This is a genomic window from Sphingomonas sp. PP-CE-3A-406 (assembly GCF_003688625.1).
Taxonomy (GTDB): Bacteria; Pseudomonadota; Alphaproteobacteria; order Sphingomonadales; family Sphingomonadaceae; genus Sphingomonas.
The window spans coordinates 621,789-677,163 of record NZ_RCWY01000002.1 but is presented as its reverse complement, the minus strand read 5'-3'; the positions used below and the strand labels follow the sequence as shown (position 1 = coordinate 677,163).

Genomic DNA, 55,375 nt, shown 5'->3' with positions numbered 1-55,375 from the left:
GATCACTTTCGCCTTCGAGCGCCACGAATGCGGGTAGCTGTGCTTGAAGTCGTCGCTCGCCGCCAGCAACGCGCCAGCTTCGCGCAGGTCGGTGCAGATCGGGCCGTCGGCGCTCACGAACTTCTTGTTGATGACGCTGCCCTGGCCGCCGAGCCATGCCCAGTCGGCGCGGTACATCCCCGCGCCGTCGATCGCGAAGACCGGGTCGATGCCGTATTGCTTGCAGAGTTCGAAATCGTCCTCGCCGTGGTCCGGCGCCATGTGGACGAGACCGGTGCCCGCGTCGGTCGTGACGAACTCGCCGGGGAGGAACGGGCGCGGCTTCGCGAAGAACCCGCCGAGCGCGTGCATTGGGTGGCGTGCGGTTGCGCCTTCGAGGTCGGAGCCTTTGCCACGCCAAATTTCGCGATCCGGGAGAATACCGTTCAATCGTTCATCGGAGAAACCGCCTTCGCGTTTTTGACGATTTTTTTCGAACGTCCAATCAAATAACCGCTCAGCAGCGACCAGAAAAACGATGCTGCCGTTGTTGATCGCCACATACTCGATCTCAGGCCCATAGCTCAGCGCCTGGTTTACCGGGATCGTCCACGGCGTGGTCGTCCAGATCACCGCATAGGCACCCTCCAATTCGGGAGCGTTCGGCGCAGAGTCGATCTCGAACGCGACGTCGATCTGCGTGGAGACTATGTCCTCATACTCGACCTCGGCTTCGGCGAGCGCGGTCTTCTCGACCGGCGACCACATCACCGGTTTGGCGCCACGGTATAGCTGGCCGCTCTCGGCGAACTTCAGCAACTCGCCGACGATGGCGGCTTCCGCCTCGTACTTCATCGTCAGGTACGGATCGGCCCAGTCGCCCATCACGCCGAGCCGTTCGAACTCGGCCTTCTGCACCGCCACCCATTTCTCGGCATAGGCGCGGCATTCGGCGCGGAACTGCTCGACGGGGACGTCGTCCTTGTTGAGCTTCTTGGCGCGGTACGCTTCCTCGACCTTCCACTCGATCGGCAGGCCGTGGCAGTCCCAGCCGGGGACGTAGGGCGCGTCCTTGCCCATCAGCGACTGCGAGCGGACGATGATGTCCTTCAGGACCTTGTTCATCGCGTGGCCCATGTGGATGTCGCCGTTCGCGTAGGGCGGGCCGTCATGCAGGATGAACCGCTCGCGCCCGAGCCGCTGTTCACGCAACCGGTCGTAGATGCCGAGCTTCGCCCAGCGCTCGAGGATCGCCGGCTCCTTGGCGGCGAGACCCGCCTTCATCGGGAAGTCGGTCTTCGGCAGGAAGACGGTGTCGCGGTAATCGCGGGCGGGCGCGGGAGTATCGGTCATAAGTGGGCCGGGCTGTAGCCGAGCGACGGGGGACACACAAACACTTCCCCTTCCTGCTCCCCTCCCTGGAAGGGAGGGGCCGGGGGTGGGTCGGCATGGGGCAGGAGCTAGCGCTAGCCAACGGGCCGACCCACCCCCAACCCCTCCCTTTCAGGGAGGGGAGGCGCCAAGGATCGCGTGCGCTCTCTGACAGTCGGCGTCCATCTGGGTAATGAGCGCGTTCATGTTCGCGAACTTGGCCTCGGGGCGGAGATACTCGATCAGCGCAACCTCGATCCGCTGGCCGTACAGGTCTTCGCCGAAATCGAAGAAATGCGGCTCGAGCAGTTCCTTGGGCGGATCGAAGCTCGGGCGGACTCCCAGGTTCGCGGCGCCCTTGAGCACGCGCCCGTCCTCCAGCCGCCCGGTCACCGCGTAGATCCCGTAGGCGGGGCGCAGATAATTGCCCATGTCGAGATTGGCGGTCGGATAGCCGATCGTGCGGCCGACCTTGTCGCCGTGCTGGACGAAACCCTGGATCGCGAACGGCCGCGTCAGCAGGCGGGTGGCGGTGGCCATGTCGCCAGCGCGCAGTGCCTCGCGGATGCGGGTGGACGAGACGGTCTCGCCCTCCAGCTCGATCGCGCTCACCGTTTCCGCGCGAAATCCGTGCGCAGGCCCACGCGAGGCGAGCGTGCGGACGGTGCCGGCCTTGCCCTTGCCGAAGGTGAAGTCCTCGCCGGTGACGACGCCCGCGACGCGGAGGTTGCGTTCGAGCCGTTCGGTGATGAAGCGCTCGGCGGTCAGCGCGGCGAGATCGCCATCGAAATTGAACACGATCATCGCATCGGCGCCGGCTTTCTTGAACAGCTCCAGGCGTTGATCGAGCGTGGTCAGGCGGAACGGCGGGGTATCGGGGCGGAAATGGCGGACCGGGTGCGGATCGAACGTCGCCACCAGCGCCGGACGCCCCTCGGCCCGCGCCCAGGCGACCGCGCGCGCGACCACCGCCTGGTGACCAAGGTGAAATCCATCGAAATTCCCCAGCGCGACGATCCCGTTCGCCAGATACGACGGGAGCACCGCACCGCCGTCGAGACGTTGCATGCGCGGGTCAGTAACCAGCCGTCGCGAAAGGCGATAGTCCTTCCGTGCGGTTGCCTGCTGCGCCTCGTTGTTCTCCCGCAAAGGCGGGAGTCCAGTCTGGGCTCACGCCTTCGCGGGAGAACGGCTCAGGGGCGGGTAAGCGTGACGAAGCTGTAGGCCGGGCGGTCGTTTTCGGCGGGGTGGTCTTCGCGCGCGATCTCGTGCCAGCCGTCGAAGGCGGGGACGGTCGCGTCGCCGTCGGGGGCGGCGTGGACTTCGGTCAGCTCGATGCGATCCGCGTGGGAAAGGAGTTGCGCGTAAATTTGCGCACCACCGATCACCGCCACGTCGTCGCCCGCCATTGCGAGCGCTTCTTCGACCGAGCGTGCAACGTCCGCGCCCTCAGCGCTCCAGTCGCCCCGCGTCAGGACGATATGGCGGCGACCGGGGAGGGGGCTCGGGAAGCTCTCGAAGGTTTTGCGGCCCATCACCATCGGCTTGCCCATCGTGAGCGCCTTGAAGCGCTTCAGGTCGGCGGGGAGGCGCCAGGGGAGTTGCCCGTCGCGGCCGATGACGCCGTTGCTGGCGCGGGCGAGGTAGAAGGTGATCATGCGGCGGTCATGCCGGAATGGGGGGCGGAGAGCTACTCTCCCGTTTTACGTCGGCATCCCGCCGTTAACTCCACCCCGGCGAAGGCCGGGGCCCAATTGGGGAACGTCGTTGATGAGTGCTGCGCTACGTTACTCCGGCCTTGCCAATTGGGCCCCGGCCTTCGCCGGGGTGGTAGATAAACGGTGTGGTTCAGCTCGGCGCGTGTTCCTTCACATACGCCTCGGGATCCTTGTCGACGACCTTCACCCCGTTCAGATGGTTCGCCTCGAACGCCGCGAACCGCACGCCCAGTTCATGCCGCTCTTCCAGCGTTGCGTGCTTGCGGAAATCGGTCAGGCCCTGGCGTTCTTCCTCGGCCAGATGATCGCTGTTCGCCTTGTTGCACTCGCCGACCGCTTCGAACCATGCGTCCGAGCCGACCGGGTGCTTGTCGACCGCTTGGCCGGTGTCGCGGATGTCGTTGTGATCCTCGATCGCGTCCTCGGTCTCCTCTGCGGCCGAGTCTGCGTCGTTGCCGCCGGTGCCGATCTTCATCAGCCGCGGGTAGAAGAAGCGCTCCTCCGCCTCGGCATGCGCGTCGAGCAGGTTCTTGAGGCGGGTCCAGAGCGCGGACAGCGCCTCGGTGTCCTTGGCGTCGATCGAATCGATCTGCGCGAACAGTGCGCGCTGCTGCGCGTGTTCGTCGAGAATGAGCTGTGTGATATCCATGCGCATCTGAACCGCACAGCGCACGCGCGGTTCCTATTGCGATTCGGTCGCGCGGCGCTGCCGCGGGGTCGCTCTCTATTTAGACCGCGACGGGGGCCTTGATGTGCGCCTGCGCGAAATAGTCGTGGAGGACGAAATCCTCATACGCGTAGGCGTCGATCGAATCCGGTTTCCGGAGAATTTCGAGGCGCGGGAGAGGTCCGGGCGAGCGCATCAGTTGCAGTTGCGCCTGCTCCAGATGGTTCGAATAGAGGTGGCAATCGCCGCCGGTCCAGATGAACTCGCCGACCTCGAGCCCGCATTGCTGCGCGAGGATGTGCGTGAGCAACGCGTAGCTGGCGATGTTGAACGGCACGCCGAGGAAGATGTCGCCCGAGCGCTGGTAGAGCTGGAGCGACAGCTTGCCGTTCGCGACATGCGTCTGGAACAGGCAGTGGCACGGCGCGAGCGCCATCGCGTGGAGGTCGCCCGGGTTCCACGCGCTGACGATCTGGCGGCGCGAAGCGGGGTTGGTCCTGATCTGATCGATCAGCTCGGCGATCTGGTCGATGTGGCGATCGTCCGCAGCGACCCAGTCGCGCCACTGCTTGCCGTAGACCGGGCCGAGGTCGCCATTCTCGTCAGCCCATTCGTCCCAGATCGCGACTTTCCGATCCTGCAACCAGCGCACGTTGGTGTCGCCGCGGAGGAACCAGAGGAGCTCGACGATGATCGAGCGGAGGTGGAGCTTCTTGGTGGTGAGCACGGGGAAGCCCTGCGCGAGATCGAACCGCATCTGCGCGCCGAACACGCTGAGCGTGCCGGTGCCGGTGCGGTCCATCGTCTCGACGCCGGTCGAGAGCACGCGGTCCATGAGGTCTAGATATTGGCGCATCGGGTTTGCGTAGCGATGCGGCGGCGGGGGCTCAAGCGGATGTAGTTGCGCGTGCGGTCGCCGGTGTCGCGGGGCAGGCGGGTATGTGCCGCCGTCGCCCGTGCCTTCATGTCGTATCGCCGACTTCGCCGCGGCACGCGCGCTGTTCGCGGAGTTGGGTAAGGCCTCCGTTGAGACGGTGGCGGTAGCGTATCTTGATCCGAATCGGAGGCTTCTCGGGATGCGGCACGTCGTCGGGGGGCGGGATCAGGTGGCGATCTCTATCCGGACGATCGCGGCGGATGCGTTGGCGTTCGATGCTCACGGGGTGATCATCGCGCATAACCATCCGAGCGGGGATGCTACGCCGAGCGCGCGGGACGTCGCGTTCACGCGGGCGCTGGCGGCGGGGTTACGGACGTTGGAGGTGGTCTTGCTCGATCACTTGGTGATCGCGGGGGAGCGGGTGACGAGCCTGCGCGCGATGGGGGTGGTGTGAGGAACACTCACCTCAAACGCACCACCCCGGCGAAGGCCGGGGCCCAATTGGGGGACGTTGCCAACTACGCGCAGTTTGCAGTTACTTCGATCTTTCCAATTGGACCCCAGCCTCCGCCGGGGTGGTGCAATCGGTTAAATTAGCGCCTCGGATCGCGACGCCAAAGCCGAAGTTACTTCAGCCGGCACGCCCGAATCGCTTCCGGCGCGGGCCGCGGCCCGGTCGCGCGGAATGTCGCGAGATACCCCCCGGCGGACGGCATGTCGTCCATGTCGACCTGCGTATACCCCACCGACGCGAACTCGCATTTCAACAGCGCGGGCGGCGTGCCGTGGTTCTGCGTCGGGCGATTCGCATCCACCACCACCACCAGCCCGTCGGGCTTCAGCGACGGCCGCAGCCGCCACAGGAATTCGTAGGGCTGCTCGATCTCGTGATACATATGGACCATCACGACGCGGTCGAAACTAGCCTCCGGCAACTTGGGGTCGTTCGCCTCGCCGAGTTTCACGCTGACGTTCGCCAGGTCCTCGCGCGCGACGCGTTCCGCCAGCTGGTCGCGCACGGCGGGAAGAATGTCTTCGGCCAGCACGCGGCCGGTCTTGCCGACGCGGGCGGCCATGCGGATCGTGTAATAGCCTTCGCCCGCGCCAATGTCCGCGACCGTCATGCCCTTGCGGATCTCGGCCTTGTTCATGACCTCGCCAGCCTCGTTGAGCCGATCGCGCGCTTCTTCGTTCGACCAGCGCGCCGAGACGATCGACGCGACCGGGCGATCGGCGGCGGGGAAGACCGGCTCCTTGGTCTCGCGCTTGATCAGCGGCTTGCTGCCGTCGCACGCTGCCAGCGAGAGCATCGGCAGGACCATCAGGGCAAGGGCACCCCGCAAGCTCAATCGACGTCCTCCACCTCGACGGCCTCGCCGGTCACGCGCTGCGACAGCGCCGCCGCCATGAACATTTCGAGATCGCCGTCGAGCACGTCCGACGGGCTGGTCGACACCACGCCGGTGCGCAGGTCCTTCACCATCTGGTACGGCTGAAGCACGTACGATCGGATCTGGTGACCCCAGCCGATGTCGGTCTTGCCGGCATTCTCGGCATTCGCCGCGGTCTCGCGGATCGCCAGTTCGCGCTCGTACAGACGCGCGCGGAGCTGGTTGTACGCCTCGGCCTTGTTCTTGTGCTGCGAACGCTGGTTCTGGCACTGCACGACGATGCCGGTCGGGATGTGCGTGATGCGCACCGCCGAATCGGTCGTGTTGATGTGCTGGCCGCCGGCGCCCGACGCACGATACGTGTCGATGCGCAGGTCGCTCTCGTTGTATTCGACCTCGATATTGTCGTCGACGACCGGATAGACCCAGACGCTGGCGAACGACGTGTGACGCCGCGCCGCCGAGTCGTACGGGCTGATCCGGACGAGCCGGTGCACGCCGCTCTCGGTCTTCGCGTAACCGTACGCGTTCTCGCCCTTAAGCAGCAGCGTGGCGGACTTTATCCCCGCCTGCTCGCCCGAATGCTGGTCGACCAGTTCGACCTTCAGGCCGTGGCGCTCGCCCCAGCGCGAATACATCCGGCTGAGCATGCCGGCCCAGTCCTGGCTCTCGGTCCCGCCGGCGCCCGCGTTGACCTCGATATAGGTGTCGTTCGCGTCGGCCTCGCCTGCCAGCAGCGCCTTGATCTTGTCCTTGTCGGCACGCGCGGCGAGTTCGGCGAGCGACGCAACGCCGTCCGCTTCCATCTCGGTATCGCCCTCGGCCTCGGCCATCTCGATCAGCTCGGCGGTGTCCGACAGTTCGCTCTGGATCGCGCGCGTCGCGCTGATCGCCTCGTCGAGACGACGACGCTCGCGCATCACCTCCTGCGCGGCCTTGGGATCGGACCAGAGCGCCTGATCCTCGACGCGCGCGTTCAGCTCGTCGAGACGACGCAGCGCGCGGTCCCAGTCGAGGAAGCGGCGCAGCAGCGCCAGCGCGTCGTTGATGGTGTCTACGTGAGCCTGCGCTTCGGCGCGCATGATATTCTCCAAAAATTCCGCCGCCCCGGCGAAGGCCGGGGAAATTTCGTCGTCCCAGCGGAGGCCGGGATCGCCGTCCCAAGCGAGCGGGGCGGGTCTCCGGCGGGCGCCGGGATGACGTCTATATAAGCGCGCTAGTAGATTCCGCCTTGTCTTTGCAAGAAATCGCTGTCGCGCGGGGCTTCGGCCTTCTTCACCGCGGTCGTCGTCGTAGCAGCCGTGGGGGCGACATCCGAGCGTCGTGCGGCACGCCGCGGTTCGCTCTCGGGCTTGAACGCTTCCCAGATCACCGCAGGCTTCGGATCGCTGGTATCGGGCCACGTGCCATAGACCGGCCGGCCACTCGCGCGATCGACCCGGACCATACGGATCCCCGCCGGCGCACGGAACGGCAGCTTGGGCAGATCCTCATACGCCTTGACCGCGAACTGCTTGAAGATCGGCGCGGCGAGCGTACCGCCTTGTGCCGCGCCACCAAGGTTCTTCGGCGTGTCGAACCCGATATACAGCCCGCCGACGAACTGCGGCGTGCCCCCGACGAACCACACGTCGGTCGGCCCGTTGTTGGTGCCTGTCTTGCCGAACATCGGCCGGTCGAGATCGCGCAACGTCACCGCGGTGCCGCGCTGGACGACGCCCTCGGTGATGTGGACCATCTGGTACGCGGTCATCGCGTCGAGCACTTGGCGCTGGCGCGTGATCGGCCGCGGCATCGGCTTGCCGTCCCAGTCGGGCGCGTTGCAGCGATCGCAGGGTCGCCAGTTCTCGGGCCAGATCACTTTCCCGTGGCGATCCTGGACGAAGTCGATCAGCGACGGCGGCCCGCCCTTGCCGTTGTTGGCAAGGATCGAATACGCGTTGACCATCCGCCCGACGGTCGTCTCGCCGGCGCCGAGCGCATAGGAGAGATACGGCGCATAATCGCCGACGCCCATCTTCTTGATCGTCGCGACGACCTTCGGCATGCCGGTCTGCGCGGCGGCGCGCACGGTCATCAGGTTGCGCGACTGCTCGATGCCCCAGCGCATCGTGTGCGGGCCGGACCCGCGCGAATTGCCGAAGTTGCGGAAGCATTTCTGCCCCAGCCGCGCGCCCTGATAGACGCAGAAAGGCCCGTCGACGATGATCGAGGCGGGGGTCATGCCGTTGTCGAGCGCGGCGGAATAGACGATCGGCTTGATCGTCGAACCCGGCTGGCGCATCGCCTGCGTTGCGCGGTTGAACGCCTGCAAGCGGTCGTCGAAGCCGCCCTGCATCGCCAGGACGCGGCCCGACGCCGGCTCCTCGACGACGAACGCGCCCGAGACCTTGGGGATCGCCCGCAGCGAGAATTCGCCGCCGTCCGGCGCCACCGCGATGATGTCGCCCGTCTTGATCGCGCCGAACGCGTTGCCGCCCTTGCCGCGCACCGGCATCTGCGCCGCGTAGCGCGGCAGCGTGCCGGTCTTGCCGGTGCGGAAGCCGAGGCTCCAGGCGTTGCCGTCCTTGCCCGTGACGATCGCCGCGACCCAATCGCGGTAATCGAGCGCGATATTGCTGTTGAGCAACGGCTGGAGCCAGTTGTCGTCCTCGATCTCGACATGACGGATCGGCCCGTTCCAGCCGCGCCCGCTGTCGAACCGGACCAGGCCATCACGCAACGCTTGCTGCGCCAGATCCTGCAAATTCGCGTCGAACGAGGTCCGCACCCACAGTCCGCCCGAGTAGACGCTGTAGGGTCCGTCCTTCGCGTTCTCGCCGAACTTCGCCATCAGCTGGCGGCGGACTTCCTCGACGAAATAGCCGCCGACGCTCTCGAACTTCGGCGTCCGTCGCATCACCGCGCCGAGCGGCTCGGCATTCGCCTGGTCATGCTGCGCGCGCGTGATGAAGCCGTTGTCGAGCATCCGGTTGAGCACATAGTTGCGCCGCGTCATCGCCTTCTCGGTGTTGCGCACCGGATCGTAGTTCGACGGGCCCTTGGGCAGGATCGCGAGATACGCCATCTGCGCGAGATCGAGCTGGTCGAGCTCCTTGTCAAAATAGGCGTGGCTCGCCGCCTCGACGCCGAACGCGTTACGCCCGAGCGCGATCTGGTTGAGGTACAGCTCGAGGATCTGCTCCTTGGTCAGCGTGTCCTCGATCTTGTACGCCAGCACCGCCTCGCGCAGTTTGCGCGACGGCGAATAGGCGTTGCCGATCAACAGGTTCTTCGCGACCTGCTGCGTAATCGTCGAGCCGCCCTTGGCGCGCTTGCCGGTGCCGAGCTTGGTCGCATAATCGTACACCGCGCCGGCGAGGCCGGGATAGTCGACGCCGTGATGCTCGAAGAACGACTTGTCCTCGGCAGCGAGGAACGCCTTCACGAGCAGCGGCGGATATTCGGCGTAGCTCAGTTCCACGCGGCGTTCGCGGGCGTAGCTGTGGATCGGCGCGCCATCGATGCCGCGGACGTTGGTCGGCAGCGGCGGCTCATACGTCCGCAACGTATCGACCGACGGCAGGTCGCGCATGACCGCGAACCAGAACGCGAAGATCGCGACGAAGCCGAGCACGACCAGCACCAGCGCGGCCTTGGTCCACCGACTCGCCCAGGCGCGCGCGACCCTGCCGCGCAGTCGGTCGGAAGTGCGGCCTGTCGCCGTTGTCGAGGTGGGGGAGGGATCAGACGCCATGATTACTGCCGCAGCGTCTAGCAGGTTCGCGGGCGCTTGCCAGCCTTCGGTGGTGGGGGCGGGGCTGTGCCGTTCGTACGACGCCGCACAACCTCGCGCCGCGCCGCGCTTCGTCTTTACCCCAATGTGCCCACTTCTACTCCGTCACCCCGGACCTGTTCTGGGGGCCACCGTTCCGCAGGCTCCACGGCCGGCGAACCCGCGGAACGGTGGATGCCGGAACAGGCCCGGCATGACGGGGGAGGGGGCGTGCCGCTTCCCAAACAGTCGCCAAACTTCACGATCCTCCCCCGCCAGGGGGAGGTGGCGCGAAGCGACGGAGGGGGAGGATACGAAACATCGGTTTCCCTTACCTCCCCCTCCGTCAGGCAAGTGCCTGCCACCTCCCCCTGGCGGGGGAGGATCGAAAGCGCGCAATCGTTGCCATCGTGATCCGACCCTCGCAGGGAAGCGGCCCAGCAAAACCTGTCACCAACCCCGCTACTGTGGCAGCAGGCGCAGATGACCCCGCCGCCGCTCCCGATCCTCGCAGTCCTTCCCGACCTCCTCGCCACCCTCCGCGACCGCACCTCCGCGGTCCTCGTCGCTCCCCCAGGCGCGGGCAAGACTACCGCAGTAGCGCCGGCCCTCCTCACCGAACCCTGGTGCACGGACGAGATTCTCCTCCTATCCCCCCGCCGCCTGGCCGCCCGCGCCGCCGCCGAACGCATGGCCTCTACCGCGGGCGAACCCGTCGGCCAGACCTTCGGCTACGCCACCCGCATGGACAGCAAACGCTCCGCCGCCACTCGCGTGACGGTCATCACGGAGGGCATCTTCGTCGCCCGCATTCAGGCCGATCCCGAACTCGCCGGCGTCTCCGCGGTGCTGTTCGACGAAGTCCACGAACGCAGCCTTGACGGCGATTTCGGCCTTGCGCTGGCGCTCGACGTCCAAGCCGGCTTTCGCCCCGACCTCCGCATCGTCGCGATGTCTGCAACGCTCGATGGCGCGCGGTTTGCTGCGTTGATGGACGGCGCCCCCGTCATCGAAAGCGAAGGCCGGAGCTATCCCCTGACCCTTCGCCACATCGGTCGCCAAGCCGAACTACGCATCGAGGACTCGGTCGCTAGCGCCATCCGCCGCGCACTCGGCGAAGCGGAGGGCGGCGTGCTCGCGTTCCTCCCTGGCGTCGCGGAGATCGAACGGACCGCCGACCGCCTCGCCAATTTGCCCGACGACATCGTCCTGCACGAACTCCACGGCAGCCTCGACCCCGCGGCCCAGCGCGCCGCGATCCTCCCCGAGCCGGATGGTCGGCGCAAAGTCGTGCTCGCCACCAGCATCGCCGAGACCAGCCTGACGCTCGACGGCATCCGCATCGTCGTCGATTCGGGGCTCGCGAGACGGCCCCGCTACGACCGCGCCGCCGGTATGACGCGGCTGGTCACCGAACGTGCCAGCCAGGCGGCGGTCACCCAACGCGCGGGCCGCGCCGCGCGGCTTGGGCCCGGCATGGCGTATCGGTTGTGGGAAGAGGCGGCGACTGCCGGCCTTCCGCGGTACGACCCACCCGAAATTCTGGAGGCTGACCTGTCGGCGCTGGTCCTAGCCTGCGCGTTATGGGGTGTCGGCGATCCGCGAGACCTCCGCTGGATCGACCCGCCCCCCGCCGCCGCTATCGACGAGGCGATGGCGCGGCTGACGACGCTGGAGGCCATCGAAGACGGCCGTCCGACCTCGCATGGCCGCGCGATCGCGAAGCTGCCGATGCCGCCGAGGTTGGCGCATATGCTGTTGCGAGCGGGAGCGCGCGGGTTGGCGCCGGTCGCGGCTCAAGTGGCAGTCCTGCTGGGCGAGCGCGGGATCGGTGGACAGGACGTCGACCTGGAAACCCGCCTCCGCCGCTGGAAAACCGAACGCGGGGCCAAGGCGCAAGCGGCAAGAGCAATGGCCGATCGCTGGGCCAAACTTGCCCCCCCTCCCGCAAGCGGGAGGGGGCTGGGGGGTGGGCTCGCGCCATCCTCGCCGCGCGACGTCGAGACCGGGCGCCCACCCCCCAACCCCCTCCCGCAAGCGGGCGGGGGAGCAGAAGTTTGCGTCGCACTTGGCTTCCCCGACCGTGTCGCACGCCGCCGTGACGCGTCCGGCGAAACCTGGGCCTCGGTCGGCGGCCGCGGGTTCAAGCTCGATCCGACCTCGCCACTCGCCCGCTCCGAATGGCTCGCCGTCGCCGACACGCAGGGCTTGGCCGCCGGCGCGCGCATTCTCTCCGCCGTGGCGATCGACCAGGCTACCGTCGAAGCCCTTTTTGCCGACCGCATCGAATCCCGTCGCACCGTCACGTTCGACCCGACGACCGGCGGCATCCAGGCGGTCCGCGAACGCCGCCTCGGCGCGATCCGCCTGTCGAGCGGTCCCGACAGCGGCGCGGACCCCGACGCGATCCTCGCCGCGCTCATCGGCGGCGTCCGCGAGCACGGCCTCGCGCTGCTACCGTGGAGCGACGGCGCACAAGCCCTGCGCGACCGTGCCGCCTATGCGGGCGTACCGCTCGACGACGAAACCCTGCTCGCCCGCGCCGACGAATGGCTCGCACCGCTCCTGGCCGGCAAGCGCCGACTCGACGCGATCGCCCCCGGCGCGCTCGCCGAAGCCTTGCGCAACCTGCTCGGCTGGGACGCGATGCAGACCATCAACCGGCTCGCCCCGCCCGATTTCACCAGCCCAGCCGGCAGCACGCACGCGATCGACTACGCTGCCGAAGGTGGCCCCCGGGTCGAACTCCGCGTGCAAGCCCTGTTCGGCCTCGCGGTCCACCCGACGATCGGCGAGGCGCGCGTACCGCTAGTGCTGAGCCTCACATCCCCCGCCGGCCGCCCCATCCAGACGACGCGAGACCTCCCCGGATTCTGGGCGGGCAGCTGGACCGCGGTGGCGAAGGAAATGCGCGGGCGCTACCCCAAGCATCCGTGGCCCGACGACCCCGCCGCGGCGTCCGCCACGCTGCGCACGAAAAAGGCGGATGCAAGGGCCGCCGGTTCGCGATAAGGGGGGGGCATGCCAACCGCCCGTATCTTCCAGCGCCCCAAGAACGCCATGCAGTCCGGCAAGCACCGGACCGACGCCTGGCAGCTCGAATTCGAACCGTCGGAGCCCAAGCGGCCCGACCCGCTCACCGGCTGGGCCGGCAGCGGCGACACGCGCGACCAGCTGCGCCTGCTGTTCCCGACCGCGGAAGCGGCGATCGCGCACTGCGAGCGCGAGGGGTTCGGCTACACCGTCGTGCCGGCGCCGCAGAAGACGCTGAAGCTCCAGAGCTACGCCGACAATTTCAAGTAAGCGGAGGGAGCGGCGCTAGGCCCCCCGTACTTCCTTGTTATCCCGCAAAGGCGGGAGCCCAGTCTGGGTCCCCGCCTTCGTGGGGAAACAGGTCTTGGTTAGAGTATCGACCCCGCCAGGATCAGCAGCATCTTGGTATCGATCGCCACGCCCGCCGCACGCTTCTCGGCTACGAACGCCGGCACGTCCGCCAGCGGCACCCGGTGCACCGTGATGTTCTCGTCGCCATCCCCGCCGCCATCGCTAACCTTCGTCAGCCCTGTCGCGCGGACCAGCGTGAAGCATTCCGAGGTCATCCCCGGCGACGAATAGAACACCCCCAGGTCCTCGATCGCGTCCGCGCGGTAGCCGGTCTCTTCCTCCAGCTCGCGGCCGGCCGCCACCGCGACGCTCTCGCCCGCGGTCTCGTCACCGACCAACCCCGCCGGTAGCTCCAGGCACGCCCGCCCGAGCGGCACGCGGAACTGCTCCACCAGAATCACGTCGCCGTCGTCGATCGCGACGATCACCGCCGCCGCGATCTCGCCCTGACGCGCGGCAAATTCCCACGTGCCCTCGGTCTGCACGGTCAGGAATTTGCCGGCCCATACGGTCTTGCTCATAATTCGATCAGCCTGTCCGGAAGTTCGTTCACCGGCGCACCGGTCCTCGGGAAATGCTCGGCGAGCACCGCGCCGATCTGCGCGACCGCATCCGCCATGCCGTCGGCGGGACGATCGTCGCGGACGCCGGCCAGCACCGCCGCCATCGCCGCACCCCAGGTTTCGTTCGGCACGCGCGAGTGGATCGCATCGTCGGCGATGATTTCCGCCCGGTGCTCGGCCAGCGACAGGTACAGCAATACGCCAGTCGAACCCTTGGTCCGCTTCTCGGCCCCCGCCCGAAACAGGAGCAGAGCCCGCCGCCGCACCCGCCGCGCCTTGGTCGCACCCGGCGTCAGCGCGAGCCGCGCCGGTGTCCACGCCAGCACGAGCCGCACCGCGAGGAACACCAAAGTCGCCAGCACCAGCGCGACCACGTACAGCGCACCCTGCGGTGCCGCCTGCCAGGGATCGACCCGGGCGTAGATATGGTCCGCCGCAACCGGGTGGTACGCGAGCAGCGCCAGCGTCAGCAGCATCGCCAGCACGCCCCAGTGCATCGATACGTCGTGATAGGCATCGGACTGCCGCGCGACGATCGTGACGATCTCGCCGGTCGTCGCGGTCTCCGCCTGGGTGACCGCCGCGGTGACGCGGTCGTGGTCGGTGTCGCTCAACCGCATGTCACCATCCCCCCGATGCGCCGCCGCCGCCGCCGGATCCACCGCCGCCGCCGCCGAAACCACCGCCGCCCCAGCCGCCACCACCGCTGTCGCCGCCACCGCCCCAGCTTCCGCCGCCGCCGCCACCGCCGCCACGAGTCATCGCGTCGGCGATGCTCCACAGCACGATCGGCAAGGCGCCGCTGCCACCGCTCCGGCTGCCGCCATCGACGTAATTCTTGCCACCCGCGCGGCGCGAGATCATCGGAATGACGATCGCTGCGAGCACGATCCCGAAGAAGATCAGCCCAATCGGCACGCCGCCGTCGCCTGAGTTCGAACGACCGTGCGTCTTGTCATACTCCGCCGCCGCAGCCGTCACCTTCGCGCGCGCCTCCGCATCGGGCAGCGCGAGCTGGTCCGCCACCGCGTTCGTGCCCGCGACGATACCACCGGGGATGTCGCCCGCCTTGAAGCGCGGCAGGATCTCCTGGTTGATGACGACGCTGGAGAACGCGTCGGTCAGCACCGGCTCCAGGCCATAGCCAACCTCGATCCGCACCTTCCGGTCGTTCGGCGCGACCAGCAGGATCGCGCCGTTGTTCGCATCCTTCAGCCCGACGCCCCAGCTCCGCAGCAGGCTATTGCCGTAATCCTCGATCGGATAGCCTTCGAGATCGGGCACCGTCGCGACCGCCAGCTGGTTGCCGGTCGTCTTTTGCAGGTCGTCGAGCCGCTTGGTCAGCGCCGCTTCCTGGTCGGGCGGGATCACGTTCGCCGCATCGACGACGAAACCGGTGAACTTCGGAAGCGTCTGCGCGGTTGCGGCGGCGCTTCCCAGCAGCACCGCGAACGCCAGCGTCAGGAGGTGGCGGAGCATAATGCGATCAGCTCGCGTTGCCGAAGTTCACCGTCGGCGCGGTCTCGGCACCCGGCGTGGTCGCCGCGAACGGCACCATCGGCTTGGCGCCATAGAAGATCTTCGCGCCGACCGCGTCGGGGAAAGTGCGGATCTTGGTGTTATACGCCTGCACCGCGCCGTTGTAATCGCGTCGCGCGATCGTGATGCGGTTCTCGGTGCCCTCGAGCTGGCTCATCAGCGTGGTGTAGTTGCCCTGGCTCTTCAGCTCGGGATATGCCTCCTGCAAGCGCTGGAGCGACACGCCGACGGCACCCTGGACGCGCTGATACTGCTCCATCTTCGCCGGATCGGAGAGATCGGCAGCCGACACCTGCACGGAGTTCGCAGCAGAACGCGCCTGCGTCACCTGGACGAGGATGTCCTTTTCCTGCGCGCCTGCCGCCTTCACGGTCGCGACGAGGTTGGGGATCAGGTCGGCGCGGCGTTGATAATTGTTCTGGACGTCGGCCCAGCGTGCCTTCGCGGTCTCTTCCGCGGTCGGAATGCTGTTGATCCCGCACCCGGCCAGCGCCGATGCGAGAAGGATCGCGGCGGTACCGCGGGCGATTGGGGCACGTGACATCGGGGCTCTCCTGAATACCTGTGTCACCCTCATAGGACAGTCCGCAGGGTTGGCGAAACCGAAATCGGCGGTTAGCTTTGCCCGGCAACAAAGGGGGCGACATGCTCAAGGAATTCGCCAATGTTTAAAGAGTTTCGGGCGTTCATCATGCGCGGCAACGTGCTCGATCTCGCCATCGCGGTGATTATCGGCGCGGCATTCGGCAAGATCGTCACGTCGCTGACCGACGACGTGCTGATGCCGGTCATCGGCAAGATCTTCGGCGGGCTCGACTTCTCGAGCTATTTCTGGCGGATGGGGCCGGTGCCGGCGAACTATGCAGGCTCGCTCAGCGATTACGCGGCGCTCAAGAAGGCTGGCGTACCGCTGCTCGGCTATGGCGCGTTCGCGACGCAGCTGGTCAATTTCGTGATCGTCGCGGGTATCATCTTCATGATCCTGCGGGTGGTGAACCGTACGGCGGCGCTGATCGAGCGCGAGACGGCAAGGTTGAAGCGCGAGGAAGAGGCGGTGGCCGTCGCGCCTGCGCCGGAGCCGGTCGAGATCGCGCTGCTGCGCGAGATCCGCGACGAGCTGAAGGCGCGGGGGTGACATTCTTGTCCCTCTCCCCGCCGTGGAGAGGGGGGAGGAGCCTTGGGCGACGGAAGGGTGAGGGGAGTGAGGCTCGGGAGCGCATCCCAACTCCCCCCATCCGACGCTGCCGCGCCACCTTCTCCCCGAGGGGAGAAGGGAAAGCCTAAGCCGCTACCAGTTCCTCGGCGTTGGCATCCGCCAGGCTGGTCCCGTCCAGGATCCGCGCGGTCTCGTCGCGCACGCGCATCATCGCAAAGCGGATCGCGCAGTCGGCTTCACTCTTGCAGTCGAGGCACGGCCGGTACGCGGTCCGGCTCACGCACGGGACAAGTGCGAGCGGGCCCTCGATGATCCGGATGATTTCGCCGAGCGAGATAAGATGGCTCGGCCGCGACAGGCGGTAGCCGCCCATCTTGCCGCGATGGCTGTGGAGCAGGCCGGACTCGCGCAGGTCGGCGAGGATCAGCTCGAGGAATTTGCGCGGGACGTTTGCCTCGGCGGCGATCCGCGTCATCGGGATGGGAGGGCCACCGGCGGGAGCGCCGCCAAGGAAGATCATCGCGCGGAGCGCGTAGCGGGAGCGCTGCGTCAACATAATGCAGGTTGCTATGCACGCGCTTTGTGGCGAGCGAAAGGCGGTTTGGCACGCTGTATGCGAACCCTTCGGAGATTTATCTGGGAGAGTGCCGCCACCGCGCCAGTCTTTTCATTTGGCTGGGCTTTTCAGATCGATGCGGCCCCCCTATATCGGTGATGCCGTCGGGGGAATCTTCTCTTGGCGGCTATGGCGATAAATCGTGGCGTGTCATAGACACAGCGGACCCGGGGGCAGTACCCGGCGACTCCACCACCGCCCTCTTCGCAAGAGGGGGACGATGACGGGGTCGAACTAGGATCGACGTGTGTTCAACGACGCTATGTTTCGCTCGGAATGGGACCACCGCAACGGCCCATACACAAGTGCCAACGATAACGAAGCACTCGCAATTGCCGCATAACTGACGGTCTAACGACCTAGGTTATACGGACGAAAGCGCGGTTCGGGCCACACCGGGCAACAGAAGTGGACACCGGCGGTACGGGGGGCACCGAGCAACAGAAGCTCCCCACTAACCTTCCGTCACACCGCCAGCTGCGCGACCAGCCGCAGCACCGGCGGACTGACGCCGAGCGGCCCGACCAGCGCCTGCGTCACCGCCAGCACGCCGCCACCCCAGTAATAGGCCGGATGCACGGCCCCCCGCGAGCGCACGTCGAACAGCATCCCGGCGATCACATACACCGCCATCGATGCGAATACCGCGGTCGGCGCGAACGTGCCGAGCAGCGGCATCGGCAGGATCCGCCCGAGCGCCGGCGACATCACCAGGATCGTCCCGCACAACATCAACCGCTTGTGCCACGCCGCCTGCTTGCGCAGCACGATCGCCCAGGCGGTGAGGATGCCGAACCCGATCACGCCCAGCACGTCGAGTACCAGGAAAATGCCGGGCGGAAAGAACGGAGGCACGCGGTGCTGCTGGATCGCCATGACGGTGGTGACGATGCCAAGCACGACCATCGTCACCGCGATACCCGCGCCCAGCACCCCCAGCTGGCGATGGCGCGTGATCGAACCGCGCACGATCAGCCAGTTCTGAACGACGTAGAGTATGATCCATGATAGAAAAGCGGCGGCGTGCAGATGGACTTGGACGGGTAACGCGAAGAACGTCCAGTGCATTCGCGCGGCGTTAACCGTGAAGCCTAGGATCACCGTCGCCGCGATCGCTATCGCCATGCCGAGGAAGAAGCGCCGCTCGCTGGCGAAAGCGTTTCGCGGCGTGGCCGCCAAAGTGTTTGCCGTCGCCATCATACCGCCCCCACGAGTCGATGCTCTGGGAGCGGAGGGTGATCCCAATTATCGCCGGCGGCAATGACTATCGTCGGCGGCGCGTATCGAGGCCAGTAATCGCGACATCGCTATCAGGTCTATGCGCGCACTGTCTGTCCGTGCTGGAGCATCTGACTGAGCTGCGCCTTCGTATAGGGCTTTTGCAGAAACCGCGCAGCCGCGGGGAGGGCAGACGACGCACCGTTGTCGGCGCCCGACGTGACCAGGATCGCGATGTCGGGACGTTGCGCGTGGACCGCATGCGCGAGGTCGATGCCGTTTAGAGCTCCCGGCATGCGCACATCGGTGAACAAGGCCGCGATGTCGGGCCGCTCCTTGAGCTTGACCAGAGCGTCGGCCGCATTGGTCGCTTCGACGACTTCGTAGCCGGCATCCTCCAGCGCGAGGTTGGAATGGACACGGACGAGCGCGTCGTCGTCGACGACCAGTATGACAGATTTACGAATGGCGTTCATACCGGTTCGAACTTCCGGCATGCCGCTCCGTTCCGACATTAATCGCCTTATCGGACCATAACGCGGCAAAGCGAGCCTGATATGAGAAAGGGGCCCGGTTTCCCGAGCCCCTCTATCAATTGCCGTTAGGCGGCAAAGGCTTAGTCGCGATCGCCAGTCAGGAAGGCCGGAGCGAACTCGGGGGCCTTGTCGCCCTCGGTACGCTCGGCGCGGGGAGCGCGCTCGCCGCCCTGACCACCGCCGTCACGACGCGGGCCACGGCCACCGCCGTTGCCGCCTGCGTCACGGCCACCGTCGCCGTCACGACGCGGGCCACGCGAGCCGCGATCGCCGCCGCCTTCGCCGCGTGGGCCACGACCACCGCCGTTGCCAGCATCACGACCGCCATCGCCATCACGACGCGGGCCGCGCGGACCACGGTCACCGCCTTCGCGTGGCTCACGGGCAGGACGCGTGTCCTCAAGCTCTTCGCCGGTCGTCTGGTCGACGACGCGCATCGACAGGCGTACCTTGCCGCGCGGGTCGATCTCGAGAACCTTGACCTTGACCTCCTGGCCTTCGGTCAGCGCATCAGAAACCTTCTCGACGCGCTCGTTCTTGATTTCGGACACGTGGACGAGACCGTCCTTGCCACCCATGAAGTTCACGAACGCCCCGAAATCGACCAGGTTGACGACCTTGCCGTCATAGACCTTGCCGACTTCGGCTTCCTCGACGAGGCCCTTGATCCACTTGATCGCGGCTTCGATCTGCGCGGGGTCGGACGACGACACCTTGATCACGCCCTCGTCGTCGATGTCGACCTTGGCGCCGGTCTGCGCGACGATCTCGCGGATCACCTTGCCGCCGGTGCCGATGACTTCACGGATCTTCGACTTGTCGATCTGGAAGCTCTCGATGCGCGGTGCGTGGGCGCTGAGTTCCTCACGGGTGTGGTCGAGTGCCTTGGCCATCTCGCCCAGGATGTGCGCGCGGCCTTCCTTGGCCTGCGCCAGCGCCTTGCCCATGATCTCCTCGGTGATGCCGGCGATCTTGATGTCCATCTGCATCGTGGTGATGCCCTCGGACGTGCCCGCAACCTTGAAGTCCATGTCGCCGAGGTGATCCTCGTCGCCGAGGATGTCCGACAGAACCGCGAAGTTCTTGCCCTCGAGGATCAGGCCCATCGCGATGCCCGACACCGGACGCTTCAGCGGGACGCCCGCATCCATCATCGACAGCGAACCGCCGCAAACCGTCGCCATCGACGACGAGCCGTTGCTCTCGGTGATGTCGCTGAGAACGCGGATCGTGTACGGGAACTCTTCCTTGGTCGGCAGCACCGGGTGCAGCGCGCGCCATGCGAGCTTGCCGTGACCGACTTCGCGACGACCCGGCGCACCGAAGCGACCGACTTCACCGACCGAGTATGGCGGGAAGTTGTAGTGCAGCATGAAGTTTTCGTACGACAGGCCGTTGAGGCCGTCGATCATCTGCTCTGCATCACGCGTGCCGAGCGTGGTGGTGCAGATCGACTGCGTCTCGCCGCGTGTGAACAAGGCCGAGCCATGCGTGCGCGGGAGGAAATGGACCATCGCCTCGATCGGACGGATCTGCGTGGTGGTGCGGCCGTCGATGCGGGTGCCGTCCTTGAGGATGGCGCCGCGGACGATCTCCGCCTCCAGCTTCTTCATCAGCTTGCCGGCAGCCATCTGGTCCTGCGGGGACGCGTCCGCAAATGCGGTCTTGCCCTTCGCACGAGCGGCGTTCAGCAGGTCTGAACGCTTGGACTTGTCGGTCACCTTGTAGGCGGCGGCGATGTCCTTGCCGATCAGCTTCTTCAGCTTGTCCTTGGCGGTCGAGAGGTCGGCCTGCTCGGCCATTTCCCAAGGATCCTTGGCGGCCTTCTCGGCCAGGTCGATGATCAAATTGGCGGCTTCGCGGCAGGCCTTGTGGGCGAACTGCACGGCGCCGAGCATGATCTCTTCCGAAAGCTCCTTGGCTTCCGATTCGACCATCATCACGGCCTGGCCGGTGGCGGCGACGACGAGGTCGAGATCGCCAGCCTTGGCTTCTTCCAGCGTCGGGTTGAGGATGTACGCGCCATCGACGTAACCGACGCGTGCTGCGCCGATCGGGCCCATGAACGGCACGCCCGAGATCGTCAGCGCTGCGGAGGCCGCGACCATCGCGAGGACGTCCGGCTCGTTCTCGCCGTCATACGACAGAACCTGGCAGATCACATTGATCTCGTTGTAGAAACCCTCTGGGAAGAGGGGACGGATCGGGCGATCGATGAGACGGCTGGTCAGCGTCTCCTTCTCGGTCGCGCCGCGCTCACGCTTGAAGAAGCCGCCGGGTATGCGGCCGCTCGCGGAGAACTTCTCCTGGTAATGGACGGTGAGCGGGAAGAAATCCTGCCCTTCCTTGACGGTCCGTGCAGCCGTCACGGCGCACAGAACGACGGTCTCGCCGAGGGTGGCGAGCACTGCGCCGTTAGCCTGGCGCGCAACGCGGCCGGTCTCGAGCGTCAGCGTCTTGCCGCCCCACTGGGCGCTTACGGTCTTGGTATCGAACATTCTTTTTCCTTCACTCCAAACGCCAGATGCGTTTGGGGCCTATGTGCGGGCTTAGCCGGCCCGCGGCGGTGTGGGATGAATTGTCATCCCAGGAGGGGTGGCCGAATTGCCGCCGCTCCAGTTCCTTGTTCCCCCGCGAAGGCGGGGGCCCAGTCTGGACTCCCGCCTTCGCGGGAGAACAACCCTATATACGAAAACGGCCCCCCGAGGGGAGCCGTCTAAGTTACTTGCGGAGACCGAGCTTCGCGATCAGATCCAGATAGCGCTGGCCGTCCTTGTGACGGAGATAATCCAGCAGCGTCCGGCGCTTGTTGACCATCATGAGAAGACCACGACGCGAGTGGTTGTCCTTCTTGTGACCCTTGAAATGCTCGGTCAGGTTCTTGATGCGCTCGGTCAGGATCGCGACCTGGACTTCCGGCGAACCGGTGTCACCCTCGGCGCGCGAATGCTCCTTGACGAGCTCGGTCTTGCGTTCAGCGGTAATCGTCATGAATTCATGTCCTCGACATCACAGATTGAAACCGCGAACGACCCGGACGTCTCCGTCCTCGACCTCAACCAGCGCGACCGGGACAGCGTCCAGTTCGGCGAAGTATTGGCCATCGTCTGCGGCGATCCCGGCCAAGATACGCCCCTGTCGGAGCGCCCCTGCCTGGTCGGGGGTGAGGGAGAGAGCCGGGATGTCGTCCAGCGCCACCCTCAAGGGCAGAAGTACATCTTCAAGCGCGTTGCCTCTAGCGAGTTCGTCCAGTTTGTCCAGCGATATCGCGGATGTGAGGTCGAACGGACCGGCCTTGTTACGGCGCAGCATGGTGACGTGGCCGAAGGTGCCGAGCGCGATCGCGATGTCGCGCGCGAGGGAGCGGATGTAGGTGCCCTTCGAGACATGCGCGGTAAGCGTGACCTCCTCAAGGAGAGTGTGGGGCAGGGTGGACTGCAATTCCTCCCCGGCACGGGGAGGGGGACCGCCGTCCGCTTGGACGGTGGTGGAGGGGGGCTCGCCACCAGCGGAACGCCCGCGGAAGCCCCCCTCCACCAGCTGCGCTGGTCCCCCTCCCCGTACCGGGGAGGATAACGAATGGATCGTCACATCCCGGCTCGCGAGCACCACCTCATGTCCAGCACGAGCCAGATCATACGCCCGCTCCCCATCCACCTTCAGCGCGGAATACGCCGGCGGCACCTGAGAAATCGGCCCGGTGAACTGCGCAAGCACCGCCTCCACCGCCGCCAGAGTCGGCCGCACATCGGACGTAGCGATGCTCACCCCCTCGGCATCCAGCGTATCCGTCTGAACCCCGAACATCACCGTGAAATCATAAATCTTGTCGCTATCGAGCATCCGCCCAGCCAGCTTCGTCGCCTCCCCGACGGCGATCGGCAAAACCCCGGTAGCGAGCGGATCGAGCGTCCCCCCATGCCCCACCTTGAACTTCCCATACCCGCCGCTGCGCAAGGCACGCTTCACCGCCGACACCCCCTGCGTCGAGCCAAGCCCCAGCGGCTTGTCGAGAATGATCCAGCCATGCATGCGCGTAAGTCCTAGAATACTGGCCCCCCCCCGTTCGTCCTGAGCGAAGTCGAAGGGCATGAGGCAAAGGTGCTTCGACTTCGCTCAGCACGAACGGGCAGGGGAGTAAGGTTCAGCCCAAAGCTTCGGTAAAATGCCGCCGACACAGTGCGACATACCGATCGTTCCCACCAATTTCGGTCTGCTGCCCCTCGGCAATCGCCCGCCCGTTCCCATCGACCCGCAGGTTCATCGTAGCTTTCCGCCCACACCCGCAAACCGACTTGATCTCCACCAACGAGTCCGCCAGCGCGAGCAACCGCGCCGACCCCGGAAACAGCGCCCCCTGGAAATCAGTCCGCAAGCCATACGCCAGCACCGGAATCCCAACCACGTCGCAGATATGCGCAAGCTGATCGACCTGCGCAGACGTCAAAAACTGCGCCTCGTCCACCAGCACACATGAGATCGCGTCCGCGCCGTGCTGTCGAACCACGCAAGCCCCGATATCCGTCCCCGCATCGAACGCGATCGCCGGCGCCTCCAGCCCGATCCGCGACGTAATCGTCCCCGCCGCGAACCGATCGTCTACGCCCGCGGTAAACAGCATCGTCCGCATCCCCCGCTCGCGGTAGTTGAAGTCCGCCTGCAACAGGTTCGTCGACTTCCCCGCGTTCATCGACGCGTAGTAGAAATACAGCTTGGCCATCAGATCAGTGTCTCGATGCGAGCAGGCGGGGCGTCACCGGCTCGGCGGTTTAGTCGGCGTTCGAACGTGGCAAACCGTCCGACCTCCCGCGCCGCTGCGATATGGATATAGTCGGCCAGTTCGCCCGCCTCCGCATAGCGGGCCAGAGCCCAGCGGATATCCTGGTCGGCTTCGAACCGGATGAACGGCAAATCGCCAAAGTCTAACAGCGCTGAGCAAAGGGTGACGCGATCAAAATGATATTTAGAGCGCAGGACCCATTCTGTTTCAAGTAGAACGGTCATCCCGACGTATAAAAGCTCCCGGCTCGCCAAATCAAGGGCAAGCGCGACCTGTGCGGCGTCATCAGCTACGATCAGGCGGACGACGATATTCGTGTCGACGGCGATCACGTCGCTCAGACTTTCCAATCGCGAAACAGCGTGCCGATGTCCATTGTCATGTCCTCAATCGCGATCGTTGGACCGTCATAACGGGGAACGCGCCGTCGGAACTCCTCGTAGCTGATCGTTTTGCGCGGGGGCTCGGGTGCTTCGAGTACGATGTGATGTCCGACTTGGCGCAGTATCAGCTTTGCACCAGCCTTCAGGTTCAACGCATCCCGCACGTCCTGGGGGATGACGACCTGACCCTTCGATGAAATAGTGACTTCGTTACCCATGGCCCAAGCCTGCGCCTTACCCGGCTTACCGTCAATCTTCGGTCAGATCCCGCGCGATGTGCGGGTCACGCAGCAGCGTGTCGATGTGCGTGCCCTCGTCGAAGCTCTCGTCCGCGAGGAACTTCAGCTTCGCCGCATACCGCATCTGCACCCGGTTCGCGACTTCGCGCTGGAGGTAGGCGGTGTTGGTGCGGAGCGCCTTCAGCACCTTTTCCTCGTCCTTGCCCAGCAGGGGCTTCACGAAGACGGTGGCGTGGCGGAGGTCGGGGGACATGCGGACTTCGGTGATCGTCACGAGGTGCTTTTCGAGCACCGGATCGTGGACGTCGCCGCGTGCGAGGATGTCGGACAGCGCATGGCGCGCCTGTTCACCGACGCGCAATGAGCGGACGGCTTTTGCTTCTGGGGTATCGGTCTTCATTCTTCTAACTCCCTCGCCCCTCCGGGGAGAGGGTGGCGGTGAGGGGCGGCCACGAACGCTATTGCGCGATACGGCCCCTCACCCAACCCTCTCCCCGCAGGGGAGAGGGCTCTAGGCTTCAAAGCGTGCGTTCGCGCATCTCGACTTCGAACGTCTCGAGGACGTCGCCGGCCTTGATGTCGACGAAGTTCGACGTGAACGTCACGCCGCACTCGAGCCCCGCACGGACCTCGGCGACATCATCCTTGAAGCGACGCAGCGATGCGATTTCGCCCTGGTAGATGATGACGTCGTTGCGCGTGATACGGGCCTTGAGCGCCTTGCGGATATTGCCCTCGGTGACGAGCAGACCTGCCGCCTTGCCGTGCTTGCCCGCCGAGAAGACCTCGCGGATGTCGGCACGACCGACGACCGTCTCGAACGCTTCCGGCCCAAGCTCGCCTGCCATCCCCGCCCGGATCTCGTCGATCAGGTCGTAGATCACGTCGTAATATTTGAACGCGACCTTCTGGCGCTCGGCGATCTCGCGTGCCTTCGCGTTCGGGCGGACGTTGAAGCCGATGATCGGCGCCCCCGATGCGGCCGCCAAGGTGACGTCCGATTCGGTGATGCCACCGACGCCCGAGCTCAGCACGCGCGCCTTGATCAGGTCGGTGGAGATCTTGTTGATCGCCCCGACGATCGCTTCGACCGTGCCCTGCGTATCCGCCTTCACGACCAGCGGATATTCGATCGCCTGCTTTTCCTTCAGCGCCGAGAACATGCTCTCAAGGCTGGCAGGAACCGAGGCGGTCCGCTTGTCGGTCTTCACGCTGCGACGATATTCCGCGACTTCGCGGGCGCGTGCCTCGTTCTCGACGACCTGGAACGGGTCGCCCGCCTGCGGAACACCCGACAGACCGAGGACCTCGACCGGCATCGCCGGACCCGCTTCCTTGATCTGCTTGCCCTTGTCGTCGACCAGCGCACGGACCTTGCCGCTCTCGCCGCCGACCACGAAGATGTCGCCGACCCGCAGCGTACCGCGGTTGACGAGGATCGTCGCGACGGGCCCGCGACCCTTGTCGAGCTTGGCCTCGATCACCGTACCCTCGGCGGCGCGATCCGGATTGGCGCGCAGTTCGAGCAGTTCGGCCTGGAGCTGGATCTTCTCGATCAACGCATCGAGACCGATCTTCTTGGTCGCTGAGACTTCGACGTCCTGGACGTCGCCGCCCATGTCCTCGACCACGATCTCCTCGCTCAGCAGGCGCTCGCGCACCTTCTGGGCATTGGCGCCTTCCTTGTCGATCTTGTTGATCGCGACGATCATCGGCACGCCCGCCGCCTTGGTGTGGGCGATCGCCTCCACCGTCTGCGGCATCAGGCCGTCGTCGGCCGCCACCACCAGGATGACGATGTCGGTGACGTCCGCGCCACGCGCACGCATCTGCGTGAACGCCTCATGGCCCGGGGTGTCGAGGAAGGTGATCTTCGACTTGTCCTTCAGCGTGACCTGGTAGGCGCCGATATGCTGGGTGATGCCACCCGCTTCGCCGCGCACCACGTCGGTGCCGCGCAGGGCATCGAGCAGCGACGTCTTGCCGTGATCGACGTGACCCATGATCGTGACGACCGGGGCACGTGGCTTCAACGTCTCCTCGGCATCGTCGATCGTGTCGTTGGCCAGATCCTGGTCGACATCGCTGACGCGCGTCAGGTTGTGGCCGAACTCGGTGACGAGCAGCTCGGCGGTATCCTGGTCGATCGTCTGCGTCATCGTGACGGGCATGCCCATCTTGAACAGCGCCTTGACGAGGTCGGCACCCTTCTCGGCCATGCGGTTGGCGAGTTCCTGCACCGTGATCGCCTCGGGGACGACGACGTCGCGGATCTGCTTGGCCTGCGCCTCGCGCGGACCACCGGTGCCACGACGCTCCTTCTCACGCGCACGCTTCAGCGCGGCGAGCGAGCGAGCGCGTGCACCATCACCATCGCCGAGGGCGCGGTTGACGGTGAGCTTGCCCGAGGTGCGACGATCGTCACCCTTGCGGTCACGCTGCTGCGGACGTGCCGGCACTGCGTCGCGACGAACGCCACCAGCCGGAGCATTGACACCGGTCGCACCGGGGCGAGCCGCGGTCGTGCCGGCATTCGCAGCCGTGGTCGGTGCTGCGGTAGCGGGTGCTGCGACAGGCTTCGGCGGCGGCGGCGGACGCTCGGGACGCGCCACCGGCGAGAACCGGCGTGGTGCCGGGAACGCCGGATCGCGGGTCAGTTCGATGACGGGCGGCGGTGCCGGCGGTGCGACAGGAGCTGGCGCAGGCTTGGGGGCCGGCGCAGGAGCAGCCACTACCGGCGCAGGCTTCGGTGCAGGCGCAGGAGCCGCGGCAACCGGTGCCGGGGCAGGCGCCGCAGCAACGGGGGCTTCGACCGGCGCAGGCGCTGGCGTCGGAGCCGCGACCGGAGCGGGAGCCGCTTCGACCACAGGGGCCGGTGCGGGCGCAGGAGCCTCGACGGGCTTCGGCGCCTTGGCTTCAGCCTCGGCACGCGCACGATCGGCGACGCGATTACGCTCGTCTTCGATCGCCTTGGCGCGCTCGGCTTCCTGGCGACGACGCCCTTCTTCCAGCGTGTTCATGCGCTGCTCTTCGGCTTCGCGGAGCAGCTTGGCCTGGCGCTCCTGCGGCGACAGATTGCTCTGCTGCTGACGCACGGGGGCCGGCGCAGGCTGCGGTGCGCGCGCCTGCGGTGCCGGGGCTGCGGGAGCAGCCGCCGGGGCGGGCGCGGCAACCGGTGCGGCATCCGCGACCTGCACGTCGGGCTCGCCCGGACGGCGCAGGACGCGCGCGCGCTTGGTTTCCACGATCACCGTATTCGATCGGCCGTGGCTGAAGCTCTGCTTCACCTGGCCGGTCTCGACCGTGCGCTTCACACCCAAAGGTGCGCGCATGCCAAGTTTCGGCTTCTCGTTGTCCGTGTCGCTCACTCAAATTCCTCAGTCATGTCCACGGCCGGGCGTGTTCCGGTCGATCCGGACGCCTGTTGTATCGGTGGCGCCCCATTTTGTGGTGACGCCGATGCGCCCTGCGAGGCCGTTTCGCAAGACACGGAAGAAGGTTCGGGGCCGATAAAATGCAGCCAACGGTCGAGCGCTTCGCTCACCCGCTTTGCTGCAGCGCGGTCGGTCAGGCCAATGTGTACCACATTTTCCCGCCCCAGCGCCAACGCCAATATGGTGCGTGACACAGGGAGTGCCAACCCCCGCAAACCCGAGCCCTCGACATCGTTGCCGATGCGCCACGCCTGATCGAGCTTGCGGTTGCCGTCCTCGGCCGCGTCGGACGCGTGATACAGCGCCTTCAGCTTCCCTTGCCGCGCGTTCTGCTCGATCCGGTCGGAGCCGATCAGCACTGTCCCCGAGCGCGATTCGAGCCCGAGCCGGTCGAGCGCGTTACGCTCCAGCGCGGATTCGATCTTGGCGGGAAGCTCGGGATCGATGGTGAACTCGCCGGTCTTGAAAGCGCGGGACAGAGCGCCCTTGAGCTTGCCCTTCTTGATCGCGGCTTCGAGCTCGACTCGCGTGACACCGATCCACGCGCCGCGGCCTGGAGCCTTGGCGCGCACGTCGGGAAGGATTTGCCCATCTGGGGACAACGCGAGTCGCACCAGATGCGGCCTGACGTCGCGTTCCCCGGAGAGGATGCACTTGCGAACGGGATCATTCCCCTCCCGCTCGCGGGAGGGGGCAGGGGAGGGGCTATCCGCAGGGGCAGCAGCCGTGACTGCCCTCCCCCGACCCCTCCCGCGAGCGGGAGGGGAGTTTAGCGGCGCAGTGTCATCGGGAGGGTTCCGCATGTGCGTCCTCCTGCGCTGGCGTCCTCGGAGCGTCGCGGTCGACCAGCAACTGGCCGCCCGCGCCGTAATTCTCGGTCGAGACCTCTTCGATCACGATCTGCACCGCAGCCGGGTTCTTTCCCAGCCGCTGCACGAGCGACTGGGTGACGTCGGCGACGATGCCGGACTTCTGGTCCTTGGTGGCGGACCCCGAGATGCGGATGCTGACGAAGGGCATCAGGCCTTGTCGCCCTCGCTCTTCGTGTCGGTCTTGTCCGCCGCGTCTTCAACCGAAGCGTCCTCGACCGAAGCGTCGTCCGCCGAAGCGTCCTCAGCCACGGCTTCGTCGGCCGTCGTCTCTTCAGTCGCAGCGTCCTCGACCACGGCGTCATCGGCCGAAGCCTCTTCCACTGGAGTCTCGTCCGCCACATCAGCATCTACTTCGTCAGCCGAAGCCTCCGGAGCCTCGTCCTCGAACCAGTGCGCGCGAGCGGCCATGATGATCTCGTTGCCCTGCTCGTCGCTCAAACCATACTCGGCGAGAATCCCGCCCTTGGGCTCGGGACGCTTCGGCGCGTCTTCGTTGCGACGGCGTGGCTCGACGCGCTTCTTCTCGACCAGTTCGTCGGTCGCGAGATCGGCGAGGTCGTCGAGCGTCTTGATGCCCGCCTTGCCGAGCGTGACCAGCATCGCTTCGTTGAGATACGGCATACCGGCCAGTGCATCCTCGACGCCGAGGGCGGTACGCTCCTCGCGGCTCGCAGCGTCACGACGCTCCAGAGCCTCGGTCGCGCGGTTCTGCAACTCGCCCGCCAGGTCCTCGTCGAAGCCCTCGATGCCGGCGATCTCCTCGACCTCGACATACGCGACCTCTTCGAGGTTCGTGAACCCTTCGGCAACCAGCAGCTGCGCCAGCGTCTCGTCGACGTCGAGCTCCTTCTCGAACATCGCCGAACGCTCGACGAAGTCCTTCTGGCGCTTCTCCGACGCATCGGCCTCGGTGAGGATGTCGATCGCCTTGCCAGTCAGCTGCGACGCAAGACGCACGTTCTGGCCGCGACGGCCGATCGCCAGCGACAGTTGGTCGTCGGGAACGACCACCTCGATGCGCTCCTCTTCCTCGTCGATCACGACGCGCGACACAGAGGCCGGCTGCAACGCGTTGACGACGAAGGTCGCGATGTCGGGCGACCAGGGGATGATGTCGATCTTCTCGCCCTGCATTTCCTGCACGACGGCCTGGACGCGCGAGCCCTTCATGCCGACGCACGCGCCGACCGGATCGATGCTCGAATCATGCGAGATGACGCCGATCTTCGCACGCGAACCGGGATCGCGGGCCGCGGCCTTGATCTCGATGATGCCGTCGTAGATCTCGGGCACTTCCTGCGCGAACAGCTTTTTCATGAAGTCGGGGTGCGCGCGGCTGAGGAAGATCTGCGGCCCACGGTTCTCGCGGCGGACGTTGAGGATCAGCGAGCGGATGCGGTCGTTGACGCGCACCACTTCGCGCGGGATCTGCGCGTCGCGGCGGATCACGCCCTCGGCGCGGCCCAGGTCGACGACGACATGGCCGAACTCGACGCGCTTGACGACGCCGGTGATGATCTCGCCCGCGCGGTCCTTATACTCTTCGAACTGGCGCTCGCGCTCGGCGTCGCGGACCTTCTGGAAGATGACCTGCTTGGCGGCCTGTGCGGCGATGCGGCCGAACTCGATCGGGGGCAAAGGATCGACGATGAAGTCGCCCAGTGCCGCGTCCTTCTGGAGCTTCTGCGCGCCCTTGACGTCGACCTGCTTGAAATAATCGTCGACCGCCTCGACCACTTCGACGACGCGCCACAAGCGGAGATCGCCGGTGTTCGGATCGAGCTTCGCGCGGATGTCGTTCTCAGCGCCGTAGCGCGAGCGGGCGGCGCGCTGGATCGCGTCCTCCATCGCCTCGATCACGATCGCCTTGTCGATCATCTTCTCCGACGCGACCGAATTCGCGATCGCGATCAGTTCCGCGCGGTTTGCGGTGACTGCCGTGGCCATCAATGCTGTCCTTCTTCGGTGTCGGCCTCGTGAGCATCGGGCTCATCGGTGGGCGTATCTTGATAGAAAACCTCGTCCGCGCCTTCGGTTGAAAGCGGCGCGGTCGCGGCGATGAGTCGGTCGGTCATGACGAGCTTGGCGTCGGCGACCTGCGAAAAGTCGATCGTCATGAGCTTGTGCTTGTTGACGTCGACGGTGATCTTCGTCCCCTCGACGCCCATCAGATTGCCCGAGATCTGTTTCCGGTCCTCGAACGGCTCGACGAGGCGGATGCGTGCCTCCTGGCCTTCCCAGTCTGCGAAATCCTGCAATCGCGTCAGCGGACGATCGATACCGGGGCTCGATACCTCGAGACGATACGCGTCCTCGCCGACCGGGTCCTTGCCCTCGGCCTCGAGCGCATCGAACTTGTCGGAGATGCGGCGCGACAGCTCGGCGCAATCCTCGATCACCAGCTGGCGGGTGTCGGGGCGCTCGGCCATCACCTGCAACGTCGGATCGGACTTGCCGCCCTGCATGCGCACGCGCACGAGGCTGAGGCCGAGCGCGGTCGCCTCGGGTTCGATCAGGTCGGTCAGCAGGGCGATATTCGCCATCGAAATTCCAAACAGGGCCAAAGCACAGGTGATTGCCGCCGCGGAGCAAGCCCCGCAGCCTCTTCACCTGGCGATGTAGAGAAGTGGTGCCTCTATACGCGGGGTGGCGCTGCTCCGCAAGCGGGAGCAACCTTCGTTTAGTACGCTGCGTTTGCATACAGATTTCCGGGAGAAGATCATGATTCGCAAAACGCTGTTCGCCACTGGGTTGCTGACAACCACGCTGCTCGCCTCGACCGCCTGTTCCGCGCAACCGGCAGCGGCGGGCAAGCCGTTCAAGGAGACGATAGTCGCCGACTTCGATTCGCCTTGGGCGATGACGTTCCTTCCCGACAAGCGCATGCTGGTGACCGAGAAGAAGGGGGAGATGCTGCTGGTCTCCGCCGACGGCAAGTCGCGCCAGACGGTCGCGACGCTCACCGTCGATTCGGCCGGGCAGGGCGGCCTGATGGACGTCGTCCTCGCGCCCGATTTCGCGACCAGCCAGCGCGTGTATTTCAGCTATTCGACCGCAGGCGAGGGCGGCAAGGGCGTCGTCTTGGCGCGCGGTCGCCTGCGTCCGAACGGCGGCGGCGGCGAGCGTCTCGGCGAGATCGAGGCGCTGTTCAGCGCGCGGCCGTTCGTCGAGGGCAACGGCCATTACTCCGGCCGCATCGCGTTCTCGCCCGACGGTAAATACCTGTTCTTCACCAACGGCGAGCGGCAGAAGTTCACCCCCGCACAGGACCCGAAGATGACGCTCGGCAAGGTGTTGCGCCTCACGCTCGACGGCAAGCCCGCCCCCGGCAACCCGCTCGTCGCAAAGGGTTTCGCGCCCGAAATCTGGAGCTACGGCCACCGCAACCTGTTGGGGATCGCGTTCGACAAGCAGGGCAATCTCTGGGAGCAGGAGATGGGCCCCAAGGGCGGCGACGAGGTCAACCTCATCAAGCCCGGCCTCAACTATGGCTGGCCCAACGCCTCGAACGGTAGCAACTACGATGGCTCGGATATCCCCGATCACAAGCCCGGCGATGGCTACGAGCCTCCCATGGTGTTCTGGAACCCGGTGATCTCGCCCGGCGGCCTGATGATCTATTCGGGCAGCATGTTCCCGCAGTGGAAGGGCGACGCGTTCATCGGTGGATTGTCCTCGAAGTCGCTGGTCCGCGTCCACCTCACCGGTACCAACGCCGCCAAGGGCGACCAATGGGACATGGGGGCAAGAATCCGCGAAGTCGAACAAGGCCCCGACGGCGCGATCTGGCTCCTGGAAGACGGCGGCGACTCACAAGGCCGCCTGATCAAACTGACCGCGAAATAACCTAAATTCCCCTCCCGCTTGCGGGAGGGGTCAGGGGAGGGCGCGACGTACGTACTGGCGTCCGGTCTGTGAGGCATGCCCCTCCCCCGACCCCTCCCGCAAAGCGGAAGGGGAGCAGAAGCGGATCAGTCGCGCACGATCAGGTAGTTCATCCGTGCGGCGGCAATCGGCTTCTCCCGCTCGTCCTGCCAAGCGGTCGCCTCGACATTAGCCACCCGCGTCCCCAACCGGGTCACCACGCCCGCCGCCCGCGTCGGCTTGTCCCGGCCACCCCGCATGAAATCGACGGTAACGTTAACCGGCTTGATCCGGGCTTCGGAGCCAGTGGCACCCTCAGCCTCCAACGCATGCTGCAACGCCGCGATCGCCGCCATCTCCAGCAACCCCGAGATAGCACCCCCATGCAGGAACCCCGGCCGCCCCAGCACATCGTCCGCAAACGGCATCAGCAACACGGGTGGCGCGCCGTCCTCGGCTTCGACCGACACCCGCAGGATCTCCGCATAGGGCGGCAGGCCGATCGTCATGCCTCGATCCTTCTGTTGAGACCCATGCCGGCGACGTCGCCCACCACCATGAACGTCCCCGCGACATGCGCCAGTGGATCGCCCGGGTCGCCGTCATGCGCCTGCCCACGCACGAACGCGATCGAGCGCGTGATCCGATAGCACTCCCCGCGCCCGATCACGGTCTTGCCCGGTGTCGCCGGTCGCAGGTAATCGACGCGCAGGTCGAGCGTCGCATGCGGCACGAACGCGTTGCGCTTGATCCAGATCGCCAGACTCGTCGCCATGTCCATCATCGTGATGATCGGCCCCGACGCGATCACGCCGCTAGCCGGATCGCCGATCAGCCGCTCGTCATAGGGCAGCGCAAGCTCCGCCCAGTCGTCGCCATGCGCGTGATAGCGCATCCCCAGCGCGGCGCCGTGCCCGCCGAACCCGCGCGTCGCAAACCATTGTGGATCAAAACCAGCCATGCGCGAGCCTCTACACGCCGCGTGCGCGTGCGCAACATTGCGGGGGAGGGCAGGGGCGTTTAGCGTTGATGCAAAGATCGAGAGGATCGCCACTATGAACGACCGGGTCACCATCACCGTCACGGACGGCATCGCCGACGTCCGCCTTGCGCGCGCCGACAAGATGAACGCGATCGACCCCGCGATGTTCGAGGGCATCGCCGCCGCGATCGACCGGCTCAAGGGGATGGCCGAAGTCCGCTGCGTCGTCCTGTCGGGCGAGGGCAAGGCGTTCTGCGCCGGGCTAGACATGGCATCGATGGCGAATGGCGGGTCGGGTCTGACGCTCGGCGAGCGGACGGCGGAGGGTGCGAACCTTCCCCAGCAGGTCGCGTGGGGCTGGCGCACCTTGCCGATGCCGGTGATCGCCGCGGTCCACGGCGTCGCGTTCGGCGGCGGCTTCCAGATCATGTCCGGCGCCGACATCCGCATCGCCCACCCGCAAGCCCGCTTCGCGATCCGTGAGGCGTATTGGGGCCTGGTCCCGGACATGGCCGGCATCGCGCTCTGGCGTACGCTCGCCCGCGACGACGTACTCCGCGAACTCACCTACACCGCCCGCGAGTTCGATGGCGCGGAAGCGCTGCGGCACGGCTTCGTCACGCGGCTGTCCGAAGACCCGCTGGGCGAGGCGATGATGCTCGCCCGCGAGATCGCGGCAAGGAACCCCCACGCGATCCGCGGATCGAAGGCACTCTACAACCTCGCGGCGGATGCAAATGCGGTGGCGGTGCTGCACGCGGAAACCGAAGAGCAGTTGAAGGTCATCCGCACGCCGAACCAAGTCGAGCAGGTCCGCGCGAACATGGAGAAGCGCGCGGCGGTGTTCGAGGACTGAACCCTCCCGTCATCCTCACGGATCCGTCATCCTGACGAAAGTCAGGACCCAGAGTACCACGCACCGTCCTCAGTAACCCTGGGTCCTGACTTTCGTCAGGATGACGAGCGAAGGGCGACGTTTGGCCTCACTTCTACCACCCCGGCGCAGGCCGGGGCCCAATTGGAAAGGTCGATGTAACGGAGCGCGGTGCTCAGTCAGCACCGTCCCCCCAATTGGGCCCCGGCCTCCGCCGGGGTGGTGCGACAAGTTGGAGGGCGGCACATTGAGGCGGAACGAGCCCCTACTTGGCCTTGTCATACGGCGTGAAGTCCCGAAACCGGCAATAGCCCGACGGGATCGACATACCCACCGACACCGTCCGAAACCGGTCGTTCCGACACAACTGCCCGCCATAAACGTCCACAATCAGCGTATCGAACGGCCGCAGCGAAGGACATTCTCCAACCGGCCCGGTCTTCCAGACCCGCTTGCCCGATTGCCGATACAGGATCGTCTGCGAATCGACGATCTCCGGGCCGTTGAACTGCTGAAGATCGATGCACCGCACCGGCGCCCCCGCAATGCGCCCCTCAAGCGGGTCCGATCGGCCGGCGATAAGAGGCAGCGCCAACGCCGCGAGGAGCAGCGCGCGCATCATGGCTTCCGATACGGCACGAAGTCGCCGAAGCTGCAACTCCCGGTCGGAAAGCGCGACGTCTGGTCAAGCGTCTGCGCGATATCGCCGCGGCACAGCTGTCCGCTCGGCGTCCGGGTCACCAGGATATCGCCGCGCGCGATCCCCTCGCAGCCACCCACGGTATCGCTGCGATACACCAGCCCGCTGTTGACCCGGTACAGGATCGTCGCGCCGAAGCCCGAACTCTGCTTCTGCGGGAACTGGCTGATACACGTCTCGGGCTTGCCCGGCACCAGCCCAGCGAGTTCCTTCGCCAGCTTTTCCTGCACGCCCGCCTCGCGCACCTGCGCGCGCTCGACCTCCGCCTGGGTCTGCGTACATGCACCCAACAGGAGTGCCGGCAAAATCAACAGTGGCAGGGTTCGCATACGCATCGCAACGCTCCTCAAAATCCCCGCCACCCTCATGCGCCTATGATCCGCGAAACGCATCCTTCGCCGCACGATAGCGGGCAAGCTGCTCGACCGACGTCGCCCGCAGGAACGGGTTGGTCGCCCGCTCGCGCCCGATCGTCGTCGGCACGGTCGGCTCACCCTTCGCGCGCGCCGCATCGACCTCGGCCATCCGCGCGACGATGTCCGCATTGTCCGGCTCGGCAACCAGCGCATAGCGCCCGTTGCTCTGCGTATATTCATGCCCGCAGAACACCTCGGTCTCGTCCGAAAGCGTCGCGTATCGCTGCATGTTCGCGAACATGTCGGCCGGCGTCCCCTCGAACAGCCGCCCACACCCCATCGCGAACAGCGTGTCACCGGTGAAGATCGCCGCGTCGTCGGCAAAGTGGAACGCGATATGCCCCTGCGTATGCCCCGGCACCGTCATCACGGTCGCCTCGTGCGCACCAAGACGGACGACATCGCCTTCGCCGACCTGCTCGTCGAGCGTCGGGATCCTGTCCGCCTCCGCCGCCGGGCCGACGATCGTCGCGCCATACGCCTTCATCTCGGCATTCCCGCCGGTATGATCGGGATGCCAGTGCGTCGTCCACACCCGGTCGATCCGCCAGTCGCGCTTCTTCGCGGCGGCGATCACCGGCCCCGCCTCACCCGGATCGACCACCACCGTCTCGCCCGAGACGGTGTCGTGGATCAGCCAGGCGTAATTGTCGGCCAGCACCGGCACGCGGACGATATCGAGCATCAGCGTCTTACCACTTGCCGGTGTTCGGCATCGACGCCCAAGGCTCGGCGGGATCGAGCGGACCATCGGCCTGCAACAGCTCGATCGAGATGTTGTCCGGCGTCCGCACGAACGCCATGTGGCCGTCGCGCGGCGGTCGGTTGATCGTCACGCCCGAGTCCATCAGCCGCTGGCAGGTGTCGTAGATATTGTCGACGCGGTAGGCGAGGTGACCAAAGTTGCGACCCTCGCCATACTCCTCGGGATCCCAATTGTGCGTCAGCTCGACCTCGGCGCTCTCGTCGCCGGGCGCCGACAGGAAGATCAGCGTGAAGCGACCCTTCTCGTTCTCCATGCGGCGGACCTCCTTCAGGCCCAGCGTCTCGAAGAACGCGATCGTCTTCGCCGGGTCGCTCACGCGGATCATCGTGTGGAGATATTTCATGCTTGCTCCGAGGGTTGTTCGAGGCAGCAGATAGGGACGGGGGCAGGGGCGTGAAAGGGCCGCAACCGACGGAGCGCGGAAAGCCACCACCCCGGCGAAGGCCGGGGCCCAGGTGGGGACGTTGCCAATTAAGGGCGGTGCTTCGTCACAACCACCTCTCCAAATGGGCCCCGGCCTCCGCCGGGGTGGTGGCGTGCTAGCGTCCGATCGGCGTGCTGGGACGAGGCGCGCTGCTTCCGGTGTCGAACTGCCGCAAAGCCGTAACCGCACTCCGCCCCACCGGCGTATCCGGCGCCAGCCGCGCCGCCTGTCCCCATGCTTCTCGGGCCGCGGTCTCGTCGCCGGCCAGCGCCGCGATATTCCCTGCCTCCAACTGCACCGAAGCATCGTCCGCCGAGCGCTTCAGCGCCTCGCCGATATCATTCTTCGCGCGCGCCGGATTCCCCTCGCGCCGCGCCAGCGTCGCCGACAACAGCCACGCGAGCGGATCGTCCGCGGCATTGGTTAGCGCCAAGTCGATATCGGTCCGCGCCGACTCCAGATCGCCCGTCGCCACCAGCGCGCGCGCATGATCGAGTTGCGCCTCGCCCAGCGGCAAGCCAGTCAGCGTCCCCGCCGTAAGCGCCGAGTCGAGCGCCACACGCGCCTTGGCCGGGTCGGCCGCCGCCAGCCACGCATTTCCCGCCTGCGCCCAATAGGTCGCCGCGCCGGCATTTTTTGCGAGCTGCGCCGCCCGCGCGGCCTCCTCGAACTCGCCCGCCGCCGCCGGCCACGCCCTTTCCGCCGCAAACGCGAGCCCGGCACATTCGCGCGCGGCAAAGCGCCCGCCCGCGATCCGCCACCGCGCCGCCTCGGCCCGCGCCGCCGCCGGATCGGTCTGGACGAGCGCGATACATCGCTGCAACCGGTCGGCCCGGATGTCGAGCGGCCCGGCCTGCGCCGGTGCCAAGCCGGAGGTCTGGCCAGTGGCTTGGCCAGCGGTCTGAGCGGCGGCGAGAGCGAGCAAAACTAAGATCATAGCGCGGCGATCACATCCTCGACCGCCCGGATGATGAGGGAGATGTCGCTGTCGCGCGACAGGCGGTGGTCGCCGTCCTTGACCAGCCATGTCTGCACATCGGCTGAACGCAACAGCTCGGCGAGGCGCGCGGTGCGGTGCCACGGCACGTCCGGATCGCGCTGGCCCTGGACCAGCCGCACCGGGCCGTCGAACGCGATCTCGCCGAACATCAGCCGGTTCGCCTCGCCCGACGACCAGAACGCGCGGGTATAGACCGTCGGTTCGGGGCCGTAGGGGTTCTTGCGCTCGAGCCTCCCGTTGCTGAGCAGCGTCATCTTCTCGTCGGTGGTGAAACCCCAGTCGGTGAAGTCGGGTGCCGGAGCGATCCCGACCAACCCCTTGACCAGGTCGGGGCGAAGCTTGGCCACCATCAGCATCAGCCACCCGCCCAGCGACGATCCGACCAGGATCGCGGAGCCCTCGGCGAGTGCGTCGATCATCGCCAGTACGTCGTCGCGCCAGTCGACCAGCGTCTGCTCCTCGAACGCCCCCTCGCTCTGCCCGCACCCGCCATAATCGAACCGCAGGAACGCGCGCCCCTCGGACTTCGCCCACGCCTCCAGCGTCACCGCCTTGGTCCCCATCATGTCCGACGCATAGCCCGACAGGAACACCAGAGTCGGACCCGTTCCAGGCGTGTGATGATAGGCGAGGCGAGGGCGCTCCTTGACGGGGGCCTTGACGGTGGGCGTCGGTTCAGGCGGCGTGGCGATGTCGGTCATGCCGACACCTTAGCCGCCCCTCAGTCGCGGAGAAAGGCGTCGAGTGCAGCCTGGAACGCGGCAGGCTGATCAAGCATCACGAAGTGCGCCGCATCGCCGATATCGACGAAGGTTACGCGCGGTGCAGTGGCATAGGCCTTCCGATAGAGTGCGTCGGCAACCGGCTTGGTCGGTCCCACCGCGTTCCACGGATAGACCAGGGTGATCGGCGCGGCGATCGACGCCATAGCGGGACGCAGGTCGGTCGTCAGGTCCTCGTACATCGCCTGCGCTGCGACGCGCGCATCCGCGTTCGCCGCCCAGCCGGCGACCGCCGTGCGAGAGGCGGGCTTCAGTGCCATGCGCTCGGCAAGCGCCGCGTTCGCCGCCGGGTTGGCCGGCTTCCCGTACGCGGCCGCCATGCCCGCGCGCATCGCCTTCGCCTGCGGTTCGAGCGCCGCCACGGTCGCACCAGGCGCGAAGATCTCGCCGATATACGGCAGCGAATCGACGATCATCAGCTTGCCGACGTCTTCCGGATGCGCCTTGGCCAGCATCAGCGCGACTAGGCCGCCCATCGAATGCCCGACGATCGCGGGCTTGCCGAGCTTCGACCCAGTGATCGACGTGGCAATCAGCGTGTGCAGGTCGGCGACGATCCCGTCGAGGACGCCCGGCGACAGGTTCGCGCGCGGATCGTCGCCGCCGAAGCCGTTGACCTGCACCACATACACTCGGTGCGACTTGGCGAGCGTGGGAACGACGCCCGCCCATACCGCGCGCGGCGACGATAGCCCGGGAACGAGGATCACCGGCGTGCCCCTGCCGATGGTCTGCACCGAGATATGCGGCATCTGCGTCGCGCCCGCTTCGACCTTTGGCGCGGCGGCGGGGACAGACTGCGCGTCGCTTGCGACGGGATGCAGGACGATCATCAGCGTAACCGCGGTGGCGGCAAGGCGGCATTTGAGGTGCGAGGTCATGTCACGGGCTCCTTCGACGGGCTGGTGAAGATATCCTCGATCGCCAGCCCGAACAGTTCGGCGATCTTGAACGCGAGCGGCAAAGACGGATCGTAGCGTCCCGTCTCGATCGCGTTGACGCTCTGCCGCGAGACTTCGAGGCGCTCGGCGAGGTCGCCCTGGCTCCAGTCCCGTTCGGCGCGCAGCACCTTGAGACGGTTTTTCACGCGGGGCGCCGCATTGCCACGATATTATACCCCCAGCCGATCCACAGCCCGGCGAACCATAGCACCGCCGCGTAATAGGACACGATGTGCGGCACCAATCCGAAGCCCTCGAGAAAGCCCCACGCGGTCATGACGCTGACCATGAACCCACTGGCGATCAGCGACTGACGGATCATCAGCATGCGCAGATACTCGTCGGTTTCCTCGACCATATATTGGCCAAGCGCAACGAAAGTGCCGATCAGCGGCACCGCGGGCAGCAACGCTGCGACATAGGCGATCGGACCATGCAGCGCCCCGCGCCAGAACAGCGCGACGATCGCGACCAGCAGCACCGCGTAGACAAGGCCGAGCGGCAGGATGCGGCGATAATAACGGCGGATCGCCGGGTTCATGAGCATGGCACGCGTCCTTATCGAATCGGTAAAGGAAGCTTGTCATCCACCCTTGAGCATGTCAACCACGCTTTCCGTTAAGGATGGGTAGCTTGTCACTGGACGCGGTTGTCCAGCCCACGCAGACGCGTTCTAGGTGTGACTTTATCGCAACCTTTGGCCGTGCGCCTGTGCGCGCGGCACCTGTCTCACCGCGTCAGATGATGAATTCGACCGTCTTCATCTGCGCCTGATCGGCGGCCACCAGGCCGCGCTTCTCGACCATCTGCCGGTGCAGTTCGGCGACCGTGTCGCTCCCGCGCGTCTTGCACCACGCGGGCACGAACGCGTGGACCAGCGCACCGAGACCGCCCTTGATCATCGTCATGCCGAACCGCCCGGCGACGCCGAAATGCTCGGTGTAACTCTCGCCGACGGTGTCGGGGTGGTCGAGGAACAGGCGGCGGAACATCATTGGTCTCCTAAGCGGTGAGCGTATCACCGCGCGGCCAAGGCGTCGACCATGCCGCTGGCGAGCACGCTCAGCGTGTCGTCACGCGCGCCCATCACGACGATCCGGTCACCTGGGCGCGCTTCCGCGACCAGCGCCGCGGCGGCCTCGGCACGGTCCGCGATGTGCCGGGCATCGCGGCCACCTTCCACGATCTGCGCGACGATGTCGGCACTCGTGACCTCTCGTGCGACCGTCCCGCCATAATAGGCCGGGTCGGGGAGCACGAGGATATCGTCCTCCGCCATCCGCTCGACGAAGGTGGCGACGAGCTCGCGGCCCATCACCTTTAGCGGGCCATAGCCGTGCGGCTGGAAGAACAGCAGCAAGCGACCGGGGAAGGCGTGAAGCGTGTCGAGTGTGGCGGCGATCTTGTCGGGGTTGTGCCCGAAATCGTCGATCACCGAGACCCCGCCGGCCTCTCCAACGAGGTCGAAGCGGCGGCGCAGGCCAGTGAACCCCGCAATCGCCTTCACCGCATCCGCCAGCGACACATCCGCCGCCATCGCCGCCCCGATCGCAGCAAGCGCGTTCGACACGTTATGCCGCCCCGGTACCGCCAGCTTCACCGGCGTCCGTACGCCGCGCGACACGAGATCGAAGCGGATCGCAAACGGCTCGGGCTTGAGGTTCTCGGCACGCAGGTCGGCCGACGCGTCGATCGCGAACGTCGTCACCTGCCCCCGCGGCAGGCGCGAAGCCAGCGCAGCGGCGTCCGGATCGTTGGCATTCACCACCGCCGTCTCGGCCTTCGCGACGAAGTCCCCGAACAGCACGCGCAGTTCCTCGAGCGACTTGTGGTCGAGGCTGACGTTGTTGAGCACCGCGATCTTCGGCGCATAGCCCGCGATCGAGCCGTCGCTCTCGTCGACTTCGCTGACGAACGCGTCGCCCTCTCCAACCAGCGCACTCACGAACGGCGCCTCGGGGGTGGCGAAGTTCTTCATCACCGCGCCGTTCATCACCGTCGGATCGCGCCCGACGGCATGCAGGATCCAGCCAATCATCCCGGTAACGGTCGACTTGCCGCTCGTCCCCGCAACGCCGATCGGTAGCCGGCTGTCGTTGAACAGCGACGACAGCATCGCCGCGCGGGTCGAGCGCGTGCAGCCCAACGCGTCCGCGGCGATCATGTCCGGCACGGTCGCCTCGATCGCCGCGGAGGCAATGACGAGCTGGTCGGCCGTGACGATCCCGCTGCCGTCCTGCGGGAACAGCGCGACGCCCTTCGTCGCGAGGTCGTCGAACTTGGCGGGAACGCGGCCCTGGTCGAGGTTGCGGTCCGAACCCGCGACGGTCGCGCCGCGGCCAGCGAGGATCATTGCGAGCGGCATCATGCCGCTGCCGCCGATGCCGACAAAGAAACAGGGTTTGCTGATATCCATCGGCCCGCGATATGGGCGGTTTGGTAACGGAGCAAGGTCGGGAACACGAACAATGCGCATCGGTGTCCTCGCCGCGTCGAGCCGGACCAATCCCGCGGCGATCGCCAAGATCACCGCGTATGCGGCTAGCGCGTTCCCCGAGGTCGAGCTTGTCTTCCACCCGCAGTGCCTGGAGACCGACGGCCATTTCGCCGGTTCCGACTTTCGGCGGGCAGGGGCGTTCCTTGAGTACGCCAACGATCCGGCATTCGATGCGCTTTGGTTTTTGCGCGGTGGCTATGGCGCGAACCGGATCCTCGCGATGGTGATGCCCGAGCTCGGCCGTGCGGCGCGGCACAAGATTTATCTCGGCTATTCCGACGTCGGCTTCCTGCTCGGAGCGCTGTACGCACGGCGGATCGGGCGCCCGGTGCACGGGCCGATGGTCAGCGACATCAACCGGCATGATGGCGAGGCGACGGTCGCACGGTCGCTAGGCTGGATGGTGCGCGGCGATCGGGCAGGGCTGGAGCCGGGGCTCGACGGGCGGCCGTCGGCCGCATTCAACCTCAGCATCCTGACCTCGGTGATCGGCACGCCGTGGCTGCCTGATCTCACGGATCACGTGCTGATCGTCGAGGAAGTGTCGGAGCCGCTGTACGCGATCGACCGCATGCTGTTCAAAGTCGCCAACGCCACGCAGTTGAAGGGGATTGCGGGGCTGCGGCTGGGTGCGGTGACGGCGGTGCAGGAGAATGATCCGCCCTGGGGGGAGACGCTCGACTACATGATGGTGAGATGGTCGCGCGACATGGGCGTGCCGTATCTCGGCCGGGCGGAGATCGGGCATACGCAGGCGAACCATGTCGTGCCGTTCGGGGTGGTCTGAGCGGGGCCTCACATCTCAAAATTGCTAGCGTCACCCCGACGGAGGCCGGGGCCCAGTTGGAAAGGTGGGAGTAACGGAGTGCAATCCTCCGTTAGCGACGTTCTCCCAATTGGGCCCCGGCCTTCGCCGGGGTGGTAGTTGCGGTACGATCACCTGCTATTGTGCTGCAGTCGGATCGACCACCTGCATTCCGCCGAACCGCACCTTGGGCTGCCCCGCCATCGCGTAGCTCTCCGCGGCCTGCTCCACCGCCCAGGCGCGCAGATTCGCCACCACTTCCACCCGCTGCAACCGCTCCCGCTCCCGCATGAACACCACCAGATCCTCGCGCCGGTTGCAGTCGCGCGTGTCAGCGGTCGCGCACGGTGAATACAGGATCGCCAGCGCCACGATCTTCCCCGCAGGATCGAGCACCGCCGCGCCTTTCTCCGGACAGCTATGCGCGCGACACGCGGTGAAGCGGTACAGTTCCCCGATCCGCGTCGGTTCGTCGGGTGGCCCGTGCAGCACCTCGATCTGCTGATCCGCGACATCGCCGTTCGCATAAAGATAAGACGCCTTGCGCTTGCCGATGAACCGACGGACTGCCGCGGTGAACGCTGGCGCCGTGATCAACTGGTTCGTATCGCGGCACGCCGCCAACCTCGTCGGCGCGCATGTCGCAGCAGGGCCCGCAGCAGGCGCGGCAGCGGCGGACAGCATCATAAGCAGACCCAGCATCGCACTCTCCCAATACGCCCAGGCACTCTCCAATCCGGCGCATGTCCGTCTGGAGTAGCCCTGTGCGCGTATCACCTTATATACACGCCGTGCGCGGATCGGTCCGCGCACGTCATCCCGAGAGAAAGTCTCCCATGTCTGCAATGTTCCGAATCACGCTGCCCGACGGTTCCGTCCGCGAGGTTGCGCCCGGGACTACCCCCGCGGATGTCGCCGCGGCGATCGGCCCGGGCCTCGCCAAGGCCGCGCTCGCCGCGCGTATCGACGGGCAGGTGCGAGACATCAACCGGCCGTTCGAGGGCGATACCGCACTCGCGCTGGTGACCGCACGCGACGAGGCGGATGCGCTCGAACTCGTCCGCCACGATCTCGCGCACGTGATGGCCGAAGCGGTGCAGCACCTCTTTCCCGGAACGCAGATCACCTTCGGTCCTGCCACCGACGACGGCTTCTACTACGACTTCGCGCCGAAGGATCGCCCGTTCACCGACGAGGACCTGCCCGCGATCGAAGCCGAGATGCGTGCGATCATCGCCCGGAACGAGCCGTTCCTGCGCGAGGTCTGGTCGCGCCAGCAGCTGATCGACCGCTGGACGCAGCAGGGCGAGAGCTTCAAGGCCGAATGGGCCGCCGAACTCCCCGAGGGCGAGGAACTGACGATCTACCGCCAGGGCGAGTGGCTCGACATGTGCCGCGGGCCGCACATGGCCTCGACCGGGAAGCTCGACCCCGCCGCGTTCAAGCTGACGCGCGTGAGCGGGGCCTATTGGCGTGGCGACCAGAAGAACGCGATGCTCAGCCGCATCTACGGCACCGGCTGGCTTAATAAGAAACAGCTCGACGCGCATCTGTTGCGGATCGAGGAAGCGGCCAAGCGCGACCACCGTCGCATCGCGCAGGAAATGGACCTGTTCCATCTCCAGTCCGAAGCGCAGGGCTCGGTGTTCTGGCATCCCAAGGGCTGGGTGATGTGGCGGCAGCTCGAGGCGTATATGCGCCGCAAGCTCGACGCCGCGGGCTATGCCGAGATCAAGACGCCGCAGTTGATGGATGCCAAGCTGTGGGAGGCGTCGGGCCATTGGGGCAAGTTCCGCGAGAACATGTTCGTGGTGCCCGACGAGGTGCCTGGGATCGATCCGAACGCCCCGGTGCTGACCGGCAAGGGCGATCTGATGGCGCTGAAGCCGATGAACTGCCCCGCACACGTCCAGGTCTTCCGCCAGGGGATCAAGTCGTACCGCGACCTGCCGCTGCGGCTTGCCGAGTTCGGCTGCTGCCACCGCAACGAGCCGCACGGCGCGCTGCACGGCATCATGCGCGTCCGCCAGTTCACGCAGGACGACGCGCATATCTTCTGCACGCCCGAGCAGATCGTCGCCGAGACGCGCGCGTTCTGCGAACTGCTCGACGCGGTGTACCGCGACCTGGGTTTCGCCGATTACATGGTGAAGCTCGCGTTGCGTCCCGACAATCGCGCCGGCGACGACGCGCTGTGGGACCGCGCCGAGGGTGATCTGCGTGAGGCATTGACGCTCGCCGGGCTGATGGAGGATCGCTTCCAGTTCGAGGAGCTGCCGGGTGAGGGGGCGTTCTACGGTCCGAAGCTCGAATTCCACCTGACCGACGCGATCGGCCGGACGTGGCAGTGCGGGACGTTGCAGCTCGATTACGTGCTGCCCGAACGACTCGACGCGTCGTATGTCGGCGCGGACGGCGAGCGGCATCGCCCGGTCATGCTTCACCGCGCGATCCTCGGCACGTTCGAGCGCTTCCTCGGCATCCTGATCGAGCATCATGCCGGTCGCTTCCCGCTCTGGCTCGCGCCGGTGCAGGCGGTCGTCGCGACGATCGTGTCGGACGCCGACGACTACGCGCTAGAGGTCGCGGCGAAGCTGAAGGCAGCAGGAATCCGCGTCGAAACCGATCTCCGCAACGAGAAGATCAACTACAAGGTGCGCGAGCACAGCCTCGCGAAGGTGCCGAACCTGCTGGTCGTCGGCAAGCGCGAGGCCGAGGAGGGCAAGGTCGCGCTGCGCACGCTCGGCAGCCAGGCCCAAACCATCCTAACGCTCGACGAGGCGATCGCGCGTCTTGCGGTCGAGGCACGCGCACCCGATATGTGATCCAACGGGGCCGGCTATTCGCCATCTGTTCGGGCGCGCGTTTCTGCGCTATAGACCGGCCCAAATATTGTCTGAAACTTCAGGAGCAACCCCCATACGTCCTCCCACGATACGCCGGCCGATGCAGACGCCCGCAATGAACGGCCCGCGATTCAACGAATTCATCCAGAGCCAGAAGGTCCGCGTGATCGATCACGAGGGCGAGAATCTGGGCGTGATGTACACGCGCGAAGCGATCGAGCAGGCAGCCGAGCATGGCCTCGACCTGGTCGAAGTGTCGCCCAACGCCGATCCGCCCGTCGCCAAGTTCCTCGATGTCGGCAAGTTCAAGTACGAGGCGCAGAAGAAGGCCAACCTCGCACGCAAGTCGCAGAAGACGCAGGAGATCAAGGAGATCAAGATGCGTCCGAACATCGATGACCATGACTACGACACGAAGATGAAGAAGGTGAACGACTTCATCGGCGAGGGCGACAAGGTCAAGATCACGCTGCGGTTCCGCGGTCGCGAACTCAGCCACGGCCAGCTCGGCATGAACCTGTTGAAGCGCGTCCAGGACGACGTCGCGGAGATCGCCAAGATCGAGGCGTATCCCCGCATGGAAGGTCGCCAGATGCTGATGGTGCTCGCACCGAAGTAACTGCGCGGCGGCTTCTTGCCGCGACGAGGTGAGCTATGAAAGGCTGGTTGGTCCCGACGGACTGGCCGGCCTTTTTCTTGTCTGCAATTCTTCCGGGCGCGCATCGGTCAGGCGACCGGAGCGTCCAGCTGGTCGCCGTCGCGGCGATCCGCAGGACCGGCGTCACTGCCGCAAAGATGTCTCGCTGCCAGACATATCGTGCGCTGCCTGTCACATGCGGCTGGCTTGAGCCGGTACGTTGGTCTGCTCCGAGGTCGCGGTAACGGCATGTAACGCCGCCAGACAAAACGTTGCAATTTGAAACTAGGGTTTGGCCGCTGCCGCGGTGTGGCGGTTTGGAGACACGATCTTCGAAAATCTATTTCCGTATGCGGAAAATTACTAGACGCGCAGGGCGTAATCTCTCTACCAATGCTCCAAACCATAAGTTCGAAAACATTCGAACACATCAGGAGAGAGTGCCGATGCGTATGATCGCATATCTGTTGTCCGCTGCTGCGACTGCAGCCATTGTAACACCGGCACTCGCGCAGCAGGCGACCTCGACCGTCGAGGCGAAGGCCACGCCATCGCAGGGAACGGCGAACGCATCGGTCGCCGGCCAGACCAACCCGGCAACGGATGCCGACACGACGCGTGCGGCCAGCGCGGCAGCCGACGCCGACGCCGGCGTCAACGCGAGCGACATCGTGATTACCGCGACCCGCCGCTCCGAGCGGCTGTCGAACGTGCCGATCGCGGTCTCGGCGGTCGGTCAGGAGGCGCTCCAGAATTCGGGCGGCAGCGACATCCGTTCGCTCAACCAGCTTGCCCCGTCGTTGCTCATCTCGTCGACCGGTAACGAGTCGAACGCGTCCGCGCGTATTCGCGGAATCGGTACGGTGGGCGACAATCCCGGCCTCGAAAGCTCGGTCGCGGTCTTCATCGACGGCGTCTATCGCAGCCGCACCGGCGTCGGTCTCAACGAATTGGGCGAGATCGACCGCGTCGAGGTTCTGCGCGGCCCGCAAGGTACGCTGTTCGGTCGCAACGCCTCGGCGGGTCTCATCAACATCATAACCCGCTCGCCCGAGTTCGACTGGCACGGCAACGCCGAGGCGACCTATGGCAATTACGATCAGAAGCGCCTCGCCGGTGGCATCACCGGGCCGCTGATCGCCGACAAGCTCGCCTTCCGCGTGGACGGCGTCTTCGTGAAGCGCGACGGTTTCTACAAGAACGTCACGGCGGCGAATGGCAGCGAAAGCCGCGTCAACGACCGCGATCGCTATTTCGTCCGTGGGCAGTTGCTGTTCAAGCCAACCGAGACCTTGAGCTTCCGCCTGATCGGCGACTATTCGCACCGCAAGGAAAGCTGCTGCGGCGCGGTCTATTACAACCAGGTCGAAACGACCGATCCTACGCCGAACGCAGCCGGCGTCGCGCCATTCTTCGGAACTGTCAACACCGACGGCGCGGTGGTCAACAACGCCACCAACCGCATCGTCGATATCCTGCGTCGCCAGGGCGCGGCATTCCCGCTGGCCGGCAATAGGCCCGATCCGTTCAACCGCGATGTCGCGATCACGCCGGGTCAGACGTTCCGGAATACGACCAAGGATTATGGCGGTTCGTTGCAGGCCGATTGGGATCTCGGCGGCGCCACGCTGACGTCGATCACGTCGTATCGCCAGTACAAGTCGGGCAATGCCGGCGATGTCGATTATACCAACGTCGACCTCACGCACCGCGCGGGCGACGGCAACGCGTACCGCCAGTTCAAGACCTTCACGCAGGAAGCGCGCCTGCAAGGCTCGCTGTTCAACGACAAGCTCGACTGGCTGGTCGGCGGCTTCTACTCGAGCGAGAAGCTGAAGCTGGTCGATAACGTCGTCTTCGGCGCGCAATACGGGCAATTCGCTGCCTGCCGCCTCGTCGCGACGGTCAGCCCGGTTGCCGCGCTCCAGAACCAGAACAATCCGGGCTGCATGAGCGCCGCTGGACGCGCAACGATTGGCGGCGCCTTTGGTCCAGCAGGTGGCCTGATCACGTCGGCACTCGATCGTCTGACCGGCGGTCCGGGCCTTGGCGGCGGCGTCAACAACGTCGGCGACTCGGGCTCGATCTATCGTCAGAAGAGCGAAAACTATGCGTTCTTCACGCACAATATCCTGCATCTGACCGACACGTTGTCGCTGACCGGTGGTCTGCGCTACACGCACGAGACAAAGAAGTTCAATGCCAAGTTCAACAACAACAACACCGTCTGCCCGATCCAGCAGGCGGCACTCGCGCCGCTGACGCTGACGCAGAGCGGCGCTACGGGGTTCGCGCAGGGCATCGTCACGCTGACCTGCACGGGTAATTCCAGCCCCGCGCTGAACGCCTTGAACCTCAACGACAGTTTCGGCGACGGTGAATTCACCGGCACCGCGGTCCTGTCGTGGAAGCCGTTCACCAAGCTGCTGACCTATGCGTCGTATGCGAAAGGCTACAAGGCGGGTGGTTACAATCTCGATCGGTCGGATCTTGGCGGCGTCAACGGTGTGCTGACACCGCGGACCAACGCCGATGCACCCGGCCTGCGTTTCAACGCCGAGAAGGTGAACAATTACGAGATCGGCGCGAAGTTCAACACGCGCGGCTTCACCTTCAATGTCGCCGCGTTCCGTGAAGAGTTCACCGATTTCCAGCTCAACACCTTCAACGGCTCGATCTTCGTCGTTCAGAACATCGAGGCGTGTAAGGACAATCTCAACGGGCTCGACAGGGACAACGGCTTCAACCCGGTTACTGGCGCGCAGACCGGGACGTGCCCGACCAACCGCTCGAAGAAGCCTGGCGTGATCTCGCAGGGCGTCGAACTGGAAGCGACGATGTCGCCGATCAAGCAGGTCACGTTCACCGCGGGCTACACCTATGCCGACACGCATTTCCGCAAGAACCTGATCGGCAGCTCGACGACCGGCGAGGCGCTCGACCGCGCGCTCTTCCTGCTGCCGGGCAGCCAATTGTCGAACGCGCCAAAGAACGTCGTCACCACGTCGTTTGCGTGGACTCCGGATATCGGTGCTAACGGCATGTCGGGCCTGTTCTACGTCGATAGCCGCCTGTCATCCGACTATAATACGGGATCGGACTTGGCCCCGGAGAAGAAGCAGGACGGCTTCGCGGTGGTGAACGCGCGCGTCGGTCTGCGCGGCAAGGATCAGGTCTGGGCGCTCGAGTTCTGGGCGCAGAACGTGTTCAACAAGAACTACATCCAGGTGGCGTTCAACACGCCGTTCCAGGGTGCAGGATCTTCGGCCAACGTTGCAGCCTATGGCGGCACCGGCAACGCGCTCTACTCGGCATTCCTCGCCGAGCCACGCACCTACGGCCTGACGCTGCGCTCGCGCTTCTGATCGGGAGAAACGCATAACGAAGAAGCCGGTCTGCACTTCGGTGCAGGCCGGCTTTTCATGTTCCTCTTCCGTCATTCCCGCGGAGGCGGGAACCCAGACTGGCAAACCCTGCGGCAGCATCGCGAACGTTCGAGAATATGGATCCCCGCCTGCGCGGGGATGACCAAGCATGCGTAGCGGCTAAGCCGCCAAATCGATCTCTTCGCCCGCTGCAGCCGCCAGCAGCCGTCGCTCCAGCGTCCTCAACCGCGCGGGCTGGGTAATCCGGTCACCCGTCAGATCGGTGATGTAGAACGTATCGACCGCGCGCTCGCCGTACGTCGCGACATGCGCGGAGTGGATCGTCACCTTCGACTGGAACAGCGCGTTGGCGAGCTGGTTGAGCAGCGCCGGCCGGTCTCGTGCGTTGACCTCGACAACCGTGAACCGGTTCGACGCCTTGTTGTCGACCAGCGCATTCGGGACGATGTCGAACGCCTCCGCGCGCGTGCGGGGCAGGGGTTTGGCCACCAGCCGATCGGCGAGCTTGCCGCGGTTGGCGAGCGCATCCTCGATCGCGGTCTTCAGCCGCGAGAGCTGACCGGATTCGTCGAACGGCCGTCCGAACGGGTCTTGCACGAGGAAATTATCGATCGCCATGCCGTCACGGGTGGTATGGATCCGTGCATCGATGATGTTGCCGCCAGCGACATGGATCGCACCGGCGATGCGGTAGAACAGCCCCGGGTGATCGGCCGCGTAGATCGTCACCAGTGTCGCGCCGCGCCCCGGATAGACATGCGCGTCGATCGCGAGCTGAGCCTCGCCGGTGGCGGCGAGGAAGCGGGCGTTGTGCGCGAGGACGTCTTCCGGTTCGGCGATCCAATACGCTTCGGGCAGGCGGTGGACGAGCGTCGCGAACGTCGCTTCGTCCCAGCCAAGTGCGTCGCGCAGATGCTCCTGCTTGGCGGCGATCCGCTCGGCCCGCCCCTTTTGTTTGTGACCAAGCCGCAGAACCTCCTCCGCCGCCTCGTACAGGTCGCCGAGCAACTGGCGCTTCCAGCCGTTCCACACTCCGGGCCCGACCGCACGGATGTCGACGATTGTCAGCGTCAGCAGCAGGCGCAACCGCTCCGGGCTTTGCACTACGTCGCAGAAGTCGAGGATCGTCTTGAAGTCGCTGAGATCACGCTTGAACGCCGTCGCCGACATCAGGAGATGCCAGCGAACAAGCCAGGCGACGGTCTCGGTCTCGGCCGGTGTTAAGCCGAAACGTGGGCATAACCGCTGCGCCACCTCCGCGCCCAAGATCGAGTGATCGCCGCCCCGGCCCTTGGCGATGTCGTGCAGCAGCACCGCGACGTACAGCGCGCGTCGCGACACGATCTGTTCGAAGATGGCGCTGGCTAGAGGATGATCCTCCTTCAAAACGCCGCTCTCGATCCGTGCTAGCAGCCCGATCGCGCGGATGGTGTGCTCGTCGACCGTATAGTGATGATACATGTCGAACTGCATCTGCGCGACGACACGCGCGAAATCGGGCACGAACCGGCCAAACACGCCTGCCTCGTTCATCCAGCGCAGCACGAGCTCGGGATCGCGCGGCGAGGTCAGCACGTCGAGGAACAGGGCGTTGGCGGTTGGACTGTTGCGCACGTCGTCGACGAGTTTCGCGTCGCGAGCGGCGGCGCGCATAGCCAGCGGGTGGATCTCGACGCCATGCTTGTCGGCGAGCTGGAAGATCTCGATCAGCCGTTCGGGATCGGCCTGGAAGAAGTCGTCGCTAGGCAGCGCCAACCGTCCGCGATCAAGCACGAAGCCATTGAGTTTCCGCGGCGATCGGCGGATCGTCGGCAACCCGAAACGCCGCCCGCGCGCTGCGAACTTCTCGTCGAGATGCGCGAGGAAGACGCCGCTGAGCGTGCCGACGGTCTTGGCCTGCAGGAAGTAGAACTGCATGAACCGCTCGACCTTCGACTTACCCGGTCGGTCGGAGAACCGCATCCGGTCAGCGATCTCGCGTTGCAGGTCGAACGTCAGCCGGTCCTCGGCACGGCCGGTGATGCTGTGCAGATGGCAGCGCACAGCCTGGAAGAAATTGTCGGCGCGGTGGAACAGCCGGTATTCGGCCTTGGTGAACAGTCCGACCCCGACCAGTTCGGCGGCGCGCTGGACATCGTAGATGTATTTGCCGATCCAGAACAACGCGTGGAGATCGCGCAAGCCGCCCTTGCCCTCTTTGACGTTGGGCTCGACGACATAGCGCGTGTCGCCCATCTTCCGGTGGCGCGCGTCACGCTCGGCGAGCTTGTCGGCGATGAAGGTGCGCGCGGTGTCAGCCTGGACCTCGGTCTTGAAGCGGTGCGACGCCTGTTCATACAGTTCGGTATCACCGCAGACGTAGCGTGCTTCGAGAAGCGCGGTGCGGACGGTGACGTCGCTCTTGGCCTGGCGGACCATCTCGTCGAGCGATCGGCTCGATTGGCCGAGCTTCAGTCCGAGATCCCATAGCGCGTAGAGCATCGATTCGATCACGCGCTCCGCCCAGGGCGTCTGTTTGCCGGGGGTGAGGAAGCCGATATCGACGTCAGAATGCGGTGCCATCTCCGCGCGGCCATAGCCGCCGACTGCGATCAGCGTCAGGCGCTCGCCGCTCGTCGGGTTGGGGAGCGGATAGAGCCGCTGTGTAGTGAAATCGAACAGGATGCGGAGCAGCGCGTCGATGAGATATGCCTGCGCACTCGATGCTTCCAATCCCCGCGAGGGGTGTTCGACCAGACGACGTTCGACCTCGACCCGGCCCTTCTCCAGCGCGGCTTTCAGCAGGGCAGTTGCGTCGCGGCGAAGCGCGGTGGGATCGACGCCTTCCAAGGCGGCAATCGTTTCGGCGACGGCGCGGCGATCGATGATCGTGCGACGGTTGGGGAGGTGATCGAAGCGGCCGGACATGACGCTCAGATAGGGGCGTCGGTCGTGTGCGTCATCAGGATTGCGCAAAACGTCCGCGAAACGTAACCGGACGCGCGAGTGGAGGACGAAAATGAGCGAACCATTGCGCGTGGCCCTTGCGGGTCTGGGAACCGTTGGCGGCGGGGTGATCCGATTGCTGGATGCCAACCGCGAGCTGATTGCGCGACGCGCCGGGCGCGAGATCGAGATCGTCGCGGTCTCCGCGCGCGACCGCGGCAAGGACCGCGGCGTCGATCTGTCGCGGTTTGCGTGGGTCGATGACACGACGGCGCTGGCGAAACAGCCTGGGGCTGATGTCGTGGTCGAGTTGATCGGTGGTTCCGACGGCCCCGCGTTGACCTTGGCGCGCAGCACGCTGGCGGCCGGGCGTAACTTCGTCACCGCGAACAAGGCGATGATCGCGCATCACGGGCTCGAACTTGCGCAGGCGGCAGAGGGCGCCGGGGTCGCGCTGAAGTTCGAGGCAGCGGTCGCGGGCGGCATCCCGGTCATCAAGGGGCTGCGGGAAGGCGCTGCGGCCAACGAGATCGCTCGCGTGTACGGCATCCTCAACGGTACCTGCAATTTCATCCTGTCGAAGATGGAATCGGAAGGCCGCGACTTTGCCGAGGTGCTCGCCGAAGCGCAGGCGCTGGGGTTCGCCGAATCCGATCCGAGCTTCGACATCGACGGCGTGGATGCGGCGCACAAGCTGTCGATCCTGGCCGCGGTCGCGTTTGGCACGCAGCCAGCGTTCGACGACGTCGCGATCAGTGGCATCCGGCATCTGCTCGGCGCGGATATCGCGGAGGCGGCGGCGCTGGGGTATCGCGTGCGACTGCTCGGGTTGGCGGAAGCGGGCGCGGACGGACTGTTCCAGCGCGTCCATCCGCATCTGGTGCCGATCGATCACCCGCTGGCGCACGTCACCGGGTCGCTGAACGCGGTCGTGGCGGAGGGCAATTTCGTCGGCCGGTTGCTGTTCCAAGGCGCTGGCGCGGGCGATGGCCCGACCGCGAGTGCGGTAGTGGCCGACCTGATCGACATTGCGCGTGGCGAGTTCGGTCCGCCGTTCGCGATGCCGGTGGTCTCGCTTACCGCCGCTCCCAAGGCGGACAGCGGCGAGCGGCGGGGGCGTGCGTATTTGCGGTTCACCGTCGCGGACCGGGTCGGCGTGCTGGCGGAGATCGCAGCGGCGATGCGCGATGCGGGTGTCTCGATCGAGAGTCTGATCCAGCGTGGGGCGATCGCTGATGGCCGCGTGCTGGTGGCCATCGTCACGCATGAGAGCCCGGAACGCTCGATCGCGCAGGCGTTGGAGAAATTGCGGGGGTCGCAGAGTCTCGTGGGCCAGCCGATGTGGATGCATATCCTAGATTGAGGGGAGGGGGCCGGTAATGACCGCCACGCCCGCCTAAAGGCTACCACCCCGGCGGAGGCTGGAGCCCAATCGGAAAGGTCGCAGTAGCGGCCATGCGCCTCGTTACTAACGTCCCCGAATTGGGCCCCGGCCTTCGCCGGGGTGGAGGACAGCTAGGCAACCTCCTCCTTGTCCTCCCGCGAAGGCGGGAGTCCAGACTGGGTCCACGCCTTCGCGGGGCAACATTCTGCTTTTGTCAGCGGAGGCGCCTTTACTTCACCGGCTCATCGAGCACGATCGGCACGCGGTTCGACGTGTCAGGCTTTTTCCGAAACTTTCGCGCGACGTCGCGCACCAGCGCCATCGCATCCTTCCCCTCGCCATTCTCGCAGCAGCTATGGGGATCGATCAGTGCGCCGATGCCGCGGATCAGCACCACCGGCACCGTCAGCAGATCGACCCCGGTGCACCCACCCGGTGGACACACCGGCCCCGCATTGTCGAGCGCGGCACGCGGATCGCCGGTCGGCTGGCGCGGTCGATCCTGCGGCGGGCGTTCTTCGGGTAGCGGCAGGCGTTGCTCGGCCGTCCCCTTGCCGCCGCAGACAATGATTTCGGTCGGGCTCGAACCCGGGCAGGCGGGCGGGTTCAGGATCGACCAGCGCTGCGGCGGGGGAGCGACGATCGGGATGGCAGGCACGGCGGTTTGCAGCAGGATCAGCAGCAGGATCACAGCGTCTCCAAAGCCTTAGTTGACGGTGCCGACGGGGCCGTCGAGGTCGATCGGCACGCGACCAAGCTTGTCCGGTTTCTTCGCCAATGCGCTCTTGATCAGTCCGACTGCCGCCTTTGCGATCGGGGCGATCGGTGGGCCAAAGCCAACCTGGCATCCGCGCTGGCTGGCCGCGCAGGGCGTGCCCTCCAGTTGCAGCGCACGAACGGCGCTGAGCTCGGGATTGGACGCGACCGCACGGTCGGGCGGGCCGCGTTCGTCCGGCAGCGGCAGGCGCGGGCTGTTCGCCGCGGGGCCGCCGCAGACGATGATCTCACTGCCATCCTTTGACGCCGCTGCACATGGATCGGCCAAAATCGAGAAGCGCTCTGGCAGAGGTGTTTGCGTAGACGCAGCCGTTGGTGCGGCTTGCGCGAGCATCGAGAGCAGGACGGTTATGATCATCGGGCCGTCACGGTGCTGTCGGACGCATGCCGCCGGCTTTCACGTCGCCGGAGCCCTCGCCGGGACCGAAGCCAACGGTTGCCCGCACGCCAGCGCTACCCCCGCCTACCAGAAATGGCCCCATATCTTCCATCGGCGTACGCGCATGGACCAACGCTGACCGCTGTTCTGTCACCATATCCCGACGTTCGACGATACGCGTCGCAAGCGGCACACGGAACCGGTCGGCATGTCGCATCCCGCAAACCGTGATATCGGTCTCGTCGGCACTCTGGATACACGGTTTCTCGGCGGCCATGCGCGCCTTTGCGGTAGCGATCAGCGGGTCCTCGATCAATATCGACAGCAGCATCGCGAGCATGAGCGCCTCCAACCAGATCCGCAGCCTGGCTGCGATCGGCCGGGGTAGCAAGCGTCATTCGCGGGTGGTTGCGTCAATCTTGGCGACACCAAGCCGTGGAATGTCGATTGCCGGACACCGATCCATCACCACCTTCAGTCCTGCGGCTTCGGCACGTGTGGCAGCGTCTT

General features: G+C 66.0%; 56 protein-coding genes, 1 other RNA gene and 1 pseudogene (2 of these 58 only partly in view). 12 read left to right on the top strand and 46 right to left on the bottom strand.

What is annotated here, in order from left to right; translation table 11 throughout:
- From ileS to C8J44_RS09580, 5 genes are all read right to left on the bottom strand, one after another.
- Positions 1 to 1,332: the 5' end (the start) of an isoleucine--tRNA ligase gene (gene ileS / locus C8J44_RS09600; RefSeq protein ID WP_121904307.1), read on the bottom strand. 1,599 nt of this gene lie to the left of the window's left edge; only the first 1,332 of its 2,931 coding nucleotides appear in the window; it begins with the start codon at positions 1,330 to 1,332; its stop codon lies off the left edge, out of view.
- A 150-nt stretch (positions 1,333 to 1,482) separates the two neighbouring features.
- Positions 1,483 to 2,418: a bifunctional riboflavin kinase/FAD synthetase gene (locus C8J44_RS09595; protein ID WP_121904306.1), complete on the bottom strand. Its 936-nt coding sequence runs from the start codon at positions 2,416 to 2,418 to the stop codon at positions 1,483 to 1,485.
- A gap of 125 nt (positions 2,419 to 2,543) precedes the next feature.
- The gene (locus C8J44_RS09590) at positions 2,544 to 3,008 is read right to left on the bottom strand and encodes a dihydrofolate reductase (RefSeq protein ID WP_121904305.1); all 465 of its coding nucleotides are present in this window, start codon (positions 3,006 to 3,008) and stop codon (positions 2,544 to 2,546) included.
- Between the two features lie 190 nt (positions 3,009 to 3,198).
- Entirely contained in the window at positions 3,199 to 3,717 is a 519-nt protein-coding gene (locus C8J44_RS09585) for a hemerythrin domain-containing protein (RefSeq protein ID WP_060526557.1), read from the bottom strand.
- 79 nt (positions 3,718 to 3,796) lie between these two features.
- On the bottom strand, positions 3,797 to 4,591 hold the full coding sequence (locus tag C8J44_RS09580) for a thymidylate synthase (protein WP_121904304.1): 795 nt from the start codon (positions 4,589 to 4,591) through the stop codon (positions 3,797 to 3,799).
- 85 nt (positions 4,592 to 4,676) lie between these two features.
- On the opposite strand from C8J44_RS09580, the gene C8J44_RS09575 reads away from it, so the two are divergent.
- Entirely contained in the window at positions 4,677 to 5,069 is a 393-nt protein-coding gene (locus tag C8J44_RS09575; RefSeq protein WP_121904303.1) for a JAB domain-containing protein, read from the top strand.
- Between the two features lie 172 nt (positions 5,070 to 5,241).
- Here C8J44_RS09575 and C8J44_RS09570 read toward each other — a convergent pair whose 3' ends face one another.
- The 3 genes from C8J44_RS09570 to C8J44_RS09560 all read right to left on the bottom strand — a co-directional run bounded on the left by C8J44_RS09570 (position 5,242) and on the right by C8J44_RS09560 (position 9,742).
- Positions 5,242 to 5,937, bottom strand: coding sequence for a class I SAM-dependent methyltransferase (locus C8J44_RS09570; protein WP_121904302.1), 696 nt, complete (start codon positions 5,935 to 5,937; stop codon positions 5,242 to 5,244).
- A 23-nt stretch (positions 5,938 to 5,960) separates the two neighbouring features.
- Positions 5,961 to 7,088: a peptide chain release factor 2 gene (gene prfB / locus C8J44_RS09565; protein ID WP_056051599.1), complete on the bottom strand. Its 1,128-nt coding sequence runs from the start codon at positions 7,086 to 7,088 to the stop codon at positions 5,961 to 5,963.
- 134 nt (positions 7,089 to 7,222) lie between these two features.
- Positions 7,223 to 9,742: a penicillin-binding protein 1A gene (locus C8J44_RS09560; protein WP_121904301.1), complete on the bottom strand. Its 2,520-nt coding sequence runs from the start codon at positions 9,740 to 9,742 to the stop codon at positions 7,223 to 7,225.
- Between the two features lie 501 nt (positions 9,743 to 10,243).
- Here C8J44_RS09560 and hrpB point away from each other — a divergent pair.
- On the top strand, positions 10,244 to 12,772 hold the full coding sequence (gene hrpB, locus C8J44_RS09555) for an ATP-dependent helicase HrpB (RefSeq protein WP_121904300.1): 2,529 nt from the start codon (positions 10,244 to 10,246) through the stop codon (positions 12,770 to 12,772).
- Positions 12,773 to 12,781: 9 nt separating this feature from the next.
- Positions 12,782 to 13,063 carry an ETC complex I subunit gene (locus C8J44_RS09550; RefSeq protein ID WP_056051595.1) on the top strand — a complete coding sequence of 94 codons (282 nt, stop codon included), beginning with the start codon at positions 12,782 to 12,784 and terminating at the stop codon, positions 13,061 to 13,063.
- A 98-nt stretch (positions 13,064 to 13,161) separates the two neighbouring features.
- On the opposite strand, the gene C8J44_RS09545 is transcribed toward C8J44_RS09550, so the two are convergent.
- Genes C8J44_RS09545 through C8J44_RS09530 form a run of 4 tightly spaced genes read right to left on the bottom strand, consistent with a single transcriptional unit; the run spans position 13,162 to position 15,790 of the window.
- Positions 13,162 to 13,665, bottom strand: coding sequence for an NUDIX hydrolase (locus tag C8J44_RS09545; protein WP_353467096.1), 504 nt, complete (start codon positions 13,663 to 13,665; stop codon positions 13,162 to 13,164).
- Positions 13,662 to 14,327 (bottom strand): TPM domain-containing protein, encoded by a 666-nt coding sequence (locus C8J44_RS09540; RefSeq protein WP_121904685.1) that lies wholly within the window; start codon positions 14,325 to 14,327, stop codon positions 13,662 to 13,664. Before C8J44_RS09540 ends, C8J44_RS09545 begins: the two co-directional genes overlap by 4 nt.
- Position 14,328: 1 nt before the next feature.
- Complete coding sequence (locus C8J44_RS09535) at positions 14,329 to 15,186, bottom strand: YgcG family protein (RefSeq protein ID WP_121904299.1); 858 nt, start codon at positions 15,184 to 15,186, stop codon at positions 14,329 to 14,331.
- Between the two features lie 7 nt (positions 15,187 to 15,193).
- Complete coding sequence (locus C8J44_RS09530) at positions 15,194 to 15,790, bottom strand: LemA family protein (RefSeq protein ID WP_056065884.1); 597 nt, start codon at positions 15,788 to 15,790, stop codon at positions 15,194 to 15,196.
- A 120-nt stretch (positions 15,791 to 15,910) separates the two neighbouring features.
- Between C8J44_RS09530 and mscL the strand changes: the two genes are divergently transcribed.
- Positions 15,911 to 16,381 (top strand): large conductance mechanosensitive channel protein MscL, encoded by a 471-nt coding sequence (gene mscL, locus C8J44_RS09525; protein ID WP_121904298.1) that lies wholly within the window; start codon positions 15,911 to 15,913, stop codon positions 16,379 to 16,381.
- 145 nt (positions 16,382 to 16,526) lie between these two features.
- Here mscL and C8J44_RS09520 read toward each other — a convergent pair whose 3' ends face one another.
- The gene (locus tag C8J44_RS09520; RefSeq protein ID WP_107954747.1) at positions 16,527 to 16,958 is read right to left on the bottom strand and encodes an Rrf2 family transcriptional regulator; all 432 of its coding nucleotides are present in this window, start codon (positions 16,956 to 16,958) and stop codon (positions 16,527 to 16,529) included.
- A gap of 121 nt (positions 16,959 to 17,079) precedes the next feature.
- Here C8J44_RS09520 and ssrA point away from each other — a divergent pair.
- Positions 17,080 to 17,435, top strand: a transfer-messenger RNA (tmRNA) gene (gene ssrA / locus C8J44_RS09515).
- A 48-nt stretch (positions 17,436 to 17,483) separates the two neighbouring features.
- On the opposite strand, the gene C8J44_RS09510 is transcribed toward ssrA, so the two are convergent.
- The 14 genes and pseudogenes from C8J44_RS09510 to rimP form a co-directional block, all read right to left on the bottom strand.
- A complete protein-coding gene (locus C8J44_RS09510) occupies positions 17,484 to 18,215 on the bottom strand; it encodes a hypothetical protein (RefSeq protein WP_147453165.1) in 732 nt (243 codons plus the stop codon).
- Between the two features lie 119 nt (positions 18,216 to 18,334).
- Positions 18,335 to 18,733 carry a response regulator gene (locus C8J44_RS09505; RefSeq protein WP_183128749.1) on the bottom strand — a complete coding sequence of 133 codons (399 nt, stop codon included), beginning with the start codon at positions 18,731 to 18,733 and terminating at the stop codon, positions 18,335 to 18,337.
- A 119-nt stretch (positions 18,734 to 18,852) separates the two neighbouring features.
- Positions 18,853 to 21,270, bottom strand: a complete 2,418-nt coding sequence (pnp, locus tag C8J44_RS09500) for a polyribonucleotide nucleotidyltransferase (protein WP_121904295.1) — start codon at positions 21,268 to 21,270, stop codon at positions 18,853 to 18,855.
- 223 nt (positions 21,271 to 21,493) lie between these two features.
- The gene (gene rpsO / locus C8J44_RS09495; RefSeq protein ID WP_055881152.1) at positions 21,494 to 21,763 is read right to left on the bottom strand and encodes a 30S ribosomal protein S15; all 270 of its coding nucleotides are present in this window, start codon (positions 21,761 to 21,763) and stop codon (positions 21,494 to 21,496) included.
- A gap of 18 nt (positions 21,764 to 21,781) precedes the next feature.
- Positions 21,782 to 22,804, bottom strand: a complete 1,023-nt coding sequence (gene truB, locus C8J44_RS09490) for a tRNA pseudouridine(55) synthase TruB (protein ID WP_121904683.1) — start codon at positions 22,802 to 22,804, stop codon at positions 21,782 to 21,784.
- 112 nt (positions 22,805 to 22,916) lie between these two features.
- A complete protein-coding gene (locus tag C8J44_RS09485; RefSeq protein WP_121904294.1) occupies positions 22,917 to 23,492 on the bottom strand; it encodes a thymidine kinase in 576 nt (191 codons plus the stop codon).
- Positions 23,492 to 23,884, bottom strand: coding sequence for a type II toxin-antitoxin system VapC family toxin (locus C8J44_RS09480; RefSeq protein ID WP_183128748.1), 393 nt, complete (start codon positions 23,882 to 23,884; stop codon positions 23,492 to 23,494). Before C8J44_RS09480 ends, C8J44_RS09485 begins: the two co-directional genes overlap by 1 nt.
- A 5-nt stretch (positions 23,885 to 23,889) precedes the next feature.
- A complete protein-coding gene (locus C8J44_RS09475; protein WP_121904292.1) occupies positions 23,890 to 24,153 on the bottom strand; it encodes an AbrB/MazE/SpoVT family DNA-binding domain-containing protein in 264 nt (87 codons plus the stop codon).
- Between the two features lie 31 nt (positions 24,154 to 24,184).
- Complete coding sequence (gene rbfA, locus C8J44_RS09470; RefSeq protein ID WP_121904291.1) at positions 24,185 to 24,574, bottom strand: 30S ribosome-binding factor RbfA; 390 nt, start codon at positions 24,572 to 24,574, stop codon at positions 24,185 to 24,187.
- A gap of 118 nt (positions 24,575 to 24,692) precedes the next feature.
- On the bottom strand, positions 24,693 to 27,542 hold the full coding sequence (gene infB, locus C8J44_RS09465; protein ID WP_121904290.1) for a translation initiation factor IF-2: 2,850 nt from the start codon (positions 27,540 to 27,542) through the stop codon (positions 24,693 to 24,695).
- Complete coding sequence (locus C8J44_RS09460) at positions 27,539 to 28,411, bottom strand: DUF448 domain-containing protein (protein WP_121904289.1); 873 nt, start codon at positions 28,409 to 28,411, stop codon at positions 27,539 to 27,541. The genes infB and C8J44_RS09460 overlap by 4 nt, the downstream gene beginning before the upstream one ends.
- Positions 28,392 to 28,628 (bottom strand): 4-oxalocrotonate tautomerase family protein, encoded by a 237-nt coding sequence (locus tag C8J44_RS09455; RefSeq protein ID WP_121904288.1) that lies wholly within the window; start codon positions 28,626 to 28,628, stop codon positions 28,392 to 28,394. The genes C8J44_RS09460 and C8J44_RS09455 overlap by 20 nt, the downstream gene beginning before the upstream one ends.
- Before the next feature lie 191 nt (positions 28,629 to 28,819).
- Positions 28,820 to 30,427: pseudogene (gene nusA, locus C8J44_RS09450) on the bottom strand (transcription termination factor NusA); the annotation flags it as partial.
- Positions 30,427 to 31,023 (bottom strand): ribosome maturation protein RimP, encoded by a 597-nt coding sequence (gene rimP / locus C8J44_RS09445; RefSeq protein ID WP_056065919.1) that lies wholly within the window; start codon positions 31,021 to 31,023, stop codon positions 30,427 to 30,429. The pseudogene nusA and the gene rimP, both read right to left, overlap by 1 nt.
- Before the next feature lie 178 nt (positions 31,024 to 31,201).
- On the opposite strand from rimP, the gene C8J44_RS09440 reads away from it, so the two are divergent.
- On the top strand, positions 31,202 to 32,326 hold the full coding sequence (locus C8J44_RS09440) for a PQQ-dependent sugar dehydrogenase (protein ID WP_121904287.1): 1,125 nt from the start codon (positions 31,202 to 31,204) through the stop codon (positions 32,324 to 32,326).
- Between the two features lie 125 nt (positions 32,327 to 32,451).
- On the opposite strand, the gene C8J44_RS09435 is transcribed toward C8J44_RS09440, so the two are convergent.
- Together C8J44_RS09435 and C8J44_RS09430 are read right to left on the bottom strand one after the other, a co-directional pair.
- Positions 32,452 to 32,853: a PaaI family thioesterase gene (locus C8J44_RS09435; RefSeq protein WP_121904286.1), complete on the bottom strand. Its 402-nt coding sequence runs from the start codon at positions 32,851 to 32,853 to the stop codon at positions 32,452 to 32,454.
- The gene (locus C8J44_RS09430; RefSeq protein ID WP_121904285.1) at positions 32,850 to 33,305 is read right to left on the bottom strand and encodes a PaaI family thioesterase; all 456 of its coding nucleotides are present in this window, start codon (positions 33,303 to 33,305) and stop codon (positions 32,850 to 32,852) included. Before C8J44_RS09430 ends, C8J44_RS09435 begins: the two co-directional genes overlap by 4 nt.
- Positions 33,306 to 33,399: 94 nt before the next feature.
- Here C8J44_RS09430 and C8J44_RS09425 point away from each other — a divergent pair, with 94 nt between their 5' ends.
- A complete protein-coding gene (locus C8J44_RS09425; RefSeq protein ID WP_121904284.1) occupies positions 33,400 to 34,182 on the top strand; it encodes a crotonase/enoyl-CoA hydratase family protein in 783 nt (260 codons plus the stop codon).
- A 283-nt stretch (positions 34,183 to 34,465) separates the two neighbouring features.
- On the opposite strand, the gene C8J44_RS09420 is transcribed toward C8J44_RS09425, so the two are convergent.
- From C8J44_RS09420 to murC, 11 genes are all read right to left on the bottom strand, one after another.
- On the bottom strand, positions 34,466 to 34,819 hold the full coding sequence (locus C8J44_RS09420) for a hypothetical protein (RefSeq protein ID WP_121904682.1): 354 nt from the start codon (positions 34,817 to 34,819) through the stop codon (positions 34,466 to 34,468).
- Positions 34,819 to 35,235, bottom strand: coding sequence for a hypothetical protein (locus tag C8J44_RS09415; RefSeq protein WP_259466790.1), 417 nt, complete (start codon positions 35,233 to 35,235; stop codon positions 34,819 to 34,821). The genes C8J44_RS09420 and C8J44_RS09415 overlap by 1 nt, the downstream gene beginning before the upstream one ends.
- Before the next feature lie 37 nt (positions 35,236 to 35,272).
- A complete protein-coding gene (gene gloB, locus C8J44_RS09410) occupies positions 35,273 to 36,001 on the bottom strand; it encodes a hydroxyacylglutathione hydrolase (RefSeq protein ID WP_121904283.1) in 729 nt (242 codons plus the stop codon).
- A gap of 7 nt (positions 36,002 to 36,008) precedes the next feature.
- Complete coding sequence (locus C8J44_RS09405; RefSeq protein ID WP_121904282.1) at positions 36,009 to 36,425, bottom strand: VOC family protein; 417 nt, start codon at positions 36,423 to 36,425, stop codon at positions 36,009 to 36,011.
- A gap of 196 nt (positions 36,426 to 36,621) precedes the next feature.
- The gene (locus tag C8J44_RS09400; protein ID WP_121904281.1) at positions 36,622 to 37,443 is read right to left on the bottom strand and encodes a hypothetical protein; all 822 of its coding nucleotides are present in this window, start codon (positions 37,441 to 37,443) and stop codon (positions 36,622 to 36,624) included.
- Positions 37,440 to 38,207, bottom strand: coding sequence for an alpha/beta fold hydrolase (locus C8J44_RS09395; protein ID WP_121904280.1), 768 nt, complete (start codon positions 38,205 to 38,207; stop codon positions 37,440 to 37,442). The genes C8J44_RS09400 and C8J44_RS09395 overlap by 4 nt, the downstream gene beginning before the upstream one ends.
- A gap of 20 nt (positions 38,208 to 38,227) precedes the next feature.
- Positions 38,228 to 39,169 carry an alpha/beta fold hydrolase gene (locus tag C8J44_RS09390; RefSeq protein WP_121904279.1) on the bottom strand — a complete coding sequence of 314 codons (942 nt, stop codon included), beginning with the start codon at positions 39,167 to 39,169 and terminating at the stop codon, positions 38,228 to 38,230.
- Positions 39,166 to 39,375: a helix-turn-helix transcriptional regulator gene (locus tag C8J44_RS09385; protein ID WP_121884340.1), complete on the bottom strand. Its 210-nt coding sequence runs from the start codon at positions 39,373 to 39,375 to the stop codon at positions 39,166 to 39,168. Before C8J44_RS09385 ends, C8J44_RS09390 begins: the two co-directional genes overlap by 4 nt.
- Entirely contained in the window at positions 39,372 to 39,776 is a 405-nt protein-coding gene (locus C8J44_RS09380) for a hypothetical protein (protein ID WP_121904278.1), read from the bottom strand. Before C8J44_RS09380 ends, C8J44_RS09385 begins: the two co-directional genes overlap by 4 nt.
- A gap of 190 nt (positions 39,777 to 39,966) precedes the next feature.
- Entirely contained in the window at positions 39,967 to 40,221 is a 255-nt protein-coding gene (locus tag C8J44_RS09375; protein ID WP_121904680.1) for a DUF6356 family protein, read from the bottom strand.
- 26 nt (positions 40,222 to 40,247) lie between these two features.
- Complete coding sequence (gene murC / locus C8J44_RS09370) at positions 40,248 to 41,645, bottom strand: UDP-N-acetylmuramate--L-alanine ligase (protein WP_121904277.1); 1,398 nt, start codon at positions 41,643 to 41,645, stop codon at positions 40,248 to 40,250.
- A 52-nt stretch (positions 41,646 to 41,697) separates the two neighbouring features.
- Here murC and C8J44_RS09365 point away from each other — a divergent pair, with 52 nt between their 5' ends.
- Complete coding sequence (locus C8J44_RS09365) at positions 41,698 to 42,513, top strand: LD-carboxypeptidase (RefSeq protein WP_121904276.1); 816 nt, start codon at positions 41,698 to 41,700, stop codon at positions 42,511 to 42,513.
- Between the two features lie 156 nt (positions 42,514 to 42,669).
- Here the strand turns inward: C8J44_RS09365 and C8J44_RS09360 are convergent, their stop codons facing one another.
- Entirely contained in the window at positions 42,670 to 43,233 is a 564-nt protein-coding gene (locus C8J44_RS09360; RefSeq protein WP_121904275.1) for a hypothetical protein, read from the bottom strand.
- 134 nt (positions 43,234 to 43,367) lie between these two features.
- On the opposite strand from C8J44_RS09360, the gene thrS reads away from it, so the two are divergent.
- From thrS to C8J44_RS09345, 3 genes are all read left to right on the top strand, one after another.
- Entirely contained in the window at positions 43,368 to 45,356 is a 1,989-nt protein-coding gene (gene thrS / locus C8J44_RS09355; RefSeq protein ID WP_121904274.1) for a threonine--tRNA ligase, read from the top strand.
- Positions 45,357 to 45,477: 121 nt separating this feature from the next.
- The gene (gene infC, locus C8J44_RS09350) at positions 45,478 to 45,996 is read left to right on the top strand and encodes a translation initiation factor IF-3 (protein ID WP_056051537.1); all 519 of its coding nucleotides are present in this window, start codon (positions 45,478 to 45,480) and stop codon (positions 45,994 to 45,996) included.
- A 464-nt stretch (positions 45,997 to 46,460) separates the two neighbouring features.
- Positions 46,461 to 49,379, top strand: coding sequence for a TonB-dependent receptor (locus C8J44_RS09345; protein ID WP_121904273.1), 2,919 nt, complete (start codon positions 46,461 to 46,463; stop codon positions 49,377 to 49,379).
- A gap of 180 nt (positions 49,380 to 49,559) precedes the next feature.
- Here the strand turns inward: C8J44_RS09345 and C8J44_RS09340 are convergent, their stop codons facing one another.
- Positions 49,560 to 52,307, bottom strand: a complete 2,748-nt coding sequence (locus tag C8J44_RS09340; protein WP_056053000.1) for a [protein-PII] uridylyltransferase — start codon at positions 52,305 to 52,307, stop codon at positions 49,560 to 49,562.
- Positions 52,308 to 52,398: 91 nt separating this feature from the next.
- On the opposite strand from C8J44_RS09340, the gene C8J44_RS09335 reads away from it, so the two are divergent.
- Positions 52,399 to 53,688, top strand: coding sequence for a homoserine dehydrogenase (locus C8J44_RS09335; protein ID WP_121904272.1), 1,290 nt, complete (start codon positions 52,399 to 52,401; stop codon positions 53,686 to 53,688).
- A gap of 250 nt (positions 53,689 to 53,938) precedes the next feature.
- Here the strand turns inward: C8J44_RS09335 and C8J44_RS09330 are convergent, their stop codons facing one another.
- The 4 genes in view from C8J44_RS09330 to C8J44_RS09315 are tightly spaced (at most 54 nt apart) and all read right to left on the bottom strand, a layout consistent with a single transcriptional unit that may run on beyond the window.
- Entirely contained in the window at positions 53,939 to 54,400 is a 462-nt protein-coding gene (locus tag C8J44_RS09330) for a hypothetical protein (RefSeq protein WP_121904271.1), read from the bottom strand.
- Between the two features lie 15 nt (positions 54,401 to 54,415).
- Positions 54,416 to 54,844 (bottom strand): hypothetical protein, encoded by a 429-nt coding sequence (locus C8J44_RS09325; RefSeq protein ID WP_121904270.1) that lies wholly within the window; start codon positions 54,842 to 54,844, stop codon positions 54,416 to 54,418.
- A gap of 7 nt (positions 54,845 to 54,851) precedes the next feature.
- Complete coding sequence (locus tag C8J44_RS09320) at positions 54,852 to 55,205, bottom strand: hypothetical protein (RefSeq protein ID WP_121904269.1); 354 nt, start codon at positions 55,203 to 55,205, stop codon at positions 54,852 to 54,854.
- A gap of 54 nt (positions 55,206 to 55,259) precedes the next feature.
- Positions 55,260 to 55,375, bottom strand: the 3' portion of a protein-coding gene (locus C8J44_RS09315) for a CoA-binding protein (RefSeq protein WP_121904268.1). 328 nt of this gene lie beyond the right edge of the window; only the last 116 of its 444 coding nucleotides appear in the window; its start codon lies beyond the right edge, outside the window; the stop codon is at positions 55,260 to 55,262.

Bases quoted from the DNA above. Each gene is read 5' to 3' on its own strand.
- C8J44_RS09595 (WP_121904306.1), bottom strand. From the start codon at position 2,418: ATGCAACGTCTCGACGGCGGTGCGGTGCTCCCGTCGTATCTGGCGAAC.
- C8J44_RS09590 (WP_121904305.1), bottom strand. From the start codon at position 3,008: ATGATCACCTTCTACCTCGCCCGCGCCAGCAACGGCGTCATCGGCCGC.
- C8J44_RS09585 (WP_060526557.1), bottom strand. From the start codon at position 3,717: ATGGATATCACACAGCTCATTCTCGACGAACACGCGCAGCAGCGCGCA.
- C8J44_RS09580 (WP_121904304.1), bottom strand. From the start codon at position 4,591: ATGCGCCAATATCTAGACCTCATGGACCGCGTGCTCTCGACCGGCGTC.
- C8J44_RS09570 (WP_121904302.1), bottom strand. From the start codon at position 5,937: ATGGTCCTGCCGATGCTCTCGCTGGCAGCGTGCGACGGCAGCAAGCCG.
- prfB (WP_056051599.1), bottom strand. From the start codon at position 7,088: ATGCGCGCCGAAGCGCAGGCTCACGTAGACACCATCAACGACGCGCTG.
- C8J44_RS09560 (WP_121904301.1), bottom strand. From the start codon at position 9,742: ATGGCGTCTGATCCCTCCCCCACCTCGACAACGGCGACAGGCCGCACT.
- hrpB (WP_121904300.1), top strand. From the start codon at position 10,244: ATGACCCCGCCGCCGCTCCCGATCCTCGCAGTCCTTCCCGACCTCCTC.
- C8J44_RS09550 (WP_056051595.1), top strand. From the start codon at position 12,782: ATGCCAACCGCCCGTATCTTCCAGCGCCCCAAGAACGCCATGCAGTCC.
- C8J44_RS09545 (WP_353467096.1), bottom strand. From the start codon at position 13,665: ATGAGCAAGACCGTATGGGCCGGCAAATTCCTGACCGTGCAGACCGAG.
- C8J44_RS09540 (WP_121904685.1), bottom strand. From the start codon at position 14,327: ATGCGGTTGAGCGACACCGACCACGACCGCGTCACCGCGGCGGTCACC.
- C8J44_RS09535 (WP_121904299.1), bottom strand. From the start codon at position 15,186: ATGCTCCGCCACCTCCTGACGCTGGCGTTCGCGGTGCTGCTGGGAAGC.
- C8J44_RS09530 (WP_056065884.1), bottom strand. From the start codon at position 15,790: ATGTCACGTGCCCCAATCGCCCGCGGTACCGCCGCGATCCTTCTCGCA.
- mscL (WP_121904298.1), top strand. From the start codon at position 15,911: ATGTTTAAAGAGTTTCGGGCGTTCATCATGCGCGGCAACGTGCTCGAT.
- C8J44_RS09520 (WP_107954747.1), bottom strand. From the start codon at position 16,958: ATGTTGACGCAGCGCTCCCGCTACGCGCTCCGCGCGATGATCTTCCTT.
- C8J44_RS09510 (WP_147453165.1), bottom strand. From the start codon at position 18,215: ATGGCGACGGCAAACACTTTGGCGGCCACGCCGCGAAACGCTTTCGCC.
- C8J44_RS09505 (WP_183128749.1), bottom strand. From the start codon at position 18,733: ATGCCGGAAGTTCGAACCGGTATGAACGCCATTCGTAAATCTGTCATA.
- pnp (WP_121904295.1), bottom strand. From the start codon at position 21,270: ATGTTCGATACCAAGACCGTAAGCGCCCAGTGGGGCGGCAAGACGCTG.
- rpsO (WP_055881152.1), bottom strand. From the start codon at position 21,763: ATGACGATTACCGCTGAACGCAAGACCGAGCTCGTCAAGGAGCATTCG.
- truB (WP_121904683.1), bottom strand. From the start codon at position 22,804: ATGCATGGCTGGATCATTCTCGACAAGCCGCTGGGGCTTGGCTCGACG.
- C8J44_RS09485 (WP_121904294.1), bottom strand. From the start codon at position 23,492: ATGGCCAAGCTGTATTTCTACTACGCGTCGATGAACGCGGGGAAGTCG.
- C8J44_RS09475 (WP_121904292.1), bottom strand. From the start codon at position 24,153: ATGGGTAACGAAGTCACTATTTCATCGAAGGGTCAGGTCGTCATCCCC.
- rbfA (WP_121904291.1), bottom strand. From the start codon at position 24,574: ATGAAGACCGATACCCCAGAAGCAAAAGCCGTCCGCTCATTGCGCGTC.
- C8J44_RS09460 (WP_121904289.1), bottom strand. From the start codon at position 28,411: ATGCGGAACCCTCCCGATGACACTGCGCCGCTAAACTCCCCTCCCGCT.
- C8J44_RS09455 (WP_121904288.1), bottom strand. From the start codon at position 28,628: ATGCCCTTCGTCAGCATCCGCATCTCGGGGTCCGCCACCAAGGACCAG.
- rimP (WP_056065919.1), bottom strand. From the start codon at position 31,023: ATGGCGAATATCGCCCTGCTGACCGACCTGATCGAACCCGAGGCGACC.
- C8J44_RS09440 (WP_121904287.1), top strand. From the start codon at position 31,202: ATGATTCGCAAAACGCTGTTCGCCACTGGGTTGCTGACAACCACGCTG.
- C8J44_RS09435 (WP_121904286.1), bottom strand. From the start codon at position 32,853: ATGACGATCGGCCTGCCGCCCTATGCGGAGATCCTGCGGGTGTCGGTC.
- C8J44_RS09430 (WP_121904285.1), bottom strand. From the start codon at position 33,305: ATGGCTGGTTTTGATCCACAATGGTTTGCGACGCGCGGGTTCGGCGGG.
- C8J44_RS09425 (WP_121904284.1), top strand. From the start codon at position 33,400: ATGAACGACCGGGTCACCATCACCGTCACGGACGGCATCGCCGACGTC.
- C8J44_RS09420 (WP_121904682.1), bottom strand. From the start codon at position 34,819: ATGCGCGCGCTGCTCCTCGCGGCGTTGGCGCTGCCTCTTATCGCCGGC.
- C8J44_RS09415 (WP_259466790.1), bottom strand. From the start codon at position 35,235: ATGCGTATGCGAACCCTGCCACTGTTGATTTTGCCGGCACTCCTGTTG.
- gloB (WP_121904283.1), bottom strand. From the start codon at position 36,001: ATGCTCGATATCGTCCGCGTGCCGGTGCTGGCCGACAATTACGCCTGG.
- C8J44_RS09405 (WP_121904282.1), bottom strand. From the start codon at position 36,425: ATGAAATATCTCCACACGATGATCCGCGTGAGCGACCCGGCGAAGACG.
- C8J44_RS09400 (WP_121904281.1), bottom strand. From the start codon at position 37,443: ATGATCTTAGTTTTGCTCGCTCTCGCCGCCGCTCAGACCGCTGGCCAA.
- C8J44_RS09395 (WP_121904280.1), bottom strand. From the start codon at position 38,207: ATGACCGACATCGCCACGCCGCCTGAACCGACGCCCACCGTCAAGGCC.
- C8J44_RS09390 (WP_121904279.1), bottom strand. From the start codon at position 39,169: ATGACCTCGCACCTCAAATGCCGCCTTGCCGCCACCGCGGTTACGCTG.
- C8J44_RS09380 (WP_121904278.1), bottom strand. From the start codon at position 39,776: ATGCTCATGAACCCGGCGATCCGCCGTTATTATCGCCGCATCCTGCCG.
- C8J44_RS09375 (WP_121904680.1), bottom strand. From the start codon at position 40,221: ATGTTCCGCCGCCTGTTCCTCGACCACCCCGACACCGTCGGCGAGAGT.
- murC (WP_121904277.1), bottom strand. From the start codon at position 41,645: ATGGATATCAGCAAACCCTGTTTCTTTGTCGGCATCGGCGGCAGCGGC.
- C8J44_RS09365 (WP_121904276.1), top strand. From the start codon at position 41,698: ATGCGCATCGGTGTCCTCGCCGCGTCGAGCCGGACCAATCCCGCGGCG.
- C8J44_RS09360 (WP_121904275.1), bottom strand. From the start codon at position 43,233: ATGCTGGGTCTGCTTATGATGCTGTCCGCCGCTGCCGCGCCTGCTGCG.
- thrS (WP_121904274.1), top strand. From the start codon at position 43,368: ATGTCTGCAATGTTCCGAATCACGCTGCCCGACGGTTCCGTCCGCGAG.
- infC (WP_056051537.1), top strand. From the start codon at position 45,478: ATGCAGACGCCCGCAATGAACGGCCCGCGATTCAACGAATTCATCCAG.
- C8J44_RS09345 (WP_121904273.1), top strand. From the start codon at position 46,461: ATGCGTATGATCGCATATCTGTTGTCCGCTGCTGCGACTGCAGCCATT.
- C8J44_RS09340 (WP_056053000.1), bottom strand. From the start codon at position 52,307: ATGTCCGGCCGCTTCGATCACCTCCCCAACCGTCGCACGATCATCGAT.
- C8J44_RS09335 (WP_121904272.1), top strand. From the start codon at position 52,399: ATGAGCGAACCATTGCGCGTGGCCCTTGCGGGTCTGGGAACCGTTGGC.
- C8J44_RS09325 (WP_121904270.1), bottom strand. From the start codon at position 54,844: ATGATCATAACCGTCCTGCTCTCGATGCTCGCGCAAGCCGCACCAACG.
- C8J44_RS09320 (WP_121904269.1), bottom strand. From the start codon at position 55,205: ATGCTCGCGATGCTGCTGTCGATATTGATCGAGGACCCGCTGATCGCT.